Raw genomic sequence first — 55,028 nt, 5'->3', positions numbered from 1 at the left:
TTTTTCGTTTGTAGTGGCGGGCGGCCTTGGCGCGGTTGCCGCACACAGTCATGTCGCACCAGAAGCGGCTCTTGTTCTTGGAACGGTCGACAAACAGCCAGCCGCAATGCCCGCAGATTTTCAGGCGCTGCTTTTCCGGAAGGGAAAGCAGCCGCAGCGCCGAATGCACGGTGGCCGCCTCAAGCCCGTCTGGATCGGGGGCCTGCCGCAGCAGGCGGGCGGCGTTGTCCAACAGATCGGCCAAAAGAAGCGGGTGTGATGTCCCCTGCACCTCAGCGCGAAAATGCCGGTCGATGGCTTCACGCAGCGAAAGGAAGGTTTCGCGACTGGCAGGAATTATCGGTTTCAGGTCACCAAACAGGGCTCGTTCGGCGGAAAATGCTGAGGCGGCCTGCGGGAAGGCCTGCAAATGCGCTGGATCGGCAAACCGGTCGATGCTGCGGGGAGGGTCAGAGCGCAGGATCACGCTGTTGGCGACATCAAGCGCCAGCGCGCCGCCGGCAAAACGGTGAGGGGTCCAGGAAAAGGTCATGCTGCAATATAACTGGTAAAAACGTTTTTGCCAGTTATATTGCGGGCGTGGAGGTGCCATGTCCTACGCCCTGCAACAGCTGCTCAACGCCGTGCCGATTGCCAGCCTCTATGCAGCGCTGGCCTTTGGTTATGCGATTGCCTTTGCCGTCACCCGGCGGGCGGATATCACCTATGGTGCGCTCTTTGCCTTTTCCGGCCACGTGTTTCTGCTGGGCGCTCACTGGGGGTGGGACCGGCTTTTCCTGATTTTCCCGGCAGCTTTGGCGCTTGGCGCACTTCTCGCCGTCATGGTGGGGGCGGGGGGCGGCGCATTGATCGGGCGACGGGTGGTGGCGCCCTTGTCGCGCGTCTCGCCAAACGCGCTCACCGTCGCGTCGCTCGGCCTGCTGCTGGTGCTGATGGAGGCGGCGAGGCTTCTTTCGGGCACGCGCCAACTCTGGCTGCCGCCCTTTCTCAATGCCCCGATCACGCTCTTTGGCGGCGCGGCAAGCCTCACGCGCCTGCAGGCCCTCAACAGCGCCATTCTTGTTTTCCTGGTGGCCGGTGGCGCATGGTTTCTGGCGGCCAGTCGATGGGGGCGCAACTGGCGCGCCGTTTGCGATGATCCACTGGCAGCCGAGCTTTGCGGCGTGCCATCCGCCCGCATCTGCGCCGGCGCCTATGGTTTTGCGGCCCTGTTTGCCGCCCTTTGCGGCATTCTGGCCACCGCCCATTACGGCACCATGGATTTTGGCGCAGGCGTGGTGTTTGGCCTGAAAGTGGTGCTGATTGCCGCTGCCGGCGGCCATGCCCATCCGCTTCGCGCGGCAGCGGGTGCAGCACTCTTTGGCCTCGGGGAGACCCTTTGGAGCGGCTACGGCCCCGTGGTCTGGCGCGATCCCGTCATGCTTTGCGCGCTCACTGGGCTTCTGGTGTTAAGCCGGCGTGAACGGGTGCTGGTCTGAAGCGGGTCAGCCTGTTGTCCACTTGTCCCGCGCCGCATCGTCGGCGTCCTTGGCCGAGACCCAGCCGCCGGTGGAGCCGTCTGCCAGATGTTCCTTCTTCCAGAAGGGAGCGGCGGTTTTTAAAAAATCCATGACGAAGTTTGCCCCGTCGAAAGCCGCTTGCCGGTGCGGGGCGCAGGCGATGACGAGAACGATGTTTTCCCCCGGCAGGATCTTGCCGTAGCGATGAATGGCGGTCAGCCCCAGCAGCGAGAAGCGCTCGATGGCAAGCGTTGCAATGCGCTGCATCTCCGCCTCCGCCATGCCGGGATAATGCTCCAGTTCCAGCGCATCGAGGCTTGCACCTTCGTCCCGGCAAAGACCGGTGAAGGTCACGACCGCGCCGATATCTGCACGCCCCGTCGTCAGCGCGTGGATTTCCATCTGCAGGTCAAAATTTTCGCTCTGGACGCGGATGGTGGGGGCGGGGTTTGTCACACGGATAACCTCACCTGTCGGCTCGAAGCGATGGTGTTCTTTGCCGCGACGTCCATGGTTTAGCCACCCGTCATCGGCGGAAAAATGCCGATTTCGCGGGCGCCGGCAATCGGTTCGTCGTGGTCGACATGCTCCTGGTTCACGGCAACACGGATCACGTGCGGATATTGCAACGCCGCCTCATACCCTTCACCCAGGGTCTTCAGGTGGTTGAGCAGGTCGCCGGCCGTCACCACCGTGTCGGGCAGGTCCAGCTCTTCTTCCGGCTTGTCGATGCGCTCGCGAACCCAGGCGAAATAAACGATTTTTACTCTCATTCGTCGTCCGCCAGATGTTTGACGCCCGCCTTGAAATAATCATAGCCGGTGTAGAATGTCAGGATGGCCGCACACCAGAGAAGGACGATGCCCATTTCAGTCGTGTAGGGCAAAACCTTGTCGCCGGCGGGGCCGGCCAGCAGGAAGCCGATCGAGACCATCTGGATCGTCGTTTTCCACTTGGCAATGCGCGTCACAGGCACGGAAACCTTCAGCGCCGCCAGATATTCGCGCAGGCCCGACACCAGAATTTCGCGGCAGAGGATCGTGATGGCCGCCCAGAGCGACCAGCCGGCAATCGTCTGGTCTGCGGCCAGCAGCAGAAGCACGGCCGCCACCAGCAGCTTGTCGGCAATCGGGTCCAGCATGCGGCCGATATTGGAGGTCTGGTTCCAGATGCGGGCGAGGTAACCGTCGAGATAATCGGTGATCGAGGCGACCGCAAACAGCACAAGTGCCGTCCAGCGCGCCACATCCGAACTTTCCAGCTGCCCCTCGATGAAGAAGCAGCCGACGATGATCGGCACGGCAATGATACGCGCATAGGTCAGGAGATTGGGAATATTGTATGCGCGCGATGCCATGACGGACCTTACCCTGATGTGTGCTGTTAAGTGATACGCCAGAGACGAAGCGTCAACACCCTCGACGTGAAATGTGGCGGCTTTGTATTCTCAGCCGCTGCGGTTTTCGTGGAAGTGGTTATAGACCTGCTTTGCCACCGTCTCTGAAATTCCCTCGACAGCCATCAGATCAGAGATGCCGGCGCGCGAAACGGCCTTGGCGGTGCCGAAATGTTGCAGAAGCGCCCGCTTGCGGCCGGGGCCAATGCCGGAAATCTCGTCGAGCGGGTTCTTCACCATTTCTTTCTTGCGCCGCGCCCGGTGCGAGCCGATGGCAAAACGGTGCGCCTCGTCGCGCATGCGCTGGACGAAATAGAGCACGGGGTCACGCGGCGGCAGCGAAAAATCACTGCGGCCGTCGGCAAAAAATCGCTCGCGCCCGGCATCGCGGTCAACACCCTTGGCAACGCCGATAGCGGTCACCACGTCGCGGATGCCGAGCTCGTCCAGGATTTTGCGAACCGCTGACATCTGGCCCTGTCCGCCATCGATGAGGATAACGTCAGGCCAGGCGGGAAAACCGCTTTCGATCACCTCGTCCGGCCCGTATGCCGGCTGGGTGGCCGCAGCGCTGCGGTCGGGCAGGCCTTCCTCCTTCAGGAGGCGTGAAAACCGCCGCGTCATCACCTCGCGCATCATGCCAAAATCGTCGCCGGGGGTGATGTCGGTCGATTTGATGTTGAACTTGCGATACTGGCCCTTCACGAAGCCTTCCGGCCCCGCGACGACCATGCCGCCCACGGCATTGGTGCCCATGATGTGGGAGTTGTCGTAGATCTCGATGCGGCGCGGCACGTAAGAGAGACCGAAGGTTTCGGCAAAACCTTTCAGCAGGCGTTCCTGCGAGGCGGTCTCGGCAAGCTTGCGGCCATGCGCCTCGCGGGCATTGGCCAGCACATGGTCGGTCAGATCCTTCTTCTCGCCCCGCTGCGGCACCTGGATGGTGATCTTGGTGGTCGATTTTTCAGACAGGGCAAGGCTGAGCAGCTCCTGCTCCTCCACCGTTTCCGACAACAGGATCTGGCGCGGAACCGGCTTGTCATCGTAAAACTGCGCGAGAAAGGCGTTCAGCACCTCGGCGCCGGTCAGTTGCGGATCGGCCTTTGGAAAATAGGCCTGGTTGCCCCAGTTCTGCCCGGCGCGGAAGAAAAACACCTGGATGCAGGTAAGGCCCGCCTCGTGGTGGATGGCAAACACATCCGCTTCCTCGACGCCGGCCGGGTTGATGCCCTGGTGGCTCTGCACATGCGATAGCGCCGACAGCCGGTCGCGGTAGACGGCGGCGCGTTCGAAATCCATGTCGTCGGAGGCTTCCGTCATCTGCCGGGCAATCGTCGCCTTCACCGCCTGGCTGCGGCCGGAGAGAAAGTCCTTGGCCTCACCCACCAGCCCCGCATAATCCGCATCCGAAATCTCGTGCGTGCAGGGCCCCGAACAGCGCTTGATCTGGTAGAGCAGGCAGGGCCGCGTGCGCGCCTCAAAGACGCTGTCGGTGCAGGTGCGCAGCAAAAAGGCGCGCTGCAACGAATTGATCGTGCGCCCGACGGCGCTTGCCGAGGCAAACGGGCCAAAATAATCGCCTTTGCGGGCACGCGCGCCGCGGTGCTTGTAGATGGCGGGGGCCCGGTGGTCGCCGGTCAGCATGATATAGGGAAAGCTCTTGTCGTCGCGCAAAAGCACGTTGTAGCGCGGGCGCAGGCGCTTGATCAGGTTTGCCTCAAGCAGCAGTGCTTCCGTCTCGGTGCGGGTGGTGACGAATTCCATCTGCGCGGTTTCGCGCACCATCTTCGTCAGACGGTTGGAATGCACGCGTCCTTGCGCATAATTCGTCACGCGTTTTTTCAGGCTGCGGGCCTTGCCGACGTAAAGCACGTCGCCCGCCTCGTTGAACATGCGATACACGCCCGGCGCGTTCGGCAGGTGTTTTACGAATTCGGCAATGAGGTCAGCGCCTTTGAGGCCGCTCTCGTTTCGAAGGCCGGCGTTCCATTCGATGCCGGAAAGCATGCGTGCGGCATCGCCGGGGGCTGCCACAACCTCGTCGTCATCCTCGTCCGTCCCGTCATAAAGAACGCCGCCGTCAGGCAGTTTCGTTCCATTCATTCAATGATCTCCGCCACATCCGGCGTTTCCCAGGCCAGGTGCTGGCCTCCATCCAAGGCTATCATTTGGCCCGTGATGGACGGAGTGTCAAAAAGAAATCGGATCGTGCGGCCGAATTCATCCGGCGCGGGACCGCGTTTCAGCGGCAGCGCTTCGATCTGACCCTTGAAATCCTCGGGCGACTGGCGCGCACTTTTGAACGAGGGGCCGGGGCCAATGGCGTTGACGCGCACGCGCGGTGCATAGGCCTGCGCCAGCGTCTGCGTCGCCGTCCACAATGCCGATTTGGACAGGGTGTAGGAATAAAATTGCGGCGTCAGTTTCCACACCCGCTGGTCGATGATGTTGACGATGAGGGCGTTGGCAGCTTCCGGCAACTGGCGCAGCAAGGCCGCCGACAGGATAGAGGGTGCGCGCACGTGAATGGCAAAGTGACGATCGAACGACTGCGCGTCGAACACGTCTGCGGTATCGCCGACAAACAGCGAGGCATTGTTGACAAGACCGGTGATCGGCCCGAGCAATGCCGCCGCCTCATCGATCAAGCCGTCGGTCGCCTGCGGATCGAGAAGATCGGCCTTTACAGCTGCCGCCCGGTGCCCTTCGGCCCGAAGTGCTGCGGCCAACTGTTCTGCCTCTTCAAACGAGCGGTCGGCGTGAATGGCAACGCCATAGCCGTTTCGGGCGAGATCCTCGGCAATGGCCCGTCCCATGCGGCGCGCGGCTCCGGTCACAAGTACGGTCGGGGAATGTTCCATGCTCTATCCTGCTTATTAGCCTGTTGCGCCGGCGCCATTGCTTGCAAGTGCTTTACGGGAAGATCAAGGGGCTGGATTGGCCGTTATGCCGATCCTTTTCATCACGCAATCGTATTTATGTATTCATGCCGCTGTGAGAAATATTCTCATTTTTATACTGATGTTAAACTTTCGGTAGGGTTAACAAAGTGCCTGTGGCTGCGAAGCAACATCCAGATTCAGCCATCGCGCTGCCGCAATCAATTCACAATTCGGTACTTTCATTTCCTCAATTGCCCACCAAATTCATCCTCAACGAGCAGGGAGCAATGGCGCTGTCATTGAGTGAAAAGGCGCCTCCCGGCCGGCATCGAAAAGGAGAAAAAGTATGCGTACTCTCATTGCGACCCTGATGGTTTCTGCTGCAAGCCTGGCTGCCGTATCGGCACATGCTGCTGACGCTGTCACGCAGATCCCGGAAGCCCCGGCTGCCTATGACGCCCCGGCTGCTGTCAGCAACTGGTCCGGCTTCTACCTCGGCGGCACCGGCTCCTACGACTGGGGCAAGGTCAAGGGCGGCTCCGGCGAGCCGAGCGCTGACGGCTGGGGCGGTGGCGTCTACGGCGGTTACAACTGGCAGAGCGGCCAGATCGTTTACGGTGCTGAAGCCGACCTCGGTTACAACGACCAGAAGGGCACATCGAACGGCATCACCGGCGAAGAAAAGCTGAACGGCTCGGTTCGCGCCCGCCTCGGTTATGACTTCAACCCCTTCATGATCTACGGCACGGGCGGTGTGGCCATTGCAGACCATAAGGTCTCCAGCGCTGCCGGTTCCGACAACAACACCTCGGTCGGCTACACGGTCGGCGCCGGTGTCGAAACCATGGTGACCAAGAACATCACCGCACGCGTCGAATACCGTTACACTGACTACCAGGACAAGGATTACAACCTGGGTGGCACCAACGTATCGCGCGGCTTCGACGACCAGTCGGTCAAGCTCGGCATCGGCGTGAAGTTCTGATCCTTCGATCTTGCGATCGGAAAAAGGGCCGGGGGGAAACCTCCGGCCTTTTTCATGTCCGGCTGCCGCCATCGATGCTGCCCGCGTCAGGCAGCGGTCTTCATGCGCTCGTTAATCAATCGCGAAAACGCGCGTGGCCAAGCCGCAAGCTGCGGGCGCCCGACATCCCATCGTCCGACATAGCGCACGTGCAGATAGGCGATGAGGGCTGCCAGCGCGAAATGGCCGCCGTTTAGCTTCTTGTCGGTTCTCGGCACGTGGCATTCCAGAAAATCGAGGCCCCGCGCCACCTTGATCCAGTGCCGGTCGAGCCAGGGCTGATAAACCTTCTCTTCCGGGCGGAACCGCTGCTCATAGGTGATCAGCATCAGGCTTTCGGTAATGCCGTCGCAAAGCGCCTCCAGCATGTCGGCCTCTGCCCGTTTCATCGGATTGCGCGGATAAAGCTGCCCCTCCGTCAGCCGATCAAAGAAATGCATGATGGCGACACTATCGCAGAGCGGCAGTTCGCCATCGCGGATCAGCATGGGAAACCTGCCAAGCGGATTGCTTCCGATGAGTTCCGGCGGCGGCGCGGAAACGGCTGCATTCACTTCCGCAACTGCAATCCTCAAATGGCGGGCTGCCATCAGACATTTTGCCGACAATGGCGAAGAAGGGGTGTAGAGAAGACGCACGACACGATCCTGGCAATTGTTGTTCTGCCTTCTCTTATATACTGCGTATGCCAAGGCGAATACAGTGTTTTTAAATAAACCACAGTTTTACTTGTGGAGTTCCGTGATTATTTGAATTTGTTGTGCAGTGCGGAATATTTATTAAGATATATGCGGATGTTTCGGAATAATACTTGCGTCAAGGATGGCTGCGTCGCGTGTATCAAGATCCGACAGAGGCGGGCCGATCTTCTGCCGCAACTGAGGCTTTTTGTGCCATTTGGGTTGCGCGCGGTTGTGCAGCTCCCGTTGGGGAGGTGCTTTGTGCAGGTGTGAAAGGCAATGTCGCGCACTGCCTTTCCCCTGAGGATGTCGACATCGGGAGATATGGGGGCACCGGGAAAACGTGGGCACCCCTTGAGAGACGCGGTGCGCCTCTTATGCGACAGACTTCATGCTGTCGTAATCAGCAAACAGCTTTGCAAATTTCTGCGGCCAGGCCGCAAGCTGGGGCCGGCCGTCTGCCCATTGTCCGGCAAAACGCAGGTCGAGATAACCGATGAGGGCCGCAAGGGCGAAATGGCCGCCGTTCAGCTTCTTTTCCGTCTTCGGCAGGTTGTTTTCGAGATAATCCAGTCCGCGCAGCACCTTTGACCACTGCTTGTCGATCCAGGGCTGGTGAACAATCTCGGCCGGCCGGGCGCGGCGCTCATAGACGATGGCAAGCAGGCAATCGGTGATGCCGTCGCAGAGCGCTTCCAGCACTTCCGCGTCGGTGCGCTTCTCGTCCTTCGCCGGATAGAGTTTCCCCTCCGAGACACGGTCAAGGTAGTGCATGATCGCGACGCTGTCATAGATCGGGCTTTCGCCGTCGCGGATCAGCACCGGGATCTTGCCGAGCGGGTTGTTGTCGAGAAGGTCGGCAGGCTCGGCGCCGGTATCGGTCTTCACCTCCTCAAGCGTGATGCCGAGATGGCGGGCAGCCATGCGGCATTTGGCCGAATAGGGGGAGGCGGGGGAGTAGAGCAGTTTCATCGGGTGTGTTCCTGTGGGGGCTTAAAGTCAGCGTGCCGGTGGCACGGTGATCCGTTTGAGCGTGCAGGCCTTGGCGTCCACTTCCGGGCAGGTGCGGAAGGAAAGGTCCTTGGCAAGGCAGATGCGCACTTCTTCAAGCCGGCTGCCCTCGCAGGCAACGGCAATACCCTCCGGGCGAAGCTCCGGATTGGCGGCGATGAAGCTCTGTTCAATCGTTTCTGCCGAAAAGGTCTTTGCACTGTCGGCGGCCAGAATGTCGGCGGGAAGCTTGATACGCTCGAAGGCGGCGCGGGTGGTGTCGAGATAGGCTTTCTGGGAGAGGCCGGAGCAGGAACCGTGCTTGCGCCATTCATGACCGATCAGGCCCATTGACGGCATGATGTCGAAATAGGCGCGGCCCAGCTCTTCCGGCACGCGGCGCGGTTCGGTGGTGGCGCAGGTTTCCGGATACCCCTTTTCGTTCTGCGGCCAGAGGCCATGCACGATGAAGGCAAACTTCTTGTCCGGCCCGCATTGTTCCTTGCTGTTCTTGCCCTTGGACGAACCACAGAACGTCGGCGACCAGGACAGCGACAACACGTAAAAGTCAAAGCCGGATGGGCGATCCTGCGCATGTGCAACAGGGGCTGCTGCAAGCGGAAGCGCCGTCAGCAGAGCGGAAACGAGACGGCGGATCATGGATAAGCCTCCCCAGAGATGCCGGCACCATGTCCCAGGCCGGGCCACCCGGTCAAGTCACCCAGTCAAGTCACCCGGTCAGGTCTCTTCGGCTGCCTCTTCGCCGCGCAGCCAGAAGGCGCGCTGCGAGGCGTAGCGATCCTGCGCCAGCACGTCCTTCAGTGTCGGCAGAATCGTGTGCAGATCGGCCTTCAGCGTGAAGGGCGGGTTGACGATGACGAGGCCGGAACCGGAGAGACCTGTGCCATCGCGGTCGCTTTTCACCGCAAGTTCCGTACACAGCATCTTTGGAATTTCCAGTGCCTGCAGATCCTCGTGGAAGCGGCGGATCGGTGCGCCCTTCTTCAAGGGATACCACAGGCAATAGGTGCCGCCGGGAAAACGGCGATAGGCGGTCGCAAGCCCGTTCACCAGCCGGTCATATTCGCCGTCGATCTCGAAGGGCGGATCGACCAGCACGATGCCGCGTTTTTCCTTCGGCGGCAGGTGGGCGCCGAGCGACAGCCAGCCATCCAGTTCGGTGACCCGTACCTGATAATCGCCCTCGAACAAGCGCGACAGCCGGCCGTAATCGTCGGGGTGCAGTTCCATCGCCGCCAGCCGGTCCTGCGGGCGAAACAGCATGCGCGCCAGTTTCGGCGAGCCGGGATAACGGGAGATGTCGCCGGTTGGATTGAGTTCGCGCACGGCGTCGAGATAGGGAGACAGAACGGCGGCGACCGGTGCCGGCAGGTCTGCCGCCATCAGGCGGCCGATGCCATCACGCCATTCGCCGGTCTTCTGGGCTTCTTCCGATGACAGATCGTAGAGCCCGATGCCGGCATGGGTATCGAGCACGCGGAAGGCCTTGTCCTTCTTCTGCATGTGGCGCACCAGAAGGCACAACACCGCGTGTTTGAGGACATCGGCAAAATTGCCGGCGTGATAGATATGCCGATAGTTCATGAGAAAGCCTGCTGGGTCGCGTCAATAGAATTGATGCATCGCAAAATGCGCTTTTGGCGACGCTTGTCCTGTCCTATAGGAAAGGCATGAACGTGACGACCCCGATCTCCGCCAAATCTGCCATTGGTCATACGGTGTGCCCGCATGACTGTCCCTCCGCCTGTGCGCTCGATATCGATCTGACGCCCGATGGCCGCATCGGCCGGGTGAGGGGCGCGAACGCCAACAGCTATACGGCGGGCGTCATCTGCGCCAAGGTCGCCCGTTATGCCGAGCGCCTCTACCATCCCGGCCGCCTGATGACACCCAAGCGCCGCATCGGCGCAAAGGGCGCAGGCGTCTGGCAAGAGGTGACGTGGGACGACGCGCTCGACGAGATCGCCGACGCCTTCGTCAAGGCGGAAGCTGCCCATGGGGCAGAGGCCATCTGGCCCTATTTCTACGCCGGCACGATGGGGCAGGTGCAGCGCGATTCCATCGAGCGGCTGCGCCACGCCAAGCACTATTCCGGTTTCTTCGGCTCGATCTGCACCAATATGGCCTGGACCGGTTATGTGATGGGAACCGGGGCGCTTCGCGGTCCCGATCCCAGAGAAATGGCCAAATCCGATTGCGTCGTCATCTGGGGCACCAACCCCGTGGCCACCCAGGTCAATGTGATGACCCACGCGATCAAGGCCCGCAAAGAACGCGGCGCAAAGATCGTCGTGGTCGATGTCTATGACAGCCCGACGATGAAGCAGGCGGACATCAGAATCGTGCTGAAGCCCGGCACGGATGCAGCGCTTGCCTGCGCGCTCATGCATATCGCCTTCCGCGACGGTTATGCCGACCGCGCCTATATGCAAAAATTTGCCGACGATCCGGCAGGGCTTGAAGCGCATCTGGAAACCCGGACGCCGCACTGGGCCTCGGCCATAACAGGGCTTTCGGTGGAAGAGATCGAGGCGTTCGGCCGGCTGGTCGGCGTAACGAAAAAGACCTTCTTCCGCCTCGGCTACGGCTTTACCCGCCAGCGCAACGGCAGCGTTGCCATGCATGCGGCGCTGTCTCTCGCCACCGTTCTCGGCTCCTGGCAATATGAAGGCGGCGGCGCCTTTCATAACAATGGCGAAATCTTCAAGCTCGACAAACGCGAGCTGATGGGCACGTCCTACATGGACCCGGATGTGCGCATGCTCGACCAGTCGCAGATCGGCCGCGTGCTGACCGGTGATGCGGTGGCGCTTCGCGATCGCGGCCCGGTGACGGCGCTTCTCATCCAGAACACCAACCCGATGAATATTGCCCCGGAACAACGGCTGGTGCGCGAGGGCTTTGCCCGGCCGGACCTGTTTTCCGCCGTCCACGAGCATTTCATGACCGAAACGGCCGAGATGGCCGATATCGTGCTGCCCGCCACCATGTTCGTCGAACATGACGATCTCTACCGCGCCGGCGGCCAGAACCACATTCTTCTCGGCCCGAAACTGGTCGAGCCGCCGGAGACGGTGCGCACCAATCTCTTTGTCATCGAGGAACTGGCAAAGCGCCTTGGTGTGTCGGATTATCCGGGCTTTGGACTGAGCGAGCGGGAGCATATCGACCGCATGCTGCTGCCGAACGGTTATCCGGGTTATGACCAGCTTCTTGTCGACAAGTGGATCGACTGTCAGCCGGCCTTCGAGGATGCGCATTATCTCAACGGCTTTGGTTATGCGGACGGAAAGTTCCGCTTCCGGCCCGACTGGGAAAATGGCCCCTCTCCGAACAAGACGCCGGCAAGTCTCGGGGCGCTTGGCCCCTACGACCAGCTTCCGCCGTTCCCCGACCAGGTGGACGTGATCGAGGTGGCAAACGAGGCGTATCCGTTCCGCCTTGCCACCTCGCCGGCGCGCAACTTCCTGAACTCCACCTTTGCCGAGACAAAAACCTCGCGCGACAAGGAAGGACGGCCGGAGGTGATGGTGCATCCCGACGATGCCGCCTCGCTTCTGATTGAAGATGGCGACATCGTGCGCATCGGCAATCCCCGCGGTTCCCTGCGGCTCCATGCGAAGGTGACATCAGGCGCCCGGCGTGGCGTTCTGGTGGCCGAGGGGCTATGGCCGAACAAGGCGCATCTCGACGGCGAGGGCATCAATATTCTGACCGGTGCCGATCCGGTGGCCCCCTATGGTGGAGCTGCGGTGCATGACAATCGCGTCTGGCTTTCAAAGGACACTGCATGACCAATGAGAATAAGGTGAAGATCGAGATCGTCGAGAAGAAGCTTCTTTCCGACAACTGGTATCTTCTGAACAAGGTCACCTTCGATTACACCGATGCCAAGGGCCGCACTCACCGGCTTGATCGCGAGGTCTATGATCGCGGCAATGGCGCCACCATCCTGCTTTATGATCCAAGGCGCGATGTGGTGGTGCTGGTGCGCCAGTTCCGCATGCCCGCCTTCCTCAACGGCCATTCCGGCTGGATGATCGAGACGCCGGCCGGCCTTCTCGATGGCGACCAGCCGGAAGAGGCGATCCGCCGCGAGGCGATCGAGGAAACCGGCTATCAGGTGCGTGACGTTAAATTCCTGTTCAAGTGCTTCATGTCGCCAGGTGCCGTCACGGAACTCGTGCATTTTTTTGCAGCCGCCATCGATACCAGCGACCGGGTTGCCGAAGGTGGTGGCCTGGATGACGAGAACGAGGATATCGAAGTGATGGAAGTGCCGGTCTCGCAGGCGCTTTCGATGATCGAGAGCGGCGAGATCTGCGATGGCAAGACCATCATGCTCATCCACTGGCTGATGCTGAACCGCCAGATGTTTGCCTGAATCGGGCACGGTACGGAAAACCCCAGTTGCCAGCGGTCCACCATCAGCTTGATGACAAAGCTGTCTTCCAGCGCGGCGTCATCCTCGGCCTTGTGCCGAGGATCTACGAGGACCCAATAAAAGCAAAACGTTGTAGATGCTCGGGACAAGCCCGAGCATGACGGAAGAAGGGTCACGGCCCTTTGTCAGCGGTCTGGCAGCTCGCCTTGAGGTGGGCCGCTTCCGTTTGGCATCGGGGTTGCTCTTCACCTCGATATACGTTATATGAAATTATATAATGTATATCGAGGACGCCGCCATGAAGACCATTGTCGTCAACCCACGCTTCAGCGTTTCCGACCAGCCGGCGCTGGCGGAGATTGCAGACCTTGGCGCAAACGGCACCCGTTGCCTGATCAACCTGCGGCCGGATACGGAGGAGGGCGCGCCCGGCAGCAAGGCGGAAAAGCGGGCGGCCGAGGATTCAGGCCTCAACTACCGCTTCATTCCCGTGACCGTTGCCGATCTGACCGAAGCTGATGTCGATGCCTTTCGCACAGCCCTTGCAAAGAGCGAGGGGCCGGTGCTTGCCCATTGCAAAAGCGGCATGCGGGCGCTTCTCCTTTATGTTCTGGTCGAGGTGATCGACGGGCGCATGGCGCTGGAGGAGGTTACAGCCTTTGGTGAGGCACACGGTTTCGACCTGTCGCCTGCCGTCAACTGGCTGCAAAACCGCGCCGGCAAGAGCCCCCGGGTCAAGGCCTTCTTCGATCCGCGCACCTGGAGCGTCCAGTATGTCGTCTCCGATCCCGCGACCCGCCGCTGCGCCATCATCGATCCGGTTCTCGATTATGACGAAAAATCCGGCCAGACCTCGACCGAAAACGCCGACCGTATCCTGGCCTATATTGCCGCCGAAGGGCTGACGGTGGAGTGGATCCTCGACACGCATCCGCATGCCGATCATTTTTCCGCAGCCTTTTACCTGAAGCAAAAGACCGGCGCGCCGTCTGCCATCGGCGATCATGTGATCGAGGTGCAAAAGCTCTGGAAGGGTTTTTACAACTGGCCTTCTCTCGCCACGGATGGCTCGCAATGGGATCGGCTGTTTGGCGACGGTGAAACCTTTTCCATCGGCACGCTGTCGGCGCGGGTCCTGTTTTCGCCCGGCCACACGCTCGCCTCCATCACCTATGTCATCGGCGATGCCGCCTTCATCCACGATACGATCTTTATGCCCGACAGTGGCACGGCCCGCGCCGATTTTCCGGGCGGCAGTGCAGAGGCGCTGTTTGCCTCGATTTCTGCTATCCTCTCGCTGCCGGATGAGACGCGGCTGTTTACCGGCCATGACTACCAGCCGGGCGGGCGCCATCTGCGTTATGAAAGCACGGTTGCCCGGCAAAAGGCGCAGAACCCGCATCTGGCCGGCATCGACAAGGCTGCCTTCGTGGCGCTGCGGGATGCACGCGACCGCACCTTGCCCATGCCCAAGCTTATCCTGCATGCACTGCAGGTCAATGTGCGCGGCGGGCGTCTGCCGGAACCGGAGGACAACGGCCGGCGCTACCTCAAGATCCCGCTCAATACACTGGAAGGGGCCGCATGGTGATGGATTTCTCAACCCTGAAGGCCATGTCCGGCATGACGCCGCAGGCCATGGAGGCGCGCGCCACGGAAGTGGCCGGCCATCTGAAGGTGCTCGCCCATCCGGCGCGCCTGATGCTGGTCTGCACCCTGATCGAGGGGGAACACGCGGTTGGTCGGCTGGAGGAAAAGCTCGATCTGCACCAGCCGACACTTTCCCAGCAGCTGACCGTGCTGCGCGAAGCCGGCATTGTGGAAACCCGCAGGGAAGGAAAGCAGGTGTTCTACCGCCTGACAGAGGCAAAGACGGCGCAGCTGATCGCTGCCCTCTTCACCATCTTCTGCGCCGAGGAGATTGCGCCATGACCGCCTATCTTGCTTCCCTGTTCGGTGGCCTGCTGATCGGATTGTCTGCCATTTCCTATCTGATCCTGACCGGTCGTATCGCCGGCATCAGCGGCATTTTGGGCCGACTGGCCGGCGGGCATTCGGTTCTCGTCAACGGTGCCTTTGTCGTTGGCCTGATGGCCGGGCCTTTGATTTATGCGTTGGTGTTTGGCGCGCTCCCGCAGGTGACGCTCGTCGCCTCCACGCCGCTTCTCATCGTTGCGGGACTGCTGGTCGGCATCGGCTCACGCATGGGCTCCGGCTGCACCAGCGGCCATGGCGTTTTGGGCCTTGCCCGGCTCTCGCAACGGTCGATGGTGGCCGTCGCCACCTTCCTTGCAAGCGGTATCGCAACCGTCACCCTGTTGAGGATCATCGGATGAGCATCGATTTTCGCCAACCTCTCGCCGCCCTTGGCTGCGGCGCCCTTTTCGCCTTCGGGCTTTCGCTGTCGGGCATGCTCGATCCGGCCCGCGTCCAGGGTTTTCTCGATCTTTTCGGTGCCTGGGATCCAAGCCTTGCCTTCGTGCTCGGCGGTGCCGTTTCTGTGGCCATGGCTGGCATGGTTCTGGTGCGGCGTATGGCCCGCCCGGTGCTCTCAGACAGCTTTCATATCCCGACGAACCGGACGATCGACCGGCCGCTGGTTCTCGGCTCGGCCATCTTCGGCATTGGCTGGGGGCTTGGCGGTCTCTGCCCGGGGCCGGCGCTTGCAGCACTTTCTCTCGGCCTCATGCCGGTTGCCGTCTTCGTTCTCTCCATGGTCGCCGGCATGGTCATCCATGACCGTCTTTTGGCGGGACGCGTGTAATGTCGGATATGCTGGTGGCCGCCATCGGCTCGGGCAGTCTTGTCGGTTTCACGCTCGGGCTTCTCGGCGGTGGAGGCTCGATCCTTGCCACGCCGCTCCTGCTTTACGTCGTGGGTGTCACTTCGCCGCATGTGGCAATCGGCACCGGCGCGCTGGCGGTTGCCGTCAACGCGGCTGCCAATTTTTTGAACCATGCCATGAAGGGCCATGTCCGCTGGCGCTGCGGGCTGATATTTTCAGTGTTCGGCGTGGCGGGCGCCTTTGGCGGCTCGACGCTTGGCAAGGCCATAGACGGCTCAAAGCTTCTGCTTCTGTTCGGCTTGGTCATGATCGTCGTCGGCGTGGTGATGCTGCGCAAGCGCGCTGTCGCGGTGGATACCGTTGTGCGCAAGGATGATCTTGCCACCTGCGCGCTGACGGCGGTCGTGGCCGTCGCAACCGGGGCAGCCTCCGGCTTCTTCGGCATCGGCGGCGGCTTTCTGATTGTTCCGGCGCTGATGTTTGCAACGGGCATGCCGATGATCGATGCCATTGGCACATCGCTGATGGCGGTAACGGCGTTCGGCCTTGCAACGGCCGGCAACTACGCGCTCTCGGGGCTGGTTGATTGGCCGCTGGCCGGCGAATTCATTCTGGGCGGCGTCATCGGGGGTGTCATCGGTACAATCGCGTCGACCTGGCTCTGCACCTACAAAAACGTGCTGAACCGAATCTTTGCCGGCGTCATCTTTGTTGTTGCCGCCTATGTGATCTATCGCAGCCTTGGATCGCTTGGCGCCTGAGGTTTTCTCAGGCGCTGATCAGGCTTGCGCCGGCATCCACTACGGCGCCGTCGCGCCGGACGCTGCCATCCGCCAGCATCTGCACGCGGCCCTCCGCCACAAGCTTCAGCGCCAGCGGATACGTGCGGTGTTCGACGGCAAGCAGCCGGGCCGCCAGCGTCTCGGCAGTGTCGTCCGGCAAGATCGGCACCACGGACTGGGCAATGACCGGACCTTCGTCCATGCCTTCGGTAACGAAATGCACCGTGCAGCCGGTCACCAGCATGCCGGCATCGAGCGCCCGCTGATGCGTGTGCAGGCCGGGAAACAGCGGCAGCAGCGACGGGTGGATGTTGAGGATCCGCCCGGCATAGGGCCGGATGAAATCAGCGGACAGAAGCCGCATATAACCGGCAAGGCAGACGAGATCCGGCTGAAGTGCTGCAAGTGCTGCGAGAATGGCTGCTTCATGCGCCGCCTTGTCGGCAAAATCGCGCCGCTCGAAGGCAAAGGTTTTTATGCCGCGCGCCTCGGCCTTCGAAAGACCGCCGGCGGTTTTTTTGTCGGAGATGACGCCGACGATTTCGGCTGGAAAATCCGCAGCCGTCATCGCCTCCGCCAGCGCCAGCATGTTGGAGCCGCCGCCGGATATCAGAACGACGACGCGCTTACGGACCGGGCTCATAGGGAAAGCGTGCCCTTGTAGATCGTGCCGGCTGCGCCTTCCGTGCGCGCCACCATGCGCCCGAGCGGCACAACGATCTCGCCTTCGGCGTTCAGAACCTCGGTCACGGCAGCCGCATGTTCCGGCGAAACAACGGCGATCATGCCGACGCCGCAGTTGAAGGTGCGCAGCATTTCATGCGCCTCGACGCCCCCGGTTTTGGCAAGCCATGAAAAGACCGGCGGCACGGGAATGCTGTCGAGATCAATTTCGGCCGCCAGATGATCCGGCAGGACACGCGGAATATTGTCGGGAAAACCGCCGCCGGTGATATGGGCGAGCGCTTTGAGCGCACCCGTCTCGCGGATCGCCTTCAAGAGCGGCTTCACATAGATGCGGGTCGGCGTCAGCAGCGCTTCGCCGAGCGTCTTGCCCTCGATGAACGGTGCCGGCGCATCCCAGCCAAGGCCCGAAAGCTCGACGATCTTGCGCACCAGCGAATAACCGTTGGAATGTACGCCCGAGGAGGCAAGGCCGAGAATGAGGTCGCCGGCCTGCAGGTCACCGGTCGGCAGAAGCTGGCCGCGTTCCGCAGCACCGACGGCAAAACCCGCCAGATCGTAATCGCCATCGCGGTACATGCCGGGCATTTCGGCGGTCTCGCCACCGATCAGCGCGCAGCCGGCCTGGCGGCAGCCATCGGCAATGCCCAGCACGATGGCGGCACCCTGTTCCGGGTTCAGCTTGCCGGTTGCGAAATAATCGAGGAAGAACAGCGGTTCGGCACCCTGGACGACCAGATCGTTGACGCACATGGCGACAAGATCGATGCCCACGGTGTCGTGGCGGTCGGCGTCGATGGCGATCTTCAGCTTGGTGCCGACGCCGTCATTGGCGGCCACCAGAACCGGATCGGTAAAACCTGCAGCCTTCAGGTCGAACAACCCGCCAAAACCGCCGATTTCGCCATCGGCGCCGGGGCGGCGCGTCGAGCGCACGGCCGGCTTGATCTTTTCCACCATCAGGTTTCCGGCATCGATATCGACGCCCGCATCGCTGTAGGTGAGACCGTTTTTGCCTGCTTCGCTCATCGCCTGTCTCCGCTCGTGCCCGGCAGGTTCTTAAAGGCAGCGCTCGCGGGTGCGACAAGAACCTGCGCCAATAAACAAAGGCATTCCGCCTCCGGAAGCCAGGCGCGCAAACGCCGGCCGGTCGCGGGATCTGCCCGGAAGCGGTCGCCATTGCACGGCACGCGGCCAGATGCAAGCGTCTGGCCGGGGAAACCCCTGTTTTCCAAGGTGTCCAATCGTGATTGCCACGCGGGGTCGCAACCGCCTTGACCTTGCCTTGGGCACCGTCCTATCCCACTTCCTACTGAACTGACGCAAAGGGACGGATGCAATGGCCTATCATATCAGTGGTGCGAGCCTGCGACGTTACGTGCTTTTCTGGGTTTTCGCGCTCGTCGCTTTCATCATCTTCCTGCTGGCCTTCCGCACCATTCTTCTGCCCTTCGTGGCGGGCATGGCGCTCGCCTATTTCCTCGATCCGGTGGCCGACTGGCTGGAGCGGCGGGGCCTCAGTCGCCTCATGGCAACCGTTGTCATCCTCATCAGCTTCGTTTTGATGTTCACCGTGGCGCTGATGGTGCTGATCCCGCTGATCATCAGCCAGTTCAACCAGTTCGCCCAGAGCCTGCCGCAATATGTGACGCAGCTGCAGCAACTGATCGCAAGCCCCGAAAACTCCTTCCTGCCCAAGTGGATGGTGACGCAGATCGAAGCGGCGAAGGAAAATTTTTCAAGCCTGATGACCGAAGGCGCCGGATTTCTCGGCAGCCTGCTCAACCAGATCTGGAATTCCGGCAAGACCATTGTCGATGTCATCTCGCTACTCGTCGTCACGCCCGTCGTTGCCTTCTACATCCTGCTCGACTGGGACCGTATGGTGTCCAAGGTCGACAGCTGGATCCCGCGCGACCAGGTGGCAACCGTGCGCCAGCTGGCGCATGAGATGGATCAGGCGGTCTCCGGCTTTATTCGAGGCCAAGGGTCGCTCTGCCTGATCCTCGGTATTTTTTATGCGGTCGGCCTGTCGCTGGTCGGGCTCAATTTCGGCCTGCTCATCGGTTTCGTCGCCGGCATGATCTCATTCATTCCCTATATCGGTTCGCTGGTCGGGCTGGTTCTGTCGGTCGGCGTGGCGCTGATGCAGTTCTGGCCGGACTATGGCTGGGTAATCGCCACCATGTGTGTGTTTTTCCTCGGCCAGTTCATCGAAGGCAATATCCTGCAGCCGAAACTTGTCGGCTCCAGCGTCGGCCTGCATCCGGTCTGGCTGATGTTTGCGCTTCTGGCTTTTGGTGCCATGTTCGGTTTCGTCGGTCTGTTGATCGCCGTTCCGGCGGCGGCCGTCGTCGGCGTGCTTGTCCGGTTCGCCATCTCGCGGTATCTTCAGAGCGACATCTATTTCGGCCATTCCTCCGAACTGCCCTGGGACGACAAGCGCAGTGTGGAGGCAAAGGTTCTGAGTGAGCGTGACGAGCCCCCGAAAATCTCATGACTGAAACGCTTGAAAAACTGAAGCGTCAGCGCGCGGAGCAATTGCCGCTGGCGCTGACCCATGATGCTGCCACCGGTCGCGATGACCTGTTGATTGCAGCACCGCTCAGTGCTGCCGTCGCCATCATCGATGCCTGGCCGCACTGGCCCTCGCCAGTCGTTATCCTGACGGGACCGGCCGGCAGCGGAAAATCGCATCTGGCCAGCATCTGGCGGGAAAAGACGGGTGCGGTTGCCATCCATCCGCAAAATGGTGCCGATGCGGCAATGCAGGCGGCCGCCGGCCCGGTGCTGTTTGAAGATGCCGACCGGCGCGGCTTTGACGAGAACGAGTTGTTCCACGTCATCAACAGCGTCAAGGAAAACCGCACCAGTCTGTTGATGACGGCGCGGCTCTGGCCGATGTCCTGGTCCGTCAGCCTGCCGGACCTGCGCTCGCGTCTGAAAGCGGCAACCGTCGTTGAAATCGGCGAGCCGGACGAGGACCTGCTCGGGCAGGTGATCATCAAACTGTTTGCCGACCGTCAGCTCAATATCGACGACCGGATCGTTGCCTATATCGTCCAGCGCATGGAACGCTCGATGGAGGCAGCGCAAGGGGTGGTCGATCGTCTTGATCGGTTGGCGCTGGCGCGCGGCACGCGCATCACGCGCACGCTTGCAGCCGAAGTGATGGAAAGCCTCGCCAGAAACGAGGGCGATGATTGACTGTCATTGTTTCGTCGTTGAAAAGTTATAGGGGCCATGCAGTTGCCGGCCACGCCGCAGCCCGGCTCAACAGGGGGTATTGATGGACCAGATTTCCGAAACGCAGCCGACAGAGTCCGCAGCTGACACCGTCGACCTGCTGAACAGCCCCGAGCGGTTCATCAATCGCGAATTTTCCTGGTTGCAGTTCAATCGCCGCGTTCTCGAGGAAACGCTCAACACCGCCCACCCGCTGCTCGAGCGCGTGCGCTTCCTGTCCATTTCCGCCGCCAACCTCGATGAATTTTTCATGGTTCGCGTCGCAGGCCTCGAGGGCCAGGTGCGCCAGGGCATCGTCGTGCGCAGCCATGATGGCAAGACGCCGGCCGAGCAGCTGGAAGACATCCTGAAGGAAATCGACAACCTGCAGATGGAGCAGCAGGCGTCGCTCGCCGTTCTCCAGCAGTACATGGCCAAGGAAGACATTCTCATCGTGCGCCCGGCAGCGCTGTCCGAAGAGGACCGCAACTGGCTGGCCACGGATTTCGAGGACGATATCTTCCCGGTGCTGACGCCGCTCTCCATCGATCCGGCGCATCCGTTTCCGTTCATTCCCAATCTTGGCTTCACCATGGGCCTGCAGCTCGACAGCAAGAGCGGTCGCGAGCCGATGACCGGCCTTCTGCGCATGCCCACGGCGCTTGATCGCTTCATCCGCCTGCCCGACGAAGGCCAGACCATCCGCTACATTACGCTGGAAGATGTGGTCTCGATGTTCATCGACCGGCTTTTCCCCGGTTACGAGGTCAAGGGCGCCGGCACGTTCCGAATCATTCGCGACAGCGATCTGGAAGTCGAGGAAGAGGCGGAAGATCTCGTGCGCTTCTTCGAGACGGCGCTGAAGCGCCGCCGTCGCGGCAAGGTCATCCGCATCGAGACCGATTCGGAAATGCCGGCATCGCTGCGCCAGTTCGTGGTGCAGGAACTGGGCGTGCCGGACAATCGCGTCGCCGTCCTGCCGGGGCTTCTTGCGCTCAACACGCTGTCTGAAATCACCAAGGCGCCGCGCGATGACCTGCGCTTTGAGCCCTACAATGCGCGATTTCCCGAGCGCGTCCGCGAACACGCCGGAGATTGCCTCGCCGCCATCCGCGAAAAGGACATGGTGGTCCATCATCCGTACGAAAGTTTCGACGTGGTGGTGCAGTTCCTGATCCAGGCCGCCCGCGACCCGGATGTGCTCGCCATCAAGCAGACGCTCTACCGCACCTCCAATGACAGCCCGATCGTGCGTGCGCTGATCGATGCGGCCGAAATGGGCAAGTCGGTGACGGCGCTGGTGGAGCTGAAGGCGCGCTTCGACGAGGAAGCCAATATCCGTTGGGCGCGCGATCTGGAACGCGCGGGCGTGCAAGTGGTGTTCGGTTTCATCGAACTCAAGACCCATGCCAAGATGTCGATGGTCGTGCGCCGTGAAGACGGCAAGCTGCGCACCTATTGCCACCTCGGCACCGGCAATTACCACCCAGTCACCGCCAAGATCTATACTGACCTGTCCTTCTTCACCTGCAATCCGAAGATTGCCCATGACATGTCGAACATCTTCAACTTCATCACCGGTTATGGCGAGCCGGCCGAAAGCATGAAGCTTGCCGTTTCGCCTTATACGCTGCGCCCGCGCATCCTTCGCCACATCGAGGAAGAGATCGTGCATGCGCAGGAGGGGCGTCCGGCGCAGATCTGGATGAAGATGAACTCGCTGGTCGATCCGGAGATCATCGATGCGCTCTACCGGGCAAGCCGCGCCGGCGTTGATGTGGATCTCGTCATCCGCGGCATCTGCTGCCTTCGCCCGCAGGTGCCGGGGCTTTCCGACAATATCCGGGTCAAATCCATTGTCGGGCGTTTCCTCGAGCACAGCCGTATCTTCTGCTTCGGCAATGGCCAGGGCCTGCCGTCGGAAAACGCGCTCGTCTATATCGGCTCGGCCGACATGATGCCGCGTAATCTCGATCGGCGCGTCGAAACGCTGGTACCGCTGATCAACCCGACTGTGCATGAGCAGGTGCTGTCGCAGATCATGCTGGGCAACCTGATTGACAACCAGCAGAGCTACGAGATATTGGCCGATGGAACGTCGCGCCGTATGGAAGTCCGAAAGGGCGAGGAACCTTTCAACGCGCAACACTATTTTATGACCAATCCCAGCCTTTCGGGGCGTGGGGAAGCCCTGAAGTCAAGTGCGCCGAAGCTCATTGCCGGCGTCATGTCCGGACGCAAGAAATAGTGATGCATGGTACGATCTGAAGCTCAGGGGCGTCTCCCCGGAAGCGCTCCTGTTTCCGTTGTCGACATCGGTTCCAACTCGGTCCGTCTGGTCGTTTACGAAGACCTGTCGCGCGCGCCTGCCGTTCTGTTCAACGAAAAGGTTCTGTGCGGTCTCGGCAAGGGGCTCGGCTCCAACGGGCGCATGGACGAGGAGGCGGTGGCGCGCGCGCTGCATGCTCTCCATCGGTTTCGTGCGCTGTCGGATCAGGCGCGGGCCACGCGGATCTTCGTGCTGGCAACCGCTGCTGCCCGCGAGGCCAGCAATGGTGCGGCCTTCATCGCCGAGGCGCAATCCATTCTCGGCCAGCCCGTGCAGGTTCTCTCCGGCGAGGAAGAGGCTTATTATTCGGCGCTCGGCGTCATCAGCGGCTTCAACGGCGTCGATGGTATTGCCGGTGATCTCGGCGGCGGCTCGCTCGAACTGATTGACGTCAAGGGCCGCGAATGCGGCAAGGGCATCACGCTGCCGCTCGGTGGGCTTCGCCTTTCGGAAACATCCGGCGGTTCGCTTACCAAGGCGCGCACGCTGGCGCGCGCCCAGCTGAAGGATGCAAAGCTTCTTTCGCGCGGCGAGGGGCGCATCTTTTATGCCGTCGGCGGCACGTGGCGCAACATTGCCAAGCTGCACATGGAAATGACGCAGTATCCCTTGCACATGATGCAGGGTTATGAGCTGCCGCTGGCCGACATGCAGAATTTCCTCGAACTGGTGCTGACCGCCAGGGACAGCAAGGACGGTGCCTGGCAGTCGGTGTCCAAGAACCGCCGGGCGCTTCTGCCCTTCGGCGCGATTGCCATGCAGGAAGTGCTGTCCGCCATGAAGCCCTCCCGCGTGGTATTTTCCGCGCAAGGGGTGCGCGAAGGTTATCTCTACGCGCAGCTGCCGGATGACGAACAGCAGCTGGATCCGCTGCTGGTGGCGGCAGACCAGCTGGCGATCCTGCGTGCCCGCTCGCCCGAACATGCCCGCGAGCTTGCCGACTGGACCGGACGCATGGTCGCCCATTTCGGCATCGAGGAAACCGAAGAAGAAACCCGCTATCGCCAGGCGGCCTGCCTTCTCGCCGATATCAGCTGGCGCGCACATCCCGATTACCGGGGCCTGCAGGCGCTGAACCTGATTGCCCATTCCTCGCTTGCCGGCATCACGCATCCCGGCCGCGCGTATCTGGCGCTCGCCAATTATTACCGTTTCGAAGGCCTGCACGACGATGGCGCCACCGGCCCGCTGTCGCAGATCTCCACGCCGCGGCTGCTCAGCCTTGCAAAACTGCTCGGCGGCCTGCTGCGCGTCGTTTATCTCTTCTCGGCCTCGATGCCCGGCATCGTTGACCATCTGTCGTTCCGTCGGTCGAGCAATCCGGATCTCGATCTCGAATTTGTCGTGCCGCACGAGCATGCCGATTTTGCCGGCGAGCGGCTGGATGGCCGGTTGCAACAACTGTCGAAGCTGACCGGCAAGCGGCTGGCCTTCGTCTTCGAATAGGACGCCGACCCGATCACGAGGCGCGGGGCAGGTCCGCGCCTGTTTCGGCGGCTGCGACACGCCGCAGGGCGAAAACGCCGACCGGCTCGTCGCGCCCTTTGACTATGTGTTCCCCTTGCGGCTCTGCCACCACATCCGGCGGCAAGACCAGCCGCTGAAGAAGATCAGCCGACACCAGATGCGGTTGCTTCAGCGTCTTGCAGAGGCTCTCGATGCGGGAGGTCGTGTTCACGACATCGCCGAAATAGGTGATCTTGTGGTGGAAGACGCCAATCTCTGCCGTCACGACAGAGCCGCCATGCAGCGCTGCCGACAGTTGCGGAACAAGGCCGTACTTCTCCAGCCACCAGTCGCGGTCACGGTCGATCTCGTCGAGCATGTCGTAGAGGCAGCGCACGCAACGGGCATCTTCCACACCCTCCTTCATCGCCCAGGTAACAATGGCGCAGTCGCCGACATAATCGTCAATTTCGCCCTGGTGGTGCCGGACATGCTGGGCAAGGGCTGCAAACACCGCGCCGAGGAAGGCTTGCGCCTTGAGGTCGCCGAACTGGCGGGCATAGGCGCTCGAGCCCACGACGTCGAGAAACAGGAATACTCGCTCCTCCTCGACCGGGTGCCGGTAACGGCCGGTCAGCAGGCTCAGAAACACACGGCGCCCCAGCAATTGGCGGATGCGCAGGACGGTAATGCCGAAGAAGAACATGACCAGAGTGTAAAGAAACGCCGGCGGGCGAATGAGAAGCACATCCTTCCAGCCGGCGTCGAGCAGCCCAAGTGTCTTCATCAACGCGCCGGTCAAGGCAAAGCCGCTGCCGGACAGGATGAAAAAGAGGCCAAGGCTGGAGAGGATGTAAGCGGGAGTGGCCAGTCGCCGCACACGTTCCAGCAGTCGCGGCATCAGCAGTCCGCTTTCGAAGGCAATGAGCGGAAGGCTGCAGGCCAGTGCATAGATGGAGCCGATATAGAGCGGGCCCCGCGCTTCAAACAGCAGGATGTAGATGACGCCCGTACAGGCGATGATGGCGATCAGCAGTGTCCAACGCAGGACCCGAAACAACGGCCTCCCGCGCACGCTTGTTTTGACAGGTTCGCGCATGAGCCTCCCGTGGCACGGTCTCCCTCGGGCGGGATCCCACTGTGAGGTCGACGCCGGTCACGCCACGATAAGGGACCGGCGGGTTTGCGCAAGTGCAGAAATGGGCGCCGGCAGGCGGCGCCCATTGTCAGTCTTTCCAGAGGCTTACTTGGCCGTCAGAAACGTGCCGACGTCGAGCAGCACGAATTCGTTGTCGTCGGCTTTGTCCAGCGCGCGGCCGGCCGAGAAGGGCAGGTTGTTGTCATTGCCGACGATGATGTGGCTGGCATCCACCACATCGACATTCTCGATCGTCACGAAGGGCATCGTGTAGACACCGTTCTCGCTGCCCTGCATGGCCTTCTTGTCGGGATCGGCGATGTTCATGAGGTCGATATACCCGATCTTGCGGGCGGCCTTTCCGACGTTTTCGTTCGACATCTCGATCTTGTAGATACGCTTGTGCTTGGCCGGTGCATCAAAGCAGGTCGGTTCCGGCTTTTTCGGGTCGGCGCAAGCTTTAGCGGCAGAGCCGGCGCCATTGTCACGCTCGATGACGAGGGCCGTGGTGGCGTCCACCATGTTGAAATCGCCGATGGCAACGCCGCCTTCGCTCAGCGGATAAAGCCAGCTGCGGCCGGTCCAGGCCTTGGAGGCGGCATCCAGCTCGATGACGCGCAGTGCCGTCTGGCCGTCGGTCTTTTCCACTGAACCGTCTTCGAGGAACAGCGGGCCTTCCAGCAGGCCGTAAAGCTTGGCGCCGTCCTTCGACATCGCAAGACCTTCAAAGCCGCCGGAGCGCTTCAGGTTGAATACCGGCATTTTTGCCGCGGGGTTAGCCGGCAGGCTGACCAGCGCATTGTCGGGCGAGGTGACCGGCTTGCCGTCAACCACGGTTGCAATGACATCGGTCAGCCGGCCCTCGATGTCGAATTTCAGCACGTAGGGGCCGAATTCTTCGCCGACAAAAAAGCCATCTGCCACCGGCTGGATCGATTCGACGTCGAAATCGGCGCCGGTGAGATAACGCTTGTCAGCGCCTTCCATGGCAATGGGGAAGGGGGCCTTCTTGTCCGGGTCTGAGAGGAACACGGTGCCGAGACGTTCCACCTTGCCGGCGGCCCAGTCGATCTTGATGTGATGCAGCATCAGCATGGTGTCGCTCGAATTATTCTTCGAGCCGAAACCGTTGTCCGACAGCGTCCAGAACGTGCCGTCCGCCATCGTCTTGATGCCGGAAAAACCCTGCAGCGGCTGGCCATCGAAGGGCAGCGACAGACCGGTCAGGCGTGCGCCGTCCTTGCCGGGAATGCTGGCGAGTTTTTCGGTGCGCTTGCGGTCGGCGGTGGTGAACTTGCCGGAGGTCTTGAGCGTTGCCGGAGCATCGGCCGGTGCGGCAATCATCGTGTTGGCCGGCAGCACGGCCTGCGAGACGAGCTTGGCCGGAAAGGCCTTTTCTTCGGCGTGGGACTGTACCGCCAAAACGGCAACCAGTGCGACGGAGGCAAGGAGAGTTCGGATCATGGAACACCTGTGCATGAGAGAAGAGAACAATCTCCTCCTACGTGCAGCAGATGACGCCACCATCACGCCAGATTGAAATTCCGATGAAATTTCAATGACAGAGCCGCGTGCCCGGCCAACTGGGTCATGCGGGCAGTTTGCCGGCCCTGAACAGGCCGGCCGGGATCAGGCTGGCACCGATCCGGCGGCCATGTCCACCGTCTCGACCTTCTTGTCGATGAAGCGCAGGGCAACTTCGCCGGAAATGAGTTTCAGGGCCGGTTCGCCGAACAGTTCACGCCGCCAGCCGGAAAGGGCTGCCACCTCGGCCTTTTCGCCTTCGGTGGCGATCTTGTCGAGATCGTCGCTGTTGGCGATGACTTTTGCCGCCACGCCATGTTTTTCAGAGATCAGGCGCAGCAGCACCTTCAAAAGCTCGACAGCGGACTGCGCGCCTTCCGGCGTATGCGAATGTTTTGGTGCCTGCGGCATGTCGGTTTTCGGAAGCGCAAGGGCGGTGTTGACGGCGTCGAGGATCGCCGTGCCCGACGACGAGCGTTCCCAGCCCTTCGGAATGGTGCGCAGGCGCCCCAGCGCCTCGCTATCCCTCGGCTGCTGCTGGGCGATTTCGAAGATCGCATCGTCCTTCAGCACGCGCGAGCGCGGCACGTTGCGGCTGCGCGCCTCGCGTTCGCGCCAGGCGGTCACATATTTCAGCACCGCCAGTTCCTGCGGCTTGCGCAGGCGCGATTTCAGCCGAAGCCAGGCATCGTCGGGATGCATGTCATAGGTCTCGGTCGATTCGAGAACCGCCATTTCCTCGGCAACCCAGGTGGTGCGGCCTTCGCTTTCAAGCTTTGCCTTCAGGCTGAGATAGATGTCGCGCAGATGGGTGACGTCGGCCAGCGCATAATCCAGCTGCTTGTCCGACAGCGGCCGGCGGCTCCAGTCGGTAAAACGCGAGGACTTGTCGATCTGGACGTTTTTGGTGCGCTGGACGAGCTGATCATAGGAGATCGAATCGCCAAAACCGCAGACCATGGCGGCGACCTGCGTATCGAAGATCGGATGCGGGATCAGCTTGCCGAGATGGTAGACGATTTCCAGATCCTGGCGCGCCGCATGGAACACCTTGACAACAGATGTATCGGCCATCAGCTCGAAGAACGGAGTCAGATCGATGTCCTTGGCCATCGGATCGACGATGACTTCAAGATCCGGGCTTGCCATCTGAATGAGGCAGAGAATCGGCCAGAAGGTGGTTTCGCGCAAAAACTCCGTATCGACGGTGACGAATTCGGATTGGGCGAGCTTGCGGCAGGCATCTTGAAGAGCGGCAGTTGTTTCAATCATCAGCTTCGGTCGTCAGGCACAGAGGAAAGGTGGTTTAACCTTCCTTTCCCTTTCACCTGCCGATGTCAACAGAGACGGAAGTCTTGCGCACCATCATTGCAAAGCCGCAGCGATTATTCCGCGGTAACCGGGGCGTCCTCATCCGACCGGCCGGTACGCAGCGCCTCGATGTTGTCGCGGTGAACGATCTCATAGGGTTCAAAATAGAGGATGGATCCTTGCGCCAGCTCCGGCGCGACGAAATCGAAAAGCCTCGTTTCGTCAATCGCGGGATCGTCGATCTCGGCCATCAGCCGCTCGAGATAGGCGCGGTTGGCGTGGATCAACTCGGGCCCGTATCCGCCGTCTGCAATGCGCGCCTCGCTGCCGTGATTGGGCAGGATGCGCCTGATCGGCAGTGTCGAGAGGCGGTCGAGTTCCCCGATATGGCGGGCAATGCCCAAAGGCTCGGAAATATACGTGATCGTGTCTTCCAGCGTATCGCCGGCCAGCAGCAACTGTTCGTCGGCAAGCCACAGCACGGTGCCATCGGCGCTATGAATATCGAACTGCAGAAGATGCACCGACCGCCCGCCGAGCCGAAGCTCCAGCCTGTCGTCAAAGATGCGGTTCGGCATCACCACCGGATGGATCGGCGGGTCCTTGGCGGCGAGCGCCTGTTCGTTATCGGTCATGGCCTGCAGCGTCAGCCGGTTGGCGATGATGTCGCAATCGGCAAAAACGGCGTTTCCGGCAATGTGGTCGGTATGCCAGTGGCTGAGGATCACCGTGATGTGCGAGACGCCGCGCCCTTCAAGATGGGTGCGGATAGCGCGGGCGTGTTCGAGCGACATATGCGTATCGTAGACGAGCGCATGATGGCCCGAAACGAGCGCGTAGCTGGCAATCCCCAGCGCGTAGGCGCCGTCATCCAGCCAGTTTCGCTCCGGCCCGTGCAGGCGCTTGCCGGCGATGCGGCCGTCGTAATAGGCAAACAGGCCCGGATAGGGCTCAAGTATGCGAAGGGTGGAGCAAAGGTCCGTCATGACGTCATCCACTGGTGCTTATGGCGCAAGGCCTCAGACGACGCGGACATAACTCGTCATGCCGGTCTTCTGGTGCTCGATAATGTGGCAATGCAAAACCCAGTCGCCGGGATTGTCAGCCACCAGCGCAAGCTGCACCTTTTCGTCGGGCGCCACCAGATAGGTATCTGAAATCAGCGGAGTGACTGCGCGCGCGGACGACGAAACCACCTGGAAATTCATGCCGTGCAGGTGGATCGGGTGCAAATGCGGCGTGTTGTTGGTGAGGTTGAACAGGTAGGTCTTGCCAAGCTTCATTTCGGCCAGCGGCGCAGACGGATCGGCGGTGTCACCCGGCCACGGCACCTTGTTGATCGCCCAAAAGGAATAACCAAGCGTGCCGCAGATCGAATCGCGCGCCGCATTTTCCGCCGTGGCGCTTAACACCAGCGGAATTTCCTCAGCCGATGAAAGGTCCGGTTTTTCGAAGGGGTTTTGCGCCAGCGGCGGCACGTCGCCAAGGCTGCGTTTCAGGTTTGCACCGACGCTTCGAAAGGTCGCGACGGTTTTTGCCGACGATGGCCTTGTGTCGGTGAGCGTCACGATCTCTCCCTCGGCCTCCGGCATCAGCAGAACGAGATCCAGCCGCTGGCCGGGGCCGATGACGAGGCTGTCGAGGGGAATGGCTTGCGGTAGCGGTTGTCCATCCAGCGCCACGATCAGCGCCTCGGCGCCCGATAGCGACAGCTGGTAGAGCCGTGTCACGTCCGTATCGGCAATGCGCACGCGCACCAGCCCGCCGCTTGGCGCATCGAAAGCCGGCTCCACCTGCCAGTTGGCGCCACGCACGGTGCCGAACGTGCCGTTGCGGGCGGCATCGCGCGGCTTGAACTGCTCGATGAACTGCCCGTCGCCGCCCAGCCGCCAGTCGCGCAGGTTGATATCCACTTCCGCGTCGAACACGGGGTCTTTCGGATCCTCGACGATCAGAAGCCCGGTCATGCCGCGGCCCATCTGCGTCAGCGTGTTGCAATGGGGGTGATACCAGAAGGTGCCGGCATCGGGCGGGGTAAAGCTGTAGTCGAACGTATCGCCGGTATAAACGTAAGGCTGGGTGAGAAAGGGCACGCCATCCATGCGGTTTTCAATGCGAAGCCCGTGCCAGTGAACGGTGGTCGGCTCGTCCAGACGGTTGGTGAGTTTGGCGTCGAACCGCTCGCCGCGGCGCAGGCGAAGTGTCGGCGGCATGACGGTGCCGGGGGAACCGGCCATGCCATAACTCATCACGCCGCGGGTCAGGTGCTGGCCATCGAGCAGTGCATCGGTGGTCCTCGCCTCCAGATGAACGGCGTTTTCAGCAGACGCCGGGCCGCCGAACAGGCCGGCTGCCCCAAGGCCCAGCCCATAGGCGCCACCAAAACCGGCGGCGGTCTTCATAAGGGTTCGGCGCGATATCTGGACCATGGGCATGCTCTGGCGGCTGTTGTTCCTGATCCTGCTTAAACCTGAGAAAGTTGATCAGCAATACGGCGCGATCCGCGATATTGCCGCAGGCTGCTACCGCCGGTCGATGCGGCCATCCTTGCGCTCATCGCCGGGCGCGCCCGCCATGCGGTTGAAATAGGCGGATGTGCGCAGCAGCGCGCGAAACCGCCCCGGCCGTGCGTCAGGCGGCACGGCGGGCCGTGTGCGCATGCGCACCACCGTATAAAACAGGAAACCCATGAAGATGAACGAGGTGTAGATGAAGAACACCTGCGGGCCGATGAACTGCAGGAGAACCGAGGCGAGCAGCGGCCCGATGGTGGCGCCGATGGACCAGAAGAACAGGAGGCCCGCCGAAACCAGCGCATGTTCGCCGGGTTTGGCAAAATCATTGCCATGGGCCGAACACAGCGAATAAAGCGGCATGGCAAAGGCGCCGTAAACGAAGATGCCGATGATATTGGCCGTCTCATGCGTGCCGGCGAAAAACGACAGGTAGCCGCCGGTGAGGATTGCGCCGATAGTCGCCCAGATGATCACCTTTCGCCGGTCCAGCCGGTCGGAATAAAGCCCAAGCGGATATTGCAGCACGACGCCGCCGATAATGCCGGCGCTCATGAAGGTGGCAATCGCCGTCACGCTCATGCCGATCTGCTGTGCATAGATCGGCCCGATATTGCGAAACGCCGCCATGCTGAGGCCAACCGCGATGACGCCGACGACGGACAGCGGCGAAATGCGCCAGACGGCGCGGATATCCGTGCTGATCGCTTCCGGCGGGGCAGGGCTTGAACGGTCGAGGACGGAAATCGGCACCAGCGACAGCGCCATGGCAATTGCCACCAGCGAAAAGATCACCGGTCCATCGATGCCGACGGTTGGGATGAGATATTGCGCGGCCGTCACGGAACTGAGGTCCACCAGACGATAGACCGAGAGGGTGCGCGCCCGGTTCTGGTTGGTCACCTTGGCATTGATCCAGCTTTCCACCACGGCAAACAGGCTTGCGACCGAAATGCCGATGATGAAACGCATCAGCGTCCAGAACAGCGGCGATGTGATGAGCGGCATCAGGATGGAGCAGCAGGCGGCAATGGCTGCCATCGCGGCAAAGGTGCGGATATGGCCGATGGCGCGCAGAATGCGGGTGACATAAAGGCAGCCGATGGCAAAACCGATGCTGTAGCCGGCACCGATCAACCCGATGGTAGAGGGTGAAAACCCTTCCGCCGTGCCCCGGAGCGCAATGAACGTGCCTTGCAATCCGTTGCCTCCGATCAGGATGCCCGCGGTGACGAGAAGGGGAATCAGCGGGCGGGTCTGGCTCATGCGGGAATATCCGGCGGCCGTGGCCGCAAAGATGGGAGGGCGGGGACGGGAAGGCGGGCAATCGCACCGAGGCAGACTGTGATATGCAGTCTATCCAAGCACATCTATGAAAAACAGCTGAATTGCGCTGAAAAACCGTGCAACCTGCGCCCAGCCTTGACAAAGCCGGCAGGTCATGCGCTTTTCCGCCCGATTTTCCCCCTGTCGGCCAGACCCGTTTCTCGTGCCGGCACACGCGATTCCAGGAACTCCACATGCACCGTTACCGCAGCCACACCTGTGCCGCCCTGAAAAAGACCGATGTCGGCGCGACCGTCCGCCTGTCCGGCTGGGTCCACCGCGTCCGTGACCATGGCGGCGTTCTCTTCATCGATCTTCGCGACCATTACGGCATGACGCAGGTCGTGGCCGACCCTGATAGCCCCGCCTTCAAGGTGGCCGAAACCGTGCGTGGCGAATGGGTCATTCGCATCGATGGCGTCGTCAAGGCCCGTTCGGAAGATACCATCAACAAGCAGATGGCAACCGGCGAGATCGAGCTTTACGCGCAGGAGATCGAAGTCCTGTCCGCTGCCAAGGAACTGCCGCTGCCGGTGTTCGGCGAGCCCGACTATCCGGAAGACGTGCGCCTGAAATACCGCTTCCTCGACCTGCGCCGCGATACGCTGCACAAGAACATCGTCAAGCGCACGCAGATCGTCTCGGACATGCGCAACCGCATGAACGAAATCGGTTTCGCCGAATATACGACGCCGATCCTCACCGCCTCGTCGCCGGAAGGCGCGCGCGACTTCCTCGTGCCGAGCCGCATCCATCCCGGCCAGTTTTTTGCACTGCCGCAGGCGCCGCAGCAGTACAAGCAGCTTTTGATGGTGGCCGGTTTCGACCGCTATTTCCAGATCGCACCCTGCTTCCGCGATGAAGACCCGCGCGCCGACCGTCTGCCGGGCGAATTCTACCAGCTCGATATGGAAATGAGCTTTGTCGAGCAGGAAGACGTCTGGAACACGATGGCGCCCGTCATCACCGGCGTGTTCGAAAAATTTGCCGATGGCAAGCCTGTCACCAAGGACTGGCCGCGCATTCCCTATGACGAAGCGATCCGCAAATACGGCTCCGACAAGCCGGACCTGCGCAACCCGATCGTCATGGAAAATGTCACCGACCACTTTGCCGGCTCCGGCTTCAAGGTGTTTGCCGGCATGATCGCATCGAACCCGAAGGTCGAGATCTGGGCGATCCCGGCAAAGACCGGTGGTAGCAGAGCCTTCTGCGACCGCATGAACGCCTGGGCGCAAGGCCAGGGCCAGCCGGGCCTCGGTTATATCTTCTGGAAGGAAGAGGACGGCAAGATCGCCGGCTCCGGCCCGCTTGCCAAGAACATTGGCGAGGAACGCACCGAAGCCGTGCGCACCCAGCTTGGTCTCGGCGCGGGCGATGCCTGCTTCTTCGTTGCCGGTGAGCCGTCAAAATTCTACAAGTTTGCCGGTGAAGCTCGCACGCGCGCCGGCGAGGAACTGAACCTTGTCGATCGCGACCGGTTCGAGCTGTGCTGGATCGTCGATTTCCCGTTCTTCGAATGGAGTGACGAGGATAAGAAGCTCGATTTCGCCCACAACCCCTTCTCCATGCCGCAGGGTGGCCTTGAGGCTCTGGAAACGCAGGATCCGCTGACGATCAAGGCTTACCAGTACGATGCCGTGTGCAACGGCTTCGAAATCGCCTCGGGCTCCATCCGTAACCAGTCGCCGGAACTGATGGTGAAGGCGTTTGAAATGGTTGGTCTCTCGAAGGCGGACGTGGAGGATCGCTTCGGCGGCATGTACCGTGCCTTCCAGTACGGCGCACCTCCGCACGGCGGCTGCGCTTTCGGCATCGACCGTGTCGTCATGCTTCTGGTTGGCGCCAAGAACCTGCGTGAAATCACGCTGTTCCCGATGAACCAGCAGGCACAGGATCTGTTGATGAACGCGCCGGCACCGGCCCAGCCGAAGCAGTTGATGGAACTGTCGCTTCGGGTTCTGCCGCCGCTGAAAAAGGATTGATCTCTCCTCCCGCCCGGTTTTGCGGGCGGGAACCTTCTTCGGGGCCGGGCATTGTCTGCCCAGCAATCACGCCCCCGAGGAGAGCATTATGCTGAAGACCCTCATGGCCGCATCTGCGGCCATTTTCATCTCGACCACCGCTTTTGCGCAGTCGACCGTCATCGTCACCGAACAGCCGGCCCCGCCGCCGCCGGGCGCCGTCATCGTGCGCGAAATGCCGCGCGAGGTGCGCACCTATGTGATGGAGCAGGACGTGCAGTCCGTGCCGTACGAAGGTGACGTTCTGGTCGGCCGCGTTCTGCCGCAGGATGTGGAAGTGCATGTCGTTGATGGTTATGGCGATTACGCCTACACGGTCGTCAACAAGCGCCGCGTCGTGGTCGATCCGCAGACCCGCGAAGTGATCCAGGTTCTCGACTGATTTTTGTCTGGACTGGCAGGATGAATGGAGGGGGCGGCGTATGCTGCTCCTTTTTTGTGGCTAGGAAGCCCTGATGGCGGCGATGGAAGTTTTGCGCTGCTTATATTGCCTTGCGTCAATTCTGCGGCTATGAACTGGCCTATCACAAGGACCCGGGTGCGATCCCCGGGTGGCTCTTCCGGCCGCCGATCCGCCGGACAACGCAAAGCATTGGCCTTTTCAGACCTGGTTCATTCCCGGCCGATGCGTTCAGTTTGCGAAAAATCTCAAAATCATGATGTCTTTCTCCACCTACCGCCGCGAATGGTTTTCCAATATTCGCGGGGATATTCTCTCCGGCATTGTCGTTGCCATGGCGCTTATTCCTGAGGCCATCGGCTTTTCGGTCATCGCCGGCGTCGATCCGAAGGTCGGGCTGTTTGCCTCTTTCGCCATCGCCTGCGTTTCTGCCTTTGTCGGTGGCCGACCGGGCATGATCTCGGCGGCAACGGCTGCCACCGCCGTGCTGATGGTGACGCTGGTCAAGGAACACGGCCTGCAATATCTGTTTGCCGCAACGCTGCTGATGGGCCTGTTGCAGATCCTGGCCGGCCTGGCCAGGCTCGGCCGCGTCATGCGCTTCGTGTCGAAATCGGTGATGACCGGCTTCGTTAATGCGCTTGCCATCCTCATCTTCATGGCGCAGTTGCCGGAACTCATCGGGGTGCCGGTCGCAACCTATGTGATGATCGCCGCCGGTTTGGCGATCATCTACCTCTTCCCCTACGTCACGAAAATCATCCCGTCGCCGCTCGTCGCCATCGTCGCACTGACGCTGGTGTCGGTGTATTCCGGGCTTGATCTGCGCACCGTCGGCGATCTCGGCGAACTTCCCTCCAGCCTGCCGATCTTTTCGCTGCCGGACCTGCCGTTCACCTGGGAAACGTTGCAGATCATCTTCCCCTATTCGGCAGCGCTTGCGGCCGTCGGCCTGCTCGAATCGCTGCTGACGGCGCGTATCGTCGATGACATGACGGATACGACCAGCAGCAAGAGCCAGGAATGCATCGGGCAGGGGGCTTCCAACATTGCAGCCGGCCTCATCGGCGGCATGGGCGGTTGCGCCATGATCGGCCAGTCGGTCATCAACGTGACCTCGGGCGGCCGTGGCCGTCTCTCCACCTTTGTTGCCGGCGCCTTCCTGCTCTTCCTCATCCTGGTGCTGGATGACATCGTAAAGATCATTCCGATGGCAGCGCTCGTGGCGATCATGATCATGGTGTCGATCGGCACCTTCTCATGGCGTTCCATCCCGGATTTGAGGCGCAACCCGTTGTCCTCTTCCATCGTCATGCTGGCAACTGTTGCCACCGTGGTTGCCACGCATGACCTCTCGCTCGGGGTTCTCGCCGGCGTTCTCCTCTCCGGCATCTTTTTTGCCGGCAAGGTGGCAAAGCTCTTCCATGTGCGCTCGACACTGAGCGAAGACGCTACGCATCGCACCTACCGCATCGATGGCCAGATCTTTTTTGCCTCGACGGAAGGGCTGGTCGCCTCGTTCGATTTTGCAGAACCGCTGAAGCGGGTAACACTCGACGTGTCGGATGCGCATCTGTGGGATATTTCGGCGGTCGGCGCGCTCGATCAGGTGGTTTTGAAATTCCGCCGCCACGGCGTTGCCGTCGATGTCATCGGCCTCAATGATGCAAGCGCCGGCATGATCGATCGCTACGCCCTGCACGACAAGGAACACGCGGTGATGAGCGTCGCCAGCCACTGAACCGTCAGGTGTCGGATAGGGCCCCGAGAAAGATCCCACGGCGGCTTGGCCTTCGTGGGATCTTTTTGCTTATGTAAATCTGTATATTGGTCTTCTATCGGTCTTGAATTCCTTAATAATCGATCAAAAATCCTAGATGTGATCGACGATATTTAACAATGAATGTTCAATTGGCTCCGTGTATAGTCTAAAAAATCATTCCGCGGGAGATTGGGAATGTACAGGCTTTACGCGACAAAAGGTTCCGGCAACTGCTTCAAGCCGTTCGTAACTATGTGTCAGCTTGGCATCGGGTTCGATGTTCTTGACGTTGATGTTCTCCGCGGCGAAACACGCGGAGAAGCCTATCGCGCCATCAATCCCGCCGGTGCCGTTCCCTATCTTGTCACAGAGACCGGTGTTGGCGTCGGTGAGTCCAATGCCATGCTGTGGCTGCTGGCGGATGGCTCCGGGCTGATGCCGCAGACAGCGCTTTTGCGGGCGCAGAGCCTGCAATGGATGTTCTTCGAACAGTCCAGGCTTGAGCCGTTCATCTCCCCCGCCCGTTTCCTCGGTCGCATTGCGCCACATCTGGGCGTCGGGCGCGAGGCTGACATCATCGCCTGGCGCGACAAGGCCAGCGCCGGCCTTGCCGTGCTGGATGCGCATCTGAGCAATCGCGATTTCATGCTGGGCGACCGTTACGGCATCACCGATATCGCGCTTTTCGGTTATGTGCATGTGTCCGACGAGGCCGGCATCGATATGCACCTTTTCCCGAACGTCGCGGCCTGGATCGAGAGGGTGCGCCAGACGCCGGGCTTCGTACCTCTGTCGGCGCTGTGTGACAGGGCGCGGCCTTTTCTGGCAGACGAGCATGCTGCATGACCAACACTCTGTATCAGCCGCTGGACGACCACGTCACGCCTGGCTGTGGCGCGTCCGAGAGCAGCCGGTGGATGCTCGACCGGCTCAGTACGGCTGTGTGGATTTTCGACATCGACGCCGCCTTGGTCGTCTGGGCCAATGCCTCCGCGCTCGACATATGGGCGGCCGATACGCTGGAGGAACTGCGTGCCCGCCCGATGAGGCCCGACATGTCGCCCGCCGTCGCGCGGCGCCTGAAACAGTACCAGACGGATTTCATCGAGCGCGACGCGACCTTTACCGAGATGTGGACGCTCTATCCGCGAGGCGTGCCACGTCCGCTGCGGGTCCGTTTCAGTGGCATCCGGCTGAGTGATGGCCGCATGGCGATGCTGTGCGAGGGGAGCGACGAAACCGGCCAGCAGCCGGAAGCAATCCGCAGCGCCGATGCACTTTTGCACACGCAGCTGATGATTTCGCTACATGATCTCGAGGGATGCACGCTCTATTGCAATCCATCCGCGCGGGCAAGCTTTGAAGGCAATGACCACCTGGCCTCGCGCTTCGTGGCGAAGGACGATTTCCGCCGTCTGATGGAGGCCATTCGTGCGACGGGCGAAATCAGCCTGATTGCCGAGGTTTACACGTCGAAGGGTGTTCGCTGGCATGAGTTGACGGCCCGCTCCTGCCATGATCCGGCATCGGGGCGGCCATCCGTGCTGGTGAGCGAAACCGATGTCAGCGGGCTGAAGGAGGCGGAGGCGCTGGCGCATATGCGCGCCAATCACGATCCTCTGACCGGCCTGCCGAACCGCCTTGCCATGCCCGCGCTGTTCGAACGCCTTCTGCGCCAGTCGGAACGCACCGGCGCGCGCATTGGCGTGCTGTTCATCGATCTCGACCAGTTCAAGGTCATCAACGATACGCTTGGCCATCTCCAGGGGGATGCGGTGCTGATGGACGTCGCGCGCCGGCTGTTCGAACTGCGCGGCAAGGACGATGCGGTCATTCGCCTGGGCGGCGACGAGTTCCTGTTCCTGGCGACCGAAGAAAAAGGCGATGAAGGCCGCATCGAGGCGCTGGCCGTGCGCATGTTGCAGCGGCTTGCCGTGCCTGTGCAGGCCGAGCGTCGCAAGCTGATGGTGACGCCAAGCGTCGGCATCGCAAGCTTTCCCGAACACGGGTCAGATGTGCAGATCCTCATGCAGCGGGCGGATCTGGCCATGTACGAGGCAAAGGCTGACGGGCGCAACCAGTACCGCATCTATGATGACGGCATGCGCAACCGGCGCGAGGACGAGGTGGAAATGCTGGCGGATCTGCGCGAAGCTTTGCGCCGCGGACAGATCGAAGCCCATTACCAACCGCGCGTTTCACCGAGTGAGCAACGCATCGTGTCTGCGGAGGCGCTGGCGCGATGGGTGCATCCCGAACGCGGCATGGTATCGCCGGCGATTTTCATTCCGCTGGCCGAAAAGGCGGGGCTGATCAACCAGATCGGTGCCTGCATGCTCGAACAGGCGATCCGCCAGCAAAGTGATTGGGCGGCCAAGGGCTTCCATATCGCCGTCTCCGTCAACGTCTCGATCCGCCAGCTGTGCGAAGTGGATTTTGCCGGCATGGTGCGGCGCCTGCTTTCCTTTTACGGCTGCGATCCGGCCATGCTGGAGCTGGAGCTGACGGAAACGCTGCTGCTCGAAAGCAATCCGGCAGTGCATGACAATCTGGAACAGGTGCGCGCGCTCGGCATCCGCATTGCCATCGATGATTTCGGCACCGGTTATTCCAATCTCGCCCGCCTCAACGAAATGGCAGTAGACTGTATCAAGATCGACCGCAGCCTGGTGAGCGGCCTGCCGCGCAACGAGGAAATTGTCCGGCTCGTCATTGCCATGTGCAATTTCATGCAGGTCACGATCGTGGCCGAGGGCATCGAAACGCAATGTGCCGCTGATTGGGCCCATGCCAATGGCTGTCACGAATTGCAGGGTTATCTCTACAGCCAGCCGCTGCCGGCAGCCGGACTGGAGGCCATGCTGCTTGAAGAGCAGGCCGTGCCGCAGCGCCTGCCAGAAACTGTCTGCTGAAGGCCGTCCGTATCCGGCCTTCGTGGTTTCACCCAACCTGAAACAGGTCTCCAGCGCCGCGTTTCCTGCGGCGCTGGGAGCCTTCAAACCTTACTGGTTGGCGGAGACGGTCACGCCCAGAACGTCCGGCAGCGTGTTCGGGGCCGCCTGCGCTGCACCAAGGATCATCGGCAGCGGCACCGGTGCCGGTGGTGCAGCCGTCACGGTGAAGTTCTTCGGGTTGTCGAGGAAGCTGTTCAGCGCCGAAGACAGGCTGTTCTGCAGCGTGGGAATGTTCCACTGCGCCACCACCAGCGGCACCATGCCCTTCAGCATCATCGCCATCTGGTCACCGTTGACGCCCTGCTGCTTGCCGGCATAGGACAGGCCGCGCTTGGTGATGCCGGCATCGGTGAAGCTCAATTCGGCGCTGTTGAAGTTCAGCTGCTGCAGAAGGCCGAAAAGCGCCAGCATCTGCGCCTGCTGGGCCGCTTCCTTGTTGGTGCTGGCCTCCATTGCGCGCGTGGTTTCCTGCATCGACTTGATAAAGGCCGGCGTGTAACCCGACAGGCTGGCTGCCAGGTTCAGTCGGCCGATCTTGTCGAGATCGATGGCATATTCCTCAAGATCGACCGTGCCGGGCTCTGCTTCCCAGCTGCCCTTCATGGTCATCGTGCCCTTGAGGGTCTGGATACCGAGACTGTCGATGGCCTCGCGCGATTTCGGATCATCCACGATCGACAGATCCGCCGAGAAGCCGTCGACCTCGGCGTCGAAGCTAAGCCCCGAATTGTCTTCGGTGCGCTCCATGGTCGCAAGGACTTCGTTGATGGAGGCAACGTCGCGGCCCTCGACGGCAATCTTCATCGGTCCGGCATGGGCCTGCTCGTAGAAGAACATCGAATCGAGCGAAGTGCCATCGGCTTCGGCCGGAACGACGATGCCCGAGAGATACATGTTCGACGCGGTGATAACGGTCTTGTCTTCCGTCAGGTTGATGTCGGGAAAAACGGCCTTTTCGATCGTGTAGCTGCCGTCCGTCTCTTCAACGACGCCCTGAAGTGCGACGTCACCCACGGTGACCCGCTTGGCGGGATCCCCGTCACCGATCGAAAGGCCCTTCAGCGTCACGGTGGAGCCCGTGACATCCACGCCCGCCACCTCCAGATTGCCCGGCTGCAGATTGGCGGCCGCCGAAAGCTTGCGCAGCAGGTCGTTGCCATCAAGAGCAAAGGCCGGCGTGGTCGCAATTGCCATCACGGCGCTGGCAAGCAGCATGCGGGTGGAGTTGTTCAATGTCATCAGGTGTCCTCCTTACGGCCTGCCGTGCAGCCGCTGTTCATTCGCAAAAGTTCTTATATGCATAGGGTGGTCAACGTCCACGGCTTTTCAAAGACGAAAATCGTCAGCCGGACACCTATAAGGGGCCTTCATCCACAGGCGCTTTGCCCGGATTTCTTGCCGGGAATCAGGCTTTCCGGTAGTCAAGGGCCATGGGAAAAAATCTGACACCTCCGCCCGGTGACGATGGCGGCGACAATATACTGCCGATTGACCTGAAGGCGGCGCTCGAGGAGCGTTATCTCGCCTATGCGCTGTCGACCATCATGCACCGTGCGCTGCCGGATGTGCGCGACGGATTGAAGCCCGTGCACCGGCGCATCATCCATGCGATGAGCGAGATGGGCATTCGCCCCAACTCGGCGTTCAAGAAGTGCGCCCGTATCGTCGGTGACGTCATCGGTAAGTTCCACCCGCATGGTGACCAGTCGGTCTATGATGCGCTGGTGCGTCTCGCGCAGGATTTTTCGCAGCGTTATCCGATCGTCGACGGGCAGGGGAACTTTGGTAATATCGACGGCGACAGCGCGGCCGCCTATCGATACACCGAAGCCCGCATGACCGAGGTCGCGGCCCTCCTTCTGGAAGGCGTCGACCAGGATGCGGTGGATTTTCGCGCCACCTATAACGAGGAAGACGAGGAGCCGACGGTTCTGCCGGGCGCGTTCCCGAATCTGCTCGCCAACGGCGCATCGGGCATCGCGGTCGGTATGGCCACCTCCATACCCCCGCATAATGCCCATGAACTCTGCGACGCAGCGCTTCACCTCATCCGCCATCCGGATGCGACGATCGAAAAGCTCGTCGATTTCATTCCCGGCCCCGATCTGCCGACCGGCGGCATCATTATCGACAACCGGGAATCGATCATCGAGGCCTATCGCACCGGCCGCGGCGGGTTTCGCGTGCGTGCCAAGTGGGAGACGGAAGATCTCGGGCGCGGCGGTTACCAGATCGTCATCACCGAAATTCCCTATCAGGTGCAGAAGTCGCGGCTGATCGAAAAGATCGCCGAACTGCTGATTGCCCGCAAGCTGCCGCTTCTCGAAGACGTGCGCGACGAATCGGCGGAAGACATCCGTGTCGTGCTGGTGCCGAAGAGCCGCACGGTGGACGCGACGCTTCTGATGGAATCGCTGTTTCGCCTCACGGAACTGGAAAACCGCATCCCGCTCAACATGAACGTGCTCTCCATGGGGCGCGTGCCAAAGGTGATGGCGTTGAACGAGGTGCTGCTGGAATGGCTGGCGCACCGCAAGGACGTTTTGATCCGTCGCTCGCGTTTCCGTCTTGCGGCCATCGACCGGCGTCTGGAAATTCTCGGCGGCCTGCTGATTGCCTATCTCAACCTCGATGAGGTGATCCGCATCATCCGCGAGGAGGATGAGCCCAAGCAGGTGATGATTGCCAAATGGCAGCTGACCGACGTGCAGGCCGAATCCATCCTCAACATGCGCCTGCGCAATCTGCGCAAGCTCGAAGAGTTTGAGATCCGCAAGGAATTCGATGAGTTGACGGCGGAAAAAGCCGATATCGAATCGCTGCTCGCCTCTGACGAGAAGCAGTGGAAGGTGGTTGAGCACGAGATTCAGGACGTGCGCAAGAAATTCGCCAAGGGCCGCGGCAAGCCGTTTGCGCGCCTGACGCAATTTGCCGATGCCCCGGAAGCCGATCTCGATGCCATCCAGCAATCGATGATCGAAAAGGAACCGGTCACCATCGTCATCTCGCAGAAGGGCTGGATCCGCGCGCTGAAAGGTCATATCGCCGACACCTCGACGCTGACCTTCAAGGAAGGCGATGCGATGCGGCTGGCTTTCCCGGCGCAGACCACCGACAAGCTTCTGCTGCTCACCACCGGCGGCAAGGCCTATACGCTGGGTGCCGACAAGCTGCCCGGCGGGCGCGGCCATGGCGAACCGATCCGCATCATGGTCGATATGGAAAACGATCAGGATGTGCTGACCGCCTTTGTGCATGATCCGCAGCGCAAGCTGATCCTGTCCTCCACCGCCGGCAACGGTTTTGTGGTGGCCGAAACCGAGCTGGTCGCCAATACCCGCAAGGGCAAGCAGGTGATGAATGTGGCGATGCCCGACGAGGCAAAGCTCGTGATCCCCGTCGCCGGCGATCACGTGGCCGTCGTTGGCGAAAACCGCAAGCTTCTGGTCTTCCCGCTGTCGCAGCTGCCGGAAATGACGCGCGGCAAGGGCGTTCGTCTGCAACGCTACAAGGACGGCGGCATTTCCGATGTGAAGTGTTTTGCGCTCTCCGACGGTCTTACCTGGGAAGATACGGCCGGACGGGTGTTTACCCGCAACAAGGACGAACTGCTGGAATGGCTGGGCGATCGCGCCACCGTCGGCCGCGCCGTGCCGAAGGGCTTTCCCCGCAGCGGCAAGTTCAGCGGCTGAGGTCTTGCCCGCTCGGCCCCGTCAGGCGCCGAGCGGCACAATATGATCGCGCAGAAAGCGCGTGGCGCCGTCCTCATCGATCTCGCCGGCTGCGACGGCAAGGACGAAGCAATAGAGGGCGGCATCCGTTGTTTCGATCATGAAGCCGTTTTCCATGAGGAAGATGCCGGCTGTCACGATCGCAATCCGCTTGTTGCCATCGATAAAAGCATGGTTTTTGGCCAGCCCGTACAGATAGGCGGCCGCAAGCTCTGCAATGTCATCGCAGCCATAGGCCTGAGGGTTGACCGGTCTCGTTAGCGCAGATTCCAGCGCGCCTGCATCCCGGAGGCCAATGGCTCCGCCAAACCGTTTGACCTGCCGCTCCTGAAGCCGGATGACGAGCGGCATCGACAGAAAAATGAAATCACTCATTCGGCAAGCTTTTTCAGGGCAACCTTGTACTTGTCCATGAAGCTTTCGGCATGCGCGAGCTGGCGCTGGAAATCTTCATCCATGGGATGAAGCGTGATCCGTCCATTCTCCTCGCGCAGTTCCAGGCTGTCGCCGGCGCGCACGCCGACGCGGTCCAGAACTTCCTTCGGGATGATGATGCCTTCGGAATTGCCGATCTTGCGCACGATGATGTTCATCGCAACCTCCATGTTATAACGTGATTATAACATGCGACCACTCTGTCCGCAATCAGCGCAGGAAGGGGTTTTCCATCTGATCTTCTTCCGGCCGATATCGCTCCCAGCCGCGCGGCGTCAGGTGTTCCTGCGGCTGGTAGCGGGTCTTGTAGTTCATCTTGGACGAACCCTTCACCCAATAACCGAGATAGACATGCGGCAGGCCAAGCGTCTGGGTGCGCTTGATGTGGTCGAGGATCATGTAGGTGCCGAGCGAGCGCTTCTCCAGCTTGGTGTTGAAGAAGGAATAAACCATCGACAGGCCATCGGTCATCATGTCGGTCAGTGCCACGCCCACCAGTTCGCCTTTCGGCTTGTCGCCAATGCCGGCACCGGGCACGCGGACGCGGTATTCGATCAGGCGTGTGTTGACGTGGGTATCTTCCACCATGATGGCATAATCGAGCGCCGACATGTCCGACATGCCGCCGCGCTGGTGGCGGTCGTCGAGATAGCGGCGAAACAGCGAGAACTGCTCGGTGGAGGGCTGCGGTGGCATCATGGTGGCGACAAGGTCGCTGTTGGTGGCAATCAGCTTGCGCATCGTGCGGCCGGGCTCGAACTCGCCGGCCAGGATCCGAACCGAAACACAGGCGCGGCAGCCCTCGCAGGCGGGACGATAGGCAATGTTCTGCGAGCGACGAAAACCGCCTTGCGTCAGGAGGTCGTTCATCTCGGCGGCGCGCTGGCCGACCAGATGGGTGAAAACCTTCCGCTCCATTTCGCCTGCAAGGTAAGGGCATGCAGCCGGAGCCGTCAGGTAAAACTGCGGAGATGGCGTCGCCTGGGTGTTCATCCGCGCAAATTCACCTTCGCTGCAAGAAGTAAGGCTGGGGGCCATGCGCGGCAATCACTGCTTTGCGTTGCCGGTCACCCTGATAGCATGGCGCAACTTCTCAAAACGTCAACCGGGCAGGTGGCGCTATCGCGCAGATGTCAGGTCGTGCGCACCACAACCGTGCCCAGCAACAGATCATGCACAAGACGCGAGCGGTCGATGAACAGGCCGGCCAGCAGGATGAGCGGCGTCAGCACCGAGTTGAGGATCCAGAACAGCACCATGTGAACGACCGCCGTCAGAAAATCCATCCGCCGGCCGTCGAGGCGCACGATGGCAATGCCCATCATGCGCATGCCGGGGCTTGCCTGGGCAGCGCCGCCGAGCGAAAGCCCGAAATACAGAAGCGCCACGATGACGAAAAGGATCGGGTAGAGGAAAAAGCCCAGCCCCAGCGTGATGATACCGAGGAAGAACACCACGACGGCGGCGGGAATGCACAACAGCAGCACCATCAAATAGTCGATGATGAAGGCAAAGACCCGGCGCGAAAGCACACCGCTATAGGCGCGCCAGTCTTCCGGTGCTGCAACAGTGGGTGTGTTGTCGAACGACATTTTGGGTTCTCCTTTGTGTTCCCAAAACAATATGGGAAATCCCGGCCCTCTTCACAATGGCCCACCGTCTGCGGCGCCGGCTTTTTGAAACGGTGCCGCCGGGGCTCGGTCTCACAGTCTGTTCAAGAATTCTCTTTGGCGCGGCGAAAATGGTGATTTCGAGAACCGGAGCGGAGCGTACATTTGGTACGTGAGCACCGGAAGCGCAGATATCGCCATTTGCAGCCCGTCATAGGGAATTATGGGACAGACTGTCAGGCGCCCTTCAGCTTGCGGGCGGCTTCTACGGCGAAATAAGACAGGATACCGTCACAGCCGGCGCGCTTGAAGCAGAGCAGCGTCTCCATCATGATCCGCTCGCCGTCGATCCAGCCGTTCATCGCCGCCGCCTTGATCTGGGTATATTCGCCAGACACCTGATAGGCGAAGGTCGGCAGGCCAAAGGCTTCCTTCATGCGCCAACAGATGTCGAGATAGGCGATGCCGGGTTTCACCATCAGCATGTCGGCGCCTTCCTCCACGTCGAGCGCGGCGTCGCGCAGCGCTTCCGTGCCGTTGGCCGGGCTGATGTAATAGCTGTTCTTGTCGCCCTTCAGCAGGCCACCGGTGCTGATCGCCTCGCGATAGGGGCCATAGAAACCGGACGAGAATTTCGTCGCATAGGACATGATGCCGACATCCTGATGGCCGGCCGCATCAAGCGCGCGGCGAATGGCGCCGATGCGCCCGTCCATCATTTCAGACGGCGCGATGATATCGGCACCGGCATCGGCCTGCATCACGGCGGCACGCGCTACCTGATCGACCGTCTCGTCATTGACGATGACGCCGTCGCGCAAGATGCCGTCATGGCCGTGGCTGGTAAACGGATCGAGCGCCACGTCGGTGATGAGGCCGATATTCGGCACCGCCTTTTTAACCGCACGGGTAAACTGGTTGATCAGGTTGTCGCGATCAAGGATCTGCGAGCCGGTGGCGTCGCGCTTGTCCATCTCCACGTCGGGGAAGGGGGCAATGGCGGGAATGCCAAGATCGGCGGCTTCCCGGATCGCCTCGACAGCCTTGTCAACGCTCATGCGGTTGACGCCGGGCATGGCGCGGATGGGATCGACAATGTTTTCGCCGGGTACGATGAAGATCGGCCAGATCAGGTCATCGACCGAAAGCCGGTTCTCCTGCGTCATCCGGCGCGTCCAGTCAGCCTTGCGGTTGCGGCGCATGCGGCGGTGGCCGGTGATTTCGTCCACGAGATGGGTCTTGTCGGTCATGGCGGGGTCTCGCTTTCTGCATCTGGATTTTTGCCGTGGCTTAACACGGCGCGGAAAAATTTGCGAAGGGTCAGGCTGCCGCAGGCGATGCATGCGGCGGCGTCTCTGGCGGGGGGCGTCGAACCGGGTTATCCTTACCGGCATGGAACCTGATTCACTTGCCCAGCCGAAACTCAGCCTGACCGAAATCCTGTTCGTGATCTTCCTGCGGTTGATTGCGGGCGTGTGCCTGTGGTTCGGCCTGCAATACTGGGCCATGCTCGTCGGGTATTCCTTTGATGGACGTGCGCGCTTTGATCTTTTGAACCTGCCCTGGCGGTCGGCGGCCTCGGTTCTTGCGGTGGTCTTTCCGGTGGCAGCGCTTGGGCTCTGGCTTGCCGTCTCCTGGGGGCCGGTGCTGTGGGTTATCGCCGCCGGCTGCCAGTTGCTCATGTACCAGGTCTGGCCGGAGGTTTTTGGCCATAACATTCTGGTGCCGCTGATGCATGGGCTGGTGGCGGCACTCTATCTCGTCTTCCGGCTGGCCATCTTCCTCGATGAGCGCCGCAAGATGGAAGAAAGGGTAAGGGTTGATTTACCCTGATTCCCACGCTTTTTAGCGGATATTCGACGCAATTTGCCAATCTAAGTCATTGAAATCGCTGAAGCCGATCTCTGGAATCGACAGGCTTGAACTGGCCGTCCAGCACAGGGTTTATCCTGTTAAGCCACCGTTAGCCCTATGTTTTAAGTCGAATTTTATGGGCTCCGGGTAGTGTCACTCACAAGGCGGGAGACAACAAACACACCGCCAAACAAACAGTGAGGCAGACATGTTGAACACCAAGATCAAGCCGCAGGCTGCAACGGTAGCCGACGCTCAGGACGAAACCATCCGCGGCCTTTACATGGAATCGCTCCACCTCGTGGAACGTCTTCACCGCCGCCTTCTCGATGTCGTCAAGGACGAGTTCGACCGTCAGGGTCGCGACGACGTCAATGCCGTGCAAGCCCTCCTGCTGTTCAACATCGGAAATTCCGAGCTGACCGCCGGTGAACTGCGCTCCCGTGGATACTACCTTGGTTCTAACGTTTCGTATAACGTCAAGAAACTGGTCGATCTCGGCTTCATCAACCACCAGCGTTCGCGCATCGACCGCCGCTCGGTCCGCATCAGCCTGACCAAGACCGGCCAGGATATCGCCGAAGTGGTTGCCAAGCTTTACGAGCGCCATATCGGTTCCATCGAAAAGGTCGGTGGCATCGGCGAGGGCGAGTTTGCCCAGATGAACAAGCTGCTCCAGCGCCTCGACCGCTTCTGGAACGACCAGATCATGTATCGCCTCTAAACCTTTCGACAGCTCAAGGCTCTGATCCACCGGACCTTGCGGCTTTCCCCTGACAGGCACCCCTCCAGTCGCCTTCAAAACCGGATGCGCTCCCGCGCGTCCGGTTTTTCCGTTTCTGCTGGCTTTATTTTGCCGCGTCTGCAACTGAAGCGTAAAAGTCACGTTGATACACGCTGCTGTGAGCGCATGGCTGCTGACAAGAATTGGCCATATTGCTATGGGACCGCAAAGCCTAAATATGGTGGGAAAATCCGGCTCTCAAAGCTTTTGTCGAAGGCCTGGCCGGGCCGCCGGGTGCGTGTGGATGAAAAGAGGTCCGCGACGCTTTATTAACCATATCCTTGTAGTCACTTTGGCCTGAAGTGATGACGGATAACGTGGATCGAATGATGTCGAAAAAGAGCGAATCCGAATTTTTGTCCCGCCGCGCCGTTCTGCGCTCGGCGGTGTCGCTGGGGGCGGTGTCTCTGGCCGCACCGGTGCTGGCCCAGAGTGCCCTGCAGGATATCATTTCCGCGCCGCAGCGCGGCACCTGGGACGATCAGTTCGACGCCAATGCCTCCTCCCGTTCGGCCGTCAACGTGATGTCCAACAATCCGGTGCTGGGGCAGGGCTCACCTGCCTATATCCAGCAGGCCATTCTCGAATACCAGAATATCGTCGCCAATGGTGGCTGGCCGCAGGTCACGCCGGGCCAGGCCGGCATGCGCATCGGCAATGCCGATCCGGTCGTACAGCAGCTTCGCCAGCGCCTGATGGTGGTGGGTGACCTGCCGCAGTCAGCCGGCATGTCGACCTCCTTCGACAGCTATGTCGACAGCGCCGTCAAGCGTTTCCAGGCCCGCCACGGCCTGCCGACGGATGGTGTTCTCGGCGAATACACGCTGAAGGCGCTTAATATTCCGGCTGAAACCCGCCTTGGCCAGCTGCAGACCAATCTGGTGCGCCTCCAGTCGATGTCTGGCGATCTGGGTCTGCGCCATGTGATGGTGAACATTCCTGCCGCCTCCATCGAAGCCGTGGAAAACGAGCGCGTGGTGCTGCGCAACACCGCCGTCGTCGGTCGTATCGACCGCCCAACGCACATCATCAATTCGAAGATCTACGAGGTTATCCTCAACCCGTACTGGACGGCACCCCGCTCGATCATCGAGAAGGACATCGTGCCCTTGATGCGCAAGGACCCGACCTACCTCACGCGCAACAATATTCGCCTGTTCGACGGCAAGGGCACGGAAGTGCCGCCGGAAGCGGTGGACTGGAATGCGCCGAAGGCCCCGAACCTGATGTTCCGTCAGGATCCGGGCAAGAACAACGCCATGGCGTCCACCAAGATCAACTTCCACAACCCGAACAACGAATACATGCACGACACGCCCCAGCAGGGCCTGTTCAACAAGCTGATGCGGTTTGAATCGTCCGGCTGTGTGCGTGTGCAGAACGTGCGCGACCTCATCACCTGGCTCTTGCGCGACACCGCGCCGTGGACCCGTCAGGAGATCGAGCGCGTGATTGCGCTTCGCCAGAACAACCCGATCAAGCTGGCGCAGGAAGTGCCTGTCTATTTCGTCTACATCACCGCCTGGTCGGCAAAGGACGGTGTCGTGCAGTTCCGCGACGACATCTACCAGCGCGATGGCGCAACCGAACTTGCGCTTCAGACCAAGACGGGCATCGAACAGCCGGCCGGTTCCATCGACGACGATCTGCTGCCGCAATAAAATTGTGCAGGCTTTAGCCCGCAGCCCCTCTCTTGCGGCGGCCTCTTTGCAGAGAGGCCGCCGTTTTTCGTTGCGGCCCGCCTGCTTTTGGCGGAAAAGCGACGGCGGCCTGGGCATAGTGTCGCAATCGGGCGGAAAACTGGCTTTGACAGAGCCCGACACTGCGGATTGATCTGCAAATATCGCGCTGCGTATTGCCCTTATGAAGGCGTGCCGCTAAGACGCCATCGCATCAGTTTCTTCCAGGAGCCCCGACATGTCGCATAGAGATGCATTCTTCTCCCGTTCGCTCGCCGATACAGATCCGGATATCTTTGGCGCGATCGAGAAGGAACTGGGTCGCCAGCGTCACGAAATCGAATTGATCGCTTCGGAAAACATCGTCTCGCGCGCCGTTCTGGAAGCGCAGGGCTCGATCATGACGAACAAATATGCCGAAGGTTACCCGGGCAAGCGTTATTACGGCGGCTGCCAGTTCGTCGATATCGCCGAAGAATTGGCCATCGAGCGCGCCAAGCAGCTGTTCGGCGTCGGCTTTGCCAATGTGCAGCCCAATTCCGGTTCCCAGATGAACCAGGCCGTGTTTCTGGCGCTCCTGCAGCCGGGCGACACCTTCATGGGCCTCGATCTGAACTCGGGTGGTCACCTCACGCATGGTTCGCCGGTCAACATGTCCGGCAAGTGGTTCAACGTCGTGTCCTACGGGGTGCGCGAGGAAGACCACCAGCTCGACATGGACGAAGTCGCCCGCAAGGCGGAAGAACATAAGCCCAAGCTGATCATCGCCGGTGGCACTGCCTATTCCCGTATCTGGGACTGGCAGCGGTTCCGCGAGATCGCCGATTCCGTCGGCGCCTACCTGATGGTCGATATGGCGCATATCGCAGGCCTGGTGGCCGGTGGCGTGCATCCGTCGCCGTTCCCGCATTGCCATGTGGCCACCACCACCACGCACAAGTCGCTGCGCGGCCCGCGTGGCGGCATGATCCTCACCAATGACGAGGCGCTGGCAAAGAAGTTCAATTCGGCCGTGTTCCCCGGCCTGCAGGGCGGCCCGCTGATGCATGTGATTGCCGCCAAGGCCGTCGCCTTCGGTGAAGCTTTGCAGCCGGAATTCAAGGAATACGCCGCCCAGGTGGTGAAGAATGCCAAGGTTTTGGCCGATACGCTCATCAGCCACAATCTCGATATCGTCTCCGGCGGCACCGACAACCACCTGATGCTGGTCGATCTTCGCAAGAAGAACGCCACCGGCAAGCGCGCGGAAGCAGCGCTTGGCCGCGCCTTCGTCACCTGCAACAAGAACGGCATTCCGTTCGATCCTGAAAAGCCCTTCGTCACGTCTGGCATCCGTCTCGGTTCGCCGGCGGGCACGACGCGCGGCTTCAAGGAAGCCGAATTCGCCGAGATCGGCAATCTGATCGTCGAAGTGCTCGATGGCCTCAAGGTTGCCAATTCCGACGAAGGCAATGCCGCCGTGGAAGCCTCGGTGCGCGACAAGGTCGTGACGCTCACCGATCGTTTCCCGATGTACCCTTACATGTAAGAGGCCTATACCGGTATGCGCTGCCCCTATTGCGGTTCCGAAGACACGCAGGTCAAGGATTCGCGTCCGGCCGAGGATTTCACCTCCATCCGCCGGCGGCGCATCTGCCCGGATTGCGGCGGTCGATTCACCACGTTTGAGCGCGTGCAGCTGCGCGAACTCATGGTGATGAAGAAGACCGGCCGCAAGGTGCCGTTCGATCGCAACAAGCTGGTGCGATCGTTCCAGATCGCTCTGCGCAAGCGGCCGGTTGATAACGACCGCATCGAGCGGGCCGTCTCCGGCATCGTGCGCCGGCTGGAAAGTTCGGGCGAAAGCGAAATTTCGTCCGAACAGATCGGCCTTCAGGTTCTGGAAGCCTTGAAGAGCCTCGATGACGTCGCCTTCGTGCGATATGCCTCGGTCTACCGCGATTTCTCCCATGCGGAAGATTTCGAAAAGGTGATTGCCGAGATCAGCGCCCGCATCGGCCGCGATTCCATCGTGGAATCCTGAGCCGTGGGCGGGGCAGCCGATATGTGCCTGCCTGATGGCGAGGGTCTTGAAGACGGTTTTTCCGAAGACCAGCGTTTCATGGCCGCCGCCATCAGCCTGTCGCGGCACCATACCGGCCAGACCGGCACCAACCCCTCCGTCGGCTGCCTGATCGTCAAGGACGGCGTCATTCTCGCCTCCGCCGTCACCGCCCGCGGCGGGCGCCCGCATGCGGAAACGCAGGCACTTGATATCGCCGGTGACGCTGCGCGCGGGGCCACAGCCTATGTGACGCTAGAACCTTGTTCCCACTATGGCCGCACGCCGCCCTGCGCCAATGCGCTGGTCGCCGCCGGCATCGCCCGCGTTGTTGTCTGCCTTCCCGATCCCGATCCGCGTGTCTCCGGCCGCGGCCTTGCGATCCTTCGCGAGGCGGGCATCGCGGTGGAAACCGGCGTGCTGCAGGCTGAAGGCCGCCGGGCGCTGGCCGCCTACCTGATGCGCCAGACCAAGGGCCGTGCCTATGTGACGCTGAAACTTGCCGTTTCCAAAGACGGCATGATCGGCCGCAAGGGGGCAGGGCAGGTGGCGATCACCGGGCCTTTGTCGCGGGCGCAGGTGCATACGCTGCGCGCCGAAATGGACGCCATCCTCGTTGGCATTGGCACTACCATCGCCGATGATCCGGAACTGACAGTGCGCCTTCCGGGGCTGGAAGATCGTTCACCCGTTCGCATCGTGCTCGACCGGCACCTGCGCCTGCCGCTGACCTCGAAGCTGGTGAAGACCGCGCGCGATGTGCCGGTGATCGTAGCCATGCTGCGCACACCCCCCTCTGCCGAGGCGGAAGATGCCATCGCGGACCTTTCCACCCGCCGCCAGCATTTGACGCAAGCCGGCGTAGAAATCCTCGAGATCGACGATCTCGCAGCACTCCTCACGACACTTGCCGCCCGCGGCATTTCCTCCGTGCTGGTGGAGGGGGGCGCCACGGTTGCCAGTTCCTTCCTCGATGCCGGGCTGGTGGATCGCATTCTCCTGTTCGAAGGTCCGGGCGAGATCGGTGACGACGGCATTGAATCGCCGCTTACCCGCACCGATATCCCCAGAGATTACACGCCCGTCCGCCGGCTTCGCTTCGGCGATGACTGCTGCTCCGATTACGAGAGGGAATTTCAATGTTTACAGGTATCGTGACCGATGTCGGCACCGTGGCTGACCTTAAGCCGCTCGATGAGGGCATCCGCCTGCGCGTCAACACCGCTTATGATCCGAAAACCATCGATATCGGCGCTTCCATCTCGCATTCCGGCGTCTGCCTCACCGTGACGAAACTGCCCGACGAGGGCAGCAATGAGCGCTGGTTCGAGGTGGAAGCCTGGGAGGAGGCGCTGCGGCTGACCACGATCTCGTCCTGGACGACCGGCCGCCGCATCAATCTGGAACGGGCGCTGAAAATCGGCGACGAACTCGGCGGTCATATCGTCTCTGGCCATGTCGATGGCAAGGCGGAAGTGCTGTCGATCACCCATGAAGGCGAAGCCGTGCGTATTCGTCTTCGCGCGCCCGAAGCGCTTGCCCGCTTCGTCGCGCCAAAAGGCTCTGTTGCGCTCGATGGTACGTCGCTCACCGTCAACGCCGTCGATGGCACTGATTTCGACGTCCTGCTCATCCGCCACACGCTTGAGGTCACCACCTGGGGCGACCTCAAAGCCGGCGACTTCGTCAATTTTGAAGTGGACACGATGGCGCGTTATGCTGCCCGTCTTGCGGAGTTTCCCGCAACACGCTGACAGTCTGTCCCATAATTCCCTCCGGCGGGCTGCAAATGGCAATTTCTCCTTGTCCGGTGCTCACGTACTTATAGGTACGCTCCGCTCCGGTTGTCGAAATCACCATTTTCGCCTCACCGCAGGGAATTCTTGCGCAGACTGTGAGGCAGATCTCTGCGTTGCCGCTTCTCAGGCAGCCGCTTCCCGGCGTGGGCGCAGCAGAACCAAGCAGGGGCCTTTATATTCGGTGCGGGCGATTTCGAAAAAACCCGCCTTGCGCGCCACCGCAAGCGAGGCGGCATTTTCGGGGTGAACAAGCGCGCTCATATCCATGGCCGGATAATTGCTTTCGCCCCAGCCGATGAGGGCGGCGACCGCCTCGCTGGCATAACCTTTCCCCCAATGGCCGGGCGAAACCATCCAGCCGGTTTCGAGCGTGCCCTCGACGGAGGGGGTAATCGGGCGCATGGCCTCGTGAAAACCGGCTTCGCCGACCAGAAGGCCGCTTGCCTTCTCCTCGATCACCAGAAAACCGAAGCCCATGTGGTGCCACATGCCGGCGCGCTGCATCAGTTTCTGCCAGGCTTCTTCGCGCGTCGCGGGCTTGCCGCCAACATAACGCGCCACCGCCGGATCGGCCCAGAGGCCAAAGAAGCTCTCGAAGTCATCGACGTGATAGGCGCGAAGCCTCAGGCGGGGTGTTTCGATGGTCGGGATGGGCTTCATGATGTGCATTCCGATTGAACCGTGGCGGGGTTTCCCGTCTTTCTATAAGGCTTGGCATTGCCCTGAACAGCGTGTCTTTTCGAAAATCGCTTGCCAAGGGGCGCGTGGCGTGGTTTGACCGCCGCAATTCCCAACAGATCATTTCGCAGAATTGCGACCAGGACGACCCATGACCGATTCGCTGAAGCCTCATCTCCTCATTGTCGAAGCCCGTTTTTATGACGACATGGCCGACGCGCTGCTCGACGGCGCCACCTCGGCGCTCACCGAAGCCGGTGCGACGTTTGACGTGGTGACGGTTCCGGGTGCGCTTGAAATTCCGCCGGCAATTGCCATGGCGCTCGATGCAGCCGAGCAGGGCGGCGTAAACTACGACGGCTTTGTCGCGCTCGGCATGGTCATCCGCGGCGAAACCTATCATTTCGACATCGTCTCCAACGAATCCTCGCGCGCGCTGATGGATCTTGCCGTGTCGGAATCGCTTGCCATCGGCAATGGCATCATGACCGTTGAAAACGACGAGCAGGCCTGGGTCCGCATCAAGAAGAGCGAAAAGGACAAGGGTGGTTTTGCCGCCCGCGCAGCGCTCACCATGATTGAACTGCGCGAAAAGCTGGGCGCCTGAGCCATGGCGAAGGATCTGCAGCAGCCGGTAAAACCGGCCAACCAGCGTGGCGCGGCGCGGCTTGCCGCCGTGCAGGCGCTTTACCAGATGGATATCGGCGGCACCGGTGTGCTGGAGGTCGTGGCGGAATACGAGACCCATCGTCTCGGCCAGGAGCTTGACGGTGAAACCTATCTGAAGGCCGATCCCTCGTGGTTCCGTTCGATCGTTGCCGGCGTCGTGCGCGACCAGACGAAGATCGATCCGCTGGTGCGCGCCTCGCTTCTCGAAAGCTGGCCGCTGTCGCGTCTCGATTCGACGCTGCGCGCCATCCTGCGCGCCGGCACGTTCGAGATCGTCGAGCGCAAGGATGTGCCGGTCGCGGTCATCGTCACCGAATATGTCGAGATCGCCCAGGCCTTCTTCGACGGTGAAGAACCCAAGATCGTCAATGCGGTTCTCGATCGCATTGCCAAGCAGGTCCGCGTCGAGATCAAGAAGTAGGCGGAAGAACCATGGATCGTGTCGGCGGCGAGGGTCTGGAACGGCAGCTTTCCGCCGCACGGCGCAACGTGTTTCTGCTGGCCGGTGCGCAAGCCGTGCTGGGGGCTGCCGCCCCCTTGTCCATCTCGGTCGGCGCGCTTGCCGGTTACCAGCTTCTGGCCGCCGACAAGTCTCTGGCAACCGCTCCCGTCACTGGTTTCAACGTCGGCACCGCTCTCGGTGCCATCGGTATTGCCCTTGTTTCGCGG

Annotated in this window: 54 protein-coding genes and 1 other annotated feature (2 of these 55 cut by a window edge); of the genes, 29 read left to right on the top strand and 25 right to left on the bottom strand. The window is 61.1% G+C overall.

The window, feature by feature from the left end:
- A protein-coding gene (locus AC4CWF_RS12100) for a CGNR zinc finger domain-containing protein (RefSeq protein WP_491281904.1) crosses the window boundary here: on the bottom strand, nt 1–532 show its 5' portion. 23 nt of this gene lie to the left of the window's left edge; only the first 532 of its 555 coding nucleotides appear in the window; its start codon is at nt 530–532; the stop codon falls past the left edge of the window.
- A gap of 58 nt (nt 533–590) precedes the next feature.
- Here AC4CWF_RS12100 and AC4CWF_RS12095 point away from each other — a divergent pair, with 58 nt between their 5' ends.
- On the top strand, nt 591–1,478 hold the full coding sequence (locus AC4CWF_RS12095) for a branched-chain amino acid ABC transporter permease (protein ID WP_491281903.1): 888 nt from the start codon (nt 591–593) through the stop codon (nt 1,476–1,478).
- A gap of 6 nt (nt 1,479–1,484) precedes the next feature.
- Here AC4CWF_RS12095 and AC4CWF_RS12090 read toward each other — a convergent pair whose 3' ends face one another.
- From AC4CWF_RS12090 to AC4CWF_RS12070, 5 genes are all read right to left on the bottom strand, one after another.
- Nucleotides 1,485–1,901 (bottom strand): molybdenum cofactor biosynthesis protein MoaE, encoded by a 417-nt coding sequence (locus tag AC4CWF_RS12090; protein WP_491285378.1) that lies wholly within the window; start codon nt 1,899–1,901, stop codon nt 1,485–1,487.
- A gap of 113 nt (nt 1,902–2,014) precedes the next feature.
- Complete coding sequence (gene moaD / locus AC4CWF_RS12085) at nt 2,015–2,272, bottom strand: molybdopterin converting factor subunit 1 (RefSeq protein WP_491281902.1); 258 nt, start codon at nt 2,270–2,272, stop codon at nt 2,015–2,017.
- Complete coding sequence (gene pgsA, locus AC4CWF_RS12080; RefSeq protein ID WP_491281901.1) at nt 2,269–2,856, bottom strand: CDP-diacylglycerol--glycerol-3-phosphate 3-phosphatidyltransferase; 588 nt, start codon at nt 2,854–2,856, stop codon at nt 2,269–2,271. The genes moaD and pgsA overlap by 4 nt, the downstream gene beginning before the upstream one ends.
- A gap of 90 nt (nt 2,857–2,946) precedes the next feature.
- On the bottom strand, nt 2,947–4,998 hold the full coding sequence (uvrC, locus tag AC4CWF_RS12075; RefSeq protein ID WP_491281900.1) for an excinuclease ABC subunit UvrC: 2,052 nt from the start codon (nt 4,996–4,998) through the stop codon (nt 2,947–2,949).
- Nucleotides 4,995–5,756 carry an SDR family oxidoreductase gene (locus AC4CWF_RS12070; RefSeq protein ID WP_491281899.1) on the bottom strand — a complete coding sequence of 254 codons (762 nt, stop codon included), beginning with the start codon at nt 5,754–5,756 and terminating at the stop codon, nt 4,995–4,997. The genes uvrC and AC4CWF_RS12070 overlap by 4 nt, the downstream gene beginning before the upstream one ends.
- 367 nt (nt 5,757–6,123) lie before the next feature.
- Between AC4CWF_RS12070 and AC4CWF_RS12065 the strand changes: the two genes are divergently transcribed.
- On the top strand, nt 6,124–6,762 hold the full coding sequence (locus tag AC4CWF_RS12065) for an outer membrane protein (RefSeq protein ID WP_491281898.1): 639 nt from the start codon (nt 6,124–6,126) through the stop codon (nt 6,760–6,762).
- An 86-nt stretch (nt 6,763–6,848) separates the two neighbouring features.
- On the opposite strand, the gene AC4CWF_RS12060 is transcribed toward AC4CWF_RS12065, so the two are convergent.
- The 4 genes from AC4CWF_RS12060 to AC4CWF_RS12045 form a co-directional block, all read right to left on the bottom strand.
- A complete protein-coding gene (locus AC4CWF_RS12060; RefSeq protein WP_491281897.1) occupies nt 6,849–7,439 on the bottom strand; it encodes a glutathione S-transferase family protein in 591 nt (196 codons plus the stop codon).
- Nucleotides 7,440–7,856: 417 nt separating this feature from the next.
- The gene (locus AC4CWF_RS12055; protein WP_491281896.1) at nt 7,857–8,453 is read right to left on the bottom strand and encodes a glutathione S-transferase; all 597 of its coding nucleotides are present in this window, start codon (nt 8,451–8,453) and stop codon (nt 7,857–7,859) included.
- Between the two features lie 27 nt (nt 8,454–8,480).
- Entirely contained in the window at nt 8,481–9,131 is a 651-nt protein-coding gene (locus tag AC4CWF_RS12050; protein WP_491281895.1) for a ribonuclease T2 family protein, read from the bottom strand.
- 78 nt (nt 9,132–9,209) lie between these two features.
- Nucleotides 9,210–10,076 carry a 23S rRNA (adenine(2030)-N(6))-methyltransferase RlmJ gene (locus AC4CWF_RS12045; protein WP_491281894.1) on the bottom strand — a complete coding sequence of 289 codons (867 nt, stop codon included), beginning with the start codon at nt 10,074–10,076 and terminating at the stop codon, nt 9,210–9,212.
- 86 nt (nt 10,077–10,162) lie between these two features.
- On the opposite strand from AC4CWF_RS12045, the gene AC4CWF_RS12040 reads away from it, so the two are divergent.
- From AC4CWF_RS12040 to AC4CWF_RS12010, 7 genes are all read left to right on the top strand, one after another.
- A complete protein-coding gene (locus tag AC4CWF_RS12040; protein ID WP_491281893.1) occupies nt 10,163–12,286 on the top strand; it encodes a molybdopterin-containing oxidoreductase family protein in 2,124 nt (707 codons plus the stop codon).
- Nucleotides 12,283–12,876 (top strand): GDP-mannose pyrophosphatase NudK, encoded by a 594-nt coding sequence (gene nudK / locus AC4CWF_RS12035; protein WP_491281892.1) that lies wholly within the window; start codon nt 12,283–12,285, stop codon nt 12,874–12,876. The genes AC4CWF_RS12040 and nudK overlap by 4 nt, the downstream gene beginning before the upstream one ends.
- 298 nt (nt 12,877–13,174) lie before the next feature.
- Entirely contained in the window at nt 13,175–14,467 is a 1,293-nt protein-coding gene (blh, locus tag AC4CWF_RS12030; protein ID WP_491285376.1) for a bifunctional sulfur transferase/dioxygenase Blh, read from the top strand.
- Nucleotides 14,461–14,808, top strand: a complete 348-nt coding sequence (gene bigR, locus AC4CWF_RS12025; RefSeq protein ID WP_491281891.1) for a sulfite-sensing transcriptional repressor BigR — start codon at nt 14,461–14,463, stop codon at nt 14,806–14,808. The genes blh and bigR overlap by 7 nt, the downstream gene beginning before the upstream one ends.
- Nucleotides 14,805–15,212, top strand: a complete 408-nt coding sequence (locus AC4CWF_RS12020) for a YeeE/YedE family protein (protein WP_491281890.1) — start codon at nt 14,805–14,807, stop codon at nt 15,210–15,212. Before bigR ends, AC4CWF_RS12020 begins: the two co-directional genes overlap by 4 nt.
- Nucleotides 15,209–15,640: a DUF6691 family protein gene (locus AC4CWF_RS12015; RefSeq protein WP_491281889.1), complete on the top strand. Its 432-nt coding sequence runs from the start codon at nt 15,209–15,211 to the stop codon at nt 15,638–15,640. Before AC4CWF_RS12020 ends, AC4CWF_RS12015 begins: the two co-directional genes overlap by 4 nt.
- Nucleotides 15,640–16,422: a sulfite exporter TauE/SafE family protein gene (locus AC4CWF_RS12010; RefSeq protein ID WP_491281888.1), complete on the top strand. Its 783-nt coding sequence runs from the start codon at nt 15,640–15,642 to the stop codon at nt 16,420–16,422. The genes AC4CWF_RS12015 and AC4CWF_RS12010 overlap by 1 nt, the downstream gene beginning before the upstream one ends.
- Before the next feature lie 7 nt (nt 16,423–16,429).
- Here AC4CWF_RS12010 and purN read toward each other — a convergent pair whose 3' ends face one another.
- Together purN and purM are read right to left on the bottom strand one after the other, a co-directional pair.
- Nucleotides 16,430–17,086, bottom strand: coding sequence for a phosphoribosylglycinamide formyltransferase (gene purN, locus AC4CWF_RS12005; RefSeq protein ID WP_491281887.1), 657 nt, complete (start codon nt 17,084–17,086; stop codon nt 16,430–16,432).
- Nucleotides 17,083–18,156, bottom strand: coding sequence for a phosphoribosylformylglycinamidine cyclo-ligase (gene purM / locus AC4CWF_RS12000; RefSeq protein ID WP_491281886.1), 1,074 nt, complete (start codon nt 18,154–18,156; stop codon nt 17,083–17,085). Before purM ends, purN begins: the two co-directional genes overlap by 4 nt.
- A 310-nt stretch (nt 18,157–18,466) precedes the next feature.
- Here purM and AC4CWF_RS11995 point away from each other — a divergent pair, with 310 nt between their 5' ends.
- From AC4CWF_RS11995 to ppx, 4 genes are all read left to right on the top strand, one after another.
- A complete protein-coding gene (locus AC4CWF_RS11995; protein ID WP_491281885.1) occupies nt 18,467–19,627 on the top strand; it encodes an AI-2E family transporter in 1,161 nt (386 codons plus the stop codon).
- The gene (gene hdaA, locus AC4CWF_RS11990) at nt 19,624–20,334 is read left to right on the top strand and encodes a DnaA regulatory inactivator HdaA (RefSeq protein ID WP_491281884.1); all 711 of its coding nucleotides are present in this window, start codon (nt 19,624–19,626) and stop codon (nt 20,332–20,334) included. The genes AC4CWF_RS11995 and hdaA overlap by 4 nt, the downstream gene beginning before the upstream one ends.
- A gap of 82 nt (nt 20,335–20,416) precedes the next feature.
- Nucleotides 20,417–22,600: an RNA degradosome polyphosphate kinase gene (locus tag AC4CWF_RS11985; protein WP_491281883.1), complete on the top strand. Its 2,184-nt coding sequence runs from the start codon at nt 20,417–20,419 to the stop codon at nt 22,598–22,600.
- 6 nt (nt 22,601–22,606) lie between these two features.
- Nucleotides 22,607–24,127: an exopolyphosphatase gene (ppx, locus tag AC4CWF_RS11980; RefSeq protein ID WP_491281882.1), complete on the top strand. Its 1,521-nt coding sequence runs from the start codon at nt 22,607–22,609 to the stop codon at nt 24,125–24,127.
- A gap of 13 nt (nt 24,128–24,140) precedes the next feature.
- On the opposite strand, the gene AC4CWF_RS11975 is transcribed toward ppx, so the two are convergent.
- From AC4CWF_RS11975 to AC4CWF_RS11950, 6 genes are all read right to left on the bottom strand, one after another.
- On the bottom strand, nt 24,141–25,226 hold the full coding sequence (locus tag AC4CWF_RS11975; protein ID WP_491281881.1) for an adenylate/guanylate cyclase domain-containing protein: 1,086 nt from the start codon (nt 25,224–25,226) through the stop codon (nt 24,141–24,143).
- 144 nt (nt 25,227–25,370) lie between these two features.
- Nucleotides 25,371–26,729, bottom strand: a complete 1,359-nt coding sequence (locus tag AC4CWF_RS11970) for an esterase-like activity of phytase family protein (RefSeq protein ID WP_491281880.1) — start codon at nt 26,727–26,729, stop codon at nt 25,371–25,373.
- 165 nt (nt 26,730–26,894) lie between these two features.
- On the bottom strand, nt 26,895–28,061 hold the full coding sequence (gene rnd / locus AC4CWF_RS11965) for a ribonuclease D (RefSeq protein WP_491281879.1): 1,167 nt from the start codon (nt 28,059–28,061) through the stop codon (nt 26,895–26,897).
- 113 nt (nt 28,062–28,174) lie between these two features.
- Nucleotides 28,175–29,086, bottom strand: coding sequence for an MBL fold metallo-hydrolase (locus AC4CWF_RS11960; RefSeq protein ID WP_491281878.1), 912 nt, complete (start codon nt 29,084–29,086; stop codon nt 28,175–28,177).
- A gap of 33 nt (nt 29,087–29,119) precedes the next feature.
- Nucleotides 29,120–30,529 carry a multicopper oxidase family protein gene (locus tag AC4CWF_RS11955; RefSeq protein WP_491281877.1) on the bottom strand — a complete coding sequence of 470 codons (1,410 nt, stop codon included), beginning with the start codon at nt 30,527–30,529 and terminating at the stop codon, nt 29,120–29,122.
- A 93-nt stretch (nt 30,530–30,622) separates the two neighbouring features.
- The gene (locus AC4CWF_RS11950) at nt 30,623–31,879 is read right to left on the bottom strand and encodes an MFS transporter (protein WP_491281876.1); all 1,257 of its coding nucleotides are present in this window, start codon (nt 31,877–31,879) and stop codon (nt 30,623–30,625) included.
- Nucleotides 31,880–32,133: 254 nt separating this feature from the next.
- On the opposite strand from AC4CWF_RS11950, the gene aspS reads away from it, so the two are divergent.
- The 5 genes from aspS (at nt 32,134) to AC4CWF_RS11925 (ending at nt 39,037) form a co-directional block, all read left to right on the top strand.
- Nucleotides 32,134–33,924 (top strand): aspartate--tRNA ligase, encoded by a 1,791-nt coding sequence (gene aspS, locus AC4CWF_RS11945; protein ID WP_491281875.1) that lies wholly within the window; start codon nt 32,134–32,136, stop codon nt 33,922–33,924.
- Nucleotides 33,925–34,012: 88 nt separating this feature from the next.
- The gene (locus AC4CWF_RS11940; RefSeq protein WP_491281874.1) at nt 34,013–34,345 is read left to right on the top strand and encodes a DUF1236 domain-containing protein; all 333 of its coding nucleotides are present in this window, start codon (nt 34,013–34,015) and stop codon (nt 34,343–34,345) included.
- A gap of 145 nt (nt 34,346–34,490) precedes the next feature.
- Nucleotides 34,491–34,548: a sequence feature (sul1 is cis-regulatory element that is thought to sense ions involved in sulfur or methionine metabolism; They are found in Alphaproteobacteria), on the top strand.
- 71 nt (nt 34,549–34,619) lie between these two features.
- Entirely contained in the window at nt 34,620–36,104 is a 1,485-nt protein-coding gene (locus AC4CWF_RS11935; protein WP_491281873.1) for a SulP family inorganic anion transporter, read from the top strand.
- A gap of 216 nt (nt 36,105–36,320) precedes the next feature.
- On the top strand, nt 36,321–36,971 hold the full coding sequence (locus tag AC4CWF_RS11930) for a glutathione S-transferase family protein (protein ID WP_491281872.1): 651 nt from the start codon (nt 36,321–36,323) through the stop codon (nt 36,969–36,971).
- On the top strand, nt 36,968–39,037 hold the full coding sequence (locus AC4CWF_RS11925; RefSeq protein WP_491281871.1) for a putative bifunctional diguanylate cyclase/phosphodiesterase: 2,070 nt from the start codon (nt 36,968–36,970) through the stop codon (nt 39,035–39,037). The genes AC4CWF_RS11930 and AC4CWF_RS11925 overlap by 4 nt, the downstream gene beginning before the upstream one ends.
- A gap of 90 nt (nt 39,038–39,127) precedes the next feature.
- On the opposite strand, the gene AC4CWF_RS11920 is transcribed toward AC4CWF_RS11925, so the two are convergent.
- A complete protein-coding gene (locus AC4CWF_RS11920; protein WP_491281870.1) occupies nt 39,128–40,318 on the bottom strand; it encodes an aq_1923 C-terminal domain in 1,191 nt (396 codons plus the stop codon).
- 191 nt (nt 40,319–40,509) lie between these two features.
- Here AC4CWF_RS11920 and parC point away from each other — a divergent pair, with 191 nt between their 5' ends.
- Nucleotides 40,510–42,771, top strand: a complete 2,262-nt coding sequence (gene parC, locus AC4CWF_RS11915) for a DNA topoisomerase IV subunit A (RefSeq protein WP_491281869.1) — start codon at nt 40,510–40,512, stop codon at nt 42,769–42,771.
- A 21-nt stretch (nt 42,772–42,792) separates the two neighbouring features.
- Here parC and AC4CWF_RS11910 read toward each other — a convergent pair whose 3' ends face one another.
- From AC4CWF_RS11910 to hemB, 5 genes are all read right to left on the bottom strand, one after another.
- Complete coding sequence (locus AC4CWF_RS11910) at nt 42,793–43,185, bottom strand: type II toxin-antitoxin system death-on-curing family toxin (protein WP_491281868.1); 393 nt, start codon at nt 43,183–43,185, stop codon at nt 42,793–42,795.
- Entirely contained in the window at nt 43,182–43,403 is a 222-nt protein-coding gene (locus tag AC4CWF_RS11905; protein WP_491281867.1) for an AbrB/MazE/SpoVT family DNA-binding domain-containing protein, read from the bottom strand. The genes AC4CWF_RS11910 and AC4CWF_RS11905 overlap by 4 nt, the downstream gene beginning before the upstream one ends.
- A gap of 52 nt (nt 43,404–43,455) precedes the next feature.
- Nucleotides 43,456–44,238 carry an arginyltransferase gene (locus AC4CWF_RS11900; RefSeq protein ID WP_491281866.1) on the bottom strand — a complete coding sequence of 261 codons (783 nt, stop codon included), beginning with the start codon at nt 44,236–44,238 and terminating at the stop codon, nt 43,456–43,458.
- A gap of 140 nt (nt 44,239–44,378) precedes the next feature.
- Nucleotides 44,379–44,837 (bottom strand): RDD family protein, encoded by a 459-nt coding sequence (locus tag AC4CWF_RS11895; RefSeq protein WP_491281865.1) that lies wholly within the window; start codon nt 44,835–44,837, stop codon nt 44,379–44,381.
- A gap of 254 nt (nt 44,838–45,091) precedes the next feature.
- Complete coding sequence (hemB, locus tag AC4CWF_RS11890) at nt 45,092–46,105, bottom strand: porphobilinogen synthase (protein ID WP_491281864.1); 1,014 nt, start codon at nt 46,103–46,105, stop codon at nt 45,092–45,094.
- A gap of 142 nt (nt 46,106–46,247) precedes the next feature.
- Here hemB and AC4CWF_RS11885 point away from each other — a divergent pair, with 142 nt between their 5' ends.
- The 7 genes from AC4CWF_RS11885 (at nt 46,248) to AC4CWF_RS11855 (ending at nt 52,967) form a co-directional block, all read left to right on the top strand.
- Nucleotides 46,248–46,688 (top strand): DUF6163 family protein, encoded by a 441-nt coding sequence (locus tag AC4CWF_RS11885; RefSeq protein WP_491281863.1) that lies wholly within the window; start codon nt 46,248–46,250, stop codon nt 46,686–46,688.
- Between the two features lie 232 nt (nt 46,689–46,920).
- Nucleotides 46,921–47,433: a transcriptional regulator LdtR gene (gene ldtR, locus AC4CWF_RS11880; protein ID WP_491285374.1), complete on the top strand. Its 513-nt coding sequence runs from the start codon at nt 46,921–46,923 to the stop codon at nt 47,431–47,433.
- Between the two features lie 389 nt (nt 47,434–47,822).
- Nucleotides 47,823–49,154, top strand: a complete 1,332-nt coding sequence (locus tag AC4CWF_RS11875) for a L,D-transpeptidase family protein (protein ID WP_491285372.1) — start codon at nt 47,823–47,825, stop codon at nt 49,152–49,154.
- A 256-nt stretch (nt 49,155–49,410) separates the two neighbouring features.
- The gene (gene glyA, locus AC4CWF_RS11870; RefSeq protein ID WP_491281862.1) at nt 49,411–50,700 is read left to right on the top strand and encodes a serine hydroxymethyltransferase; all 1,290 of its coding nucleotides are present in this window, start codon (nt 49,411–49,413) and stop codon (nt 50,698–50,700) included.
- 15 nt (nt 50,701–50,715) lie between these two features.
- Nucleotides 50,716–51,195: a transcriptional regulator NrdR gene (nrdR, locus tag AC4CWF_RS11865; protein WP_491281861.1), complete on the top strand. Its 480-nt coding sequence runs from the start codon at nt 50,716–50,718 to the stop codon at nt 51,193–51,195.
- Nucleotides 51,196–51,216: 21 nt separating this feature from the next.
- Nucleotides 51,217–52,371 (top strand): bifunctional diaminohydroxyphosphoribosylaminopyrimidine deaminase/5-amino-6-(5-phosphoribosylamino)uracil reductase RibD, encoded by a 1,155-nt coding sequence (gene ribD, locus AC4CWF_RS11860; RefSeq protein WP_491285370.1) that lies wholly within the window; start codon nt 51,217–51,219, stop codon nt 52,369–52,371.
- Nucleotides 52,353–52,967 carry a riboflavin synthase gene (locus AC4CWF_RS11855; protein WP_491281860.1) on the top strand — a complete coding sequence of 205 codons (615 nt, stop codon included), beginning with the start codon at nt 52,353–52,355 and terminating at the stop codon, nt 52,965–52,967. The genes ribD and AC4CWF_RS11855 overlap by 19 nt, the downstream gene beginning before the upstream one ends.
- 168 nt (nt 52,968–53,135) lie before the next feature.
- On the opposite strand, the gene AC4CWF_RS11850 is transcribed toward AC4CWF_RS11855, so the two are convergent.
- The gene (locus AC4CWF_RS11850) at nt 53,136–53,672 is read right to left on the bottom strand and encodes a GNAT family N-acetyltransferase (RefSeq protein ID WP_491281859.1); all 537 of its coding nucleotides are present in this window, start codon (nt 53,670–53,672) and stop codon (nt 53,136–53,138) included.
- A gap of 169 nt (nt 53,673–53,841) precedes the next feature.
- Here AC4CWF_RS11850 and ribH point away from each other — a divergent pair, with 169 nt between their 5' ends.
- The 3 genes in view from ribH to AC4CWF_RS11835 are tightly spaced (at most 11 nt apart) and all read left to right on the top strand, a layout consistent with a single transcriptional unit that may run on beyond the window.
- Complete coding sequence (gene ribH, locus AC4CWF_RS11845; RefSeq protein WP_491281858.1) at nt 53,842–54,297, top strand: 6,7-dimethyl-8-ribityllumazine synthase; 456 nt, start codon at nt 53,842–53,844, stop codon at nt 54,295–54,297.
- 3 nt (nt 54,298–54,300) lie between these two features.
- Nucleotides 54,301–54,780 (top strand): transcription antitermination factor NusB, encoded by a 480-nt coding sequence (gene nusB, locus AC4CWF_RS11840; RefSeq protein WP_491281857.1) that lies wholly within the window; start codon nt 54,301–54,303, stop codon nt 54,778–54,780.
- An 11-nt stretch (nt 54,781–54,791) separates the two neighbouring features.
- Nucleotides 54,792–55,028: the start of an MFS transporter gene (locus tag AC4CWF_RS11835; RefSeq protein WP_491281856.1), read on the top strand. Its footprint extends 990 nt past the window's final position; 237 of the gene's 1,227 nt are visible here — the first part of the coding sequence; the start codon lies at nt 54,792–54,794; its stop codon lies off the right edge, out of view.

This window comes from Neorhizobium sp. PAMB6630 (genome assembly GCF_058242775.1).
The sequence above is the reverse complement of the archived record's forward strand: the minus strand, read 5'-3'. Positions and strand labels throughout refer to the sequence as shown.

Coding starts and splice junctions, on each gene's coding strand:
- AC4CWF_RS12020 (WP_491281890.1), top strand. CDS start 14,805: ATGACCGCCTATCTTGCTTCCCTGTTCGGTGGCCTGCTGATCGGATTG.
- AC4CWF_RS12055 (WP_491281896.1), bottom strand. CDS start 8,453: ATGAAACTGCTCTACTCCCCCGCCTCCCCCTATTCGGCCAAATGCCGC.
- rnd (WP_491281879.1), bottom strand. CDS start 28,061: ATGATTGAAACAACTGCCGCTCTTCAAGATGCCTGCCGCAAGCTCGCC.
- AC4CWF_RS11970 (WP_491281880.1), bottom strand. CDS start 26,729: ATGATCCGAACTCTCCTTGCCTCCGTCGCACTGGTTGCCGTTTTGGCG.
- AC4CWF_RS11985 (WP_491281883.1), top strand. CDS start 20,417: ATGGACCAGATTTCCGAAACGCAGCCGACAGAGTCCGCAGCTGACACC.
- ribH (WP_491281858.1), top strand. CDS start 53,842: ATGACCGATTCGCTGAAGCCTCATCTCCTCATTGTCGAAGCCCGTTTT.
- AC4CWF_RS11995 (WP_491281885.1), top strand. CDS start 18,467: ATGGCCTATCATATCAGTGGTGCGAGCCTGCGACGTTACGTGCTTTTC.
- AC4CWF_RS12090 (WP_491285378.1), bottom strand. CDS start 1,901: ATGGAAATCCACGCGCTGACGACGGGGCGTGCAGATATCGGCGCGGTC.
- ppx (WP_491281882.1), top strand. CDS start 22,607: ATGGTACGATCTGAAGCTCAGGGGCGTCTCCCCGGAAGCGCTCCTGTT.
- AC4CWF_RS11910 (WP_491281868.1), bottom strand. CDS start 43,185: ATGAGTGATTTCATTTTTCTGTCGATGCCGCTCGTCATCCGGCTTCAG.
- AC4CWF_RS12015 (WP_491281889.1), top strand. CDS start 15,209: ATGAGCATCGATTTTCGCCAACCTCTCGCCGCCCTTGGCTGCGGCGCC.
- AC4CWF_RS11925 (WP_491281871.1), top strand. CDS start 36,968: ATGACCAACACTCTGTATCAGCCGCTGGACGACCACGTCACGCCTGGC.
- AC4CWF_RS11850 (WP_491281859.1), bottom strand. CDS start 53,672: ATGAAGCCCATCCCGACCATCGAAACACCCCGCCTGAGGCTTCGCGCC.
- nusB (WP_491281857.1), top strand. CDS start 54,301: ATGGCGAAGGATCTGCAGCAGCCGGTAAAACCGGCCAACCAGCGTGGC.
- blh (WP_491285376.1), top strand. CDS start 13,175: ATGAAGACCATTGTCGTCAACCCACGCTTCAGCGTTTCCGACCAGCCG.
- bigR (WP_491281891.1), top strand. CDS start 14,461: ATGGTGATGGATTTCTCAACCCTGAAGGCCATGTCCGGCATGACGCCG.
- aspS (WP_491281875.1), top strand. CDS start 32,134: ATGCACCGTTACCGCAGCCACACCTGTGCCGCCCTGAAAAAGACCGAT.
- AC4CWF_RS12010 (WP_491281888.1), top strand. CDS start 15,640: ATGTCGGATATGCTGGTGGCCGCCATCGGCTCGGGCAGTCTTGTCGGT.
- AC4CWF_RS12095 (WP_491281903.1), top strand. CDS start 591: ATGTCCTACGCCCTGCAACAGCTGCTCAACGCCGTGCCGATTGCCAGC.
- hemB (WP_491281864.1), bottom strand. CDS start 46,105: ATGACCGACAAGACCCATCTCGTGGACGAAATCACCGGCCACCGCCGC.
- AC4CWF_RS11940 (WP_491281874.1), top strand. CDS start 34,013: ATGCTGAAGACCCTCATGGCCGCATCTGCGGCCATTTTCATCTCGACC.
- hdaA (WP_491281884.1), top strand. CDS start 19,624: ATGACTGAAACGCTTGAAAAACTGAAGCGTCAGCGCGCGGAGCAATTG.
- AC4CWF_RS11905 (WP_491281867.1), bottom strand. CDS start 43,403: ATGAACATCATCGTGCGCAAGATCGGCAATTCCGAAGGCATCATCATC.
- AC4CWF_RS11960 (WP_491281878.1), bottom strand. CDS start 29,086: ATGACGGACCTTTGCTCCACCCTTCGCATACTTGAGCCCTATCCGGGC.
- nudK (WP_491281892.1), top strand. CDS start 12,283: ATGACCAATGAGAATAAGGTGAAGATCGAGATCGTCGAGAAGAAGCTT.
- AC4CWF_RS12065 (WP_491281898.1), top strand. CDS start 6,124: ATGCGTACTCTCATTGCGACCCTGATGGTTTCTGCTGCAAGCCTGGCT.
- parC (WP_491281869.1), top strand. CDS start 40,510: ATGGGAAAAAATCTGACACCTCCGCCCGGTGACGATGGCGGCGACAAT.
- AC4CWF_RS12070 (WP_491281899.1), bottom strand. CDS start 5,756: ATGGAACATTCCCCGACCGTACTTGTGACCGGAGCCGCGCGCCGCATG.
- pgsA (WP_491281901.1), bottom strand. CDS start 2,856: ATGGCATCGCGCGCATACAATATTCCCAATCTCCTGACCTATGCGCGT.
- glyA (WP_491281862.1), top strand. CDS start 49,411: ATGTCGCATAGAGATGCATTCTTCTCCCGTTCGCTCGCCGATACAGAT.
- moaD (WP_491281902.1), bottom strand. CDS start 2,272: ATGAGAGTAAAAATCGTTTATTTCGCCTGGGTTCGCGAGCGCATCGAC.
- AC4CWF_RS11930 (WP_491281872.1), top strand. CDS start 36,321: ATGTACAGGCTTTACGCGACAAAAGGTTCCGGCAACTGCTTCAAGCCG.
- AC4CWF_RS11955 (WP_491281877.1), bottom strand. CDS start 30,529: ATGGTCCAGATATCGCGCCGAACCCTTATGAAGACCGCCGCCGGTTTT.
- AC4CWF_RS12040 (WP_491281893.1), top strand. CDS start 10,163: ATGAACGTGACGACCCCGATCTCCGCCAAATCTGCCATTGGTCATACG.
- AC4CWF_RS11875 (WP_491285372.1), top strand. CDS start 47,823: ATGTCGAAAAAGAGCGAATCCGAATTTTTGTCCCGCCGCGCCGTTCTG.
- AC4CWF_RS12045 (WP_491281894.1), bottom strand. CDS start 10,076: ATGAACTATCGGCATATCTATCACGCCGGCAATTTTGCCGATGTCCTC.
- ribD (WP_491285370.1), top strand. CDS start 51,217: ATGTGCCTGCCTGATGGCGAGGGTCTTGAAGACGGTTTTTCCGAAGAC.
- AC4CWF_RS11935 (WP_491281873.1), top strand. CDS start 34,620: ATGATGTCTTTCTCCACCTACCGCCGCGAATGGTTTTCCAATATTCGC.
- nrdR (WP_491281861.1), top strand. CDS start 50,716: ATGCGCTGCCCCTATTGCGGTTCCGAAGACACGCAGGTCAAGGATTCG.
- AC4CWF_RS11975 (WP_491281881.1), bottom strand. CDS start 25,226: ATGCGCGAACCTGTCAAAACAAGCGTGCGCGGGAGGCCGTTGTTTCGG.
- AC4CWF_RS11900 (WP_491281866.1), bottom strand. CDS start 44,238: ATGAACACCCAGGCGACGCCATCTCCGCAGTTTTACCTGACGGCTCCG.
- AC4CWF_RS11855 (WP_491281860.1), top strand. CDS start 52,353: ATGTTTACAGGTATCGTGACCGATGTCGGCACCGTGGCTGACCTTAAG.
- purM (WP_491281886.1), bottom strand. CDS start 18,156: ATGAGCGAAGCAGGCAAAAACGGTCTCACCTACAGCGATGCGGGCGTC.
- AC4CWF_RS11885 (WP_491281863.1), top strand. CDS start 46,248: ATGGAACCTGATTCACTTGCCCAGCCGAAACTCAGCCTGACCGAAATC.
- uvrC (WP_491281900.1), bottom strand. CDS start 4,998: ATGAATGGAACGAAACTGCCTGACGGCGGCGTTCTTTATGACGGGACG.
- AC4CWF_RS11950 (WP_491281876.1), bottom strand. CDS start 31,879: ATGAGCCAGACCCGCCCGCTGATTCCCCTTCTCGTCACCGCGGGCATC.
- AC4CWF_RS12050 (WP_491281895.1), bottom strand. CDS start 9,131: ATGATCCGCCGTCTCGTTTCCGCTCTGCTGACGGCGCTTCCGCTTGCA.
- purN (WP_491281887.1), bottom strand. CDS start 17,086: ATGAGCCCGGTCCGTAAGCGCGTCGTCGTTCTGATATCCGGCGGCGGC.
- AC4CWF_RS11920 (WP_491281870.1), bottom strand. CDS start 40,318: ATGACATTGAACAACTCCACCCGCATGCTGCTTGCCAGCGCCGTGATG.
- AC4CWF_RS11895 (WP_491281865.1), bottom strand. CDS start 44,837: ATGTCGTTCGACAACACACCCACTGTTGCAGCACCGGAAGACTGGCGC.